The following is a 57671-nucleotide window of genomic DNA, read 5'->3' as shown; positions in this document are numbered from 1 at the left end:
ATGAATTGCAAGGTGGGGTAACCTTTGAAGATGTGACCTTTGGTTACAACGATGATAAAATGGTTCTCCATGACATCAATCTCTTTGCCGAGCCTGGTCAGAAGATTGCCTTTGTTGGATCAACGGGGGCTGGTAAGACAACCATTACCAACTTGATTAACCGTTTCTATGATATTCAAAAAGGTAAGATTCATTACGATGGTATTAATATCAGCAAGATTAAGAAAGCTGATCTCCGCCGTAGTCTGGGGATTGTTTTACAGGATACCCACCTCTTCACAGGGACTGTTATGGATAATATCCGCTATGGTCGCTTGGATGCTACTGACGAAGAATGTATTGAAGCAGCTAAACTTGCTAATGCCCATGCCTTTATCAAACACTTGCCAGAAGGTTATAACACAGTCTTGACTGGTGATGGCGGTAGCCTATCACAAGGTCAGCGTCAGCTTTTAGCCATTGCGCGTGCAGCAGTAGCCAACCCACCAGCCCTTATCTTGGATGAGGCAACCTCATCTATTGATACACGTACTGAGGTTCATGTTCAGGAAGGTATGGATGCCCTTATGAAGGGACGTACAACCTTCGTCATCGCTCACCGCCTGTCTACGGTCCGCAATGCTGACTGTATCATGGTCCTTGAACAAGGACGCATCATTGAACGCGGCAGCCACGATGACCTCATCGCTCAAAAGGGACGCTACTACCAACTCTACACAGGTAATGCCATTTCTGAGTAGCAAGTCTGAAAATCAAAAATCTGAACTTCAGCTTGATTTCATAAGTCATTGAACAGTGAGGTCAGTTGCCTAAACGGATTTGATTTTCGAAGAGTATGACAGAAAACACTATTAGAAAACGAGCCTAAGTAGGCTCGTTTTTCTATATAGCGTCTCTCTGTCAATAGACTTGAAGACTGTTTTGACTGTTTTATTTTTTTACCTGAGCTGTGGCAGGACGGCCAAGGACTTTTTTGAGATAGAAAAAGAGGTAACCAATTAGAACATAAGCCAGAAAGATAAAGAGGGTATTGTTAAAAACTCCTTTAAATCCGTATTTATTGAGATTGAGGAAGTAGTAAGCATAGGGACTGTCTGGTGAGCCAGGAATAACAAATTGAGTGACCAATCCGTTAAAGATGGTAAAGGCAAAGTAAGCTAAGGGGAGAATGGTCCAACCAAGAGGATCAAGGGACTTGTAGCTATCCTTTCTATCCAGAAAGACAGTGTCTATAATAAAGCAAAGCGGAGCGATATAATGGACCAGAAAATTTCGGATATTCCAGTAATCATTGTGACTGACATAAGGTGACAATAGAAAATGGTATACCAAGAAGGTTATGGTAATAGACATCATGACACCGCCCTTTAGTCTAATCAATCTGCCATGGTAATTGATGGTTCCTTTCTTAGCTTCAAAAGCAACCAAATAAAACTGGAAGAGAAATACAATAATATTTGATAAGACAGTATAATAAAGGAGCATTCCCCAACCATCCTGAATAATTTGTAAGCTGACTCCCAATAATCCTGATAAACCAGCAAAAAGTCGAAAGATTTGTGTTTTTGACATAATAGTTTAGTCAAATGAAGGGCTTTGATACTCCATCACTTTCATTTTGCCATACGCCAGTACAGCCTGCAACTCAGTTCCTTGTCTCAAAGCTCTTCAAATGACGATACCTTTCATTTTTTTCTTGTTTTTTATCATAGCACATTTTACCTTGACGCATAAGAAAAATGCTTGTAAAATGAGTTTATTAGTTAGATAGATAAAAGTATAGTGAGGTCAGAAGTAGCAATAAATGGCAAGTATCATAGATTATATGAAAAAAAACAAGGACACTTCATTTGATGATTTAGCCCTGAATGACGCAGATATTTTGTCTTTGAACGAGATTGGTTACATTCCTTTTGGAGAGGTTTTAGAGCCTGTTTTTGATTTAAGTCAGGAGCTCACTCTGCGAGATGTTCTAGAACATTATGAGGGCAAAAGGGATAAGCTGGACTACAATTTCATCATGACTAAGGAGCGCGTGGATCTGCTTGAGGAAATGATTTCTTCTCAACGTTTTGCGGATTTGCGACTCTCCCATTATGTTAATGATGTGGATAATGAACTTGAAAAGCAGTTTGCTGCCATGATTTTCTGCATTCCTAAGATCAATCACACCCAGATTGTTTTCCGTGGGACCGATGATACCATGGTGGGCTGGAAGGAAGACTTTAAACTGACTTACATGCGTGAAATTCCGGCTCACCGCTCTGCCATTGCCTACCTGAAAAATTACCTTAGCCTTCACGAGGACAAAGTTCTAGTTTCTGGCCATTCAAAAGGAGGCAACTTGGCTGTGTATGCGGTCAGCCATCTGTCCTCTGACCTCCAGGACAAGATTGCTCAAGTCTATATGTTCGATGCACCCGGTTTGCACGAAGCTGAGGTAACATTGCAGAGCTATCAAAACATTCGTGACCGTCTAAAGGTGATTCGACCAGAAGAATCGATCGTCGGTGTCATGCTCAACATAGACGTTGAACAGGAGATTGTGGAAAGCCAATCATTTGGCGTTTTTCAACACGCAGCTACCCGCTGGCAGGTTTCTGAAGAAACTGGGGATTTTGTCCCAGCTGAGAAACCAACGGATTTAAGCCTCAACTTGCAACAAACCTTCAAGCAGTGGACTGATGAATTATCTAGCCAGGAACTCAAAGCTCTCTTCGACACTGTTTTTGACAATCTTATCGACAACGGATTTCTTAGTTTAAATGAGCTCAGCCATTTTAACAGAGAGTCGGCAACAACCCTCTTCAATGTTTTCAATAGTCTGAATGCAATCAACGAGGACAAGAAAAACCTCATGTCCAAGTCAGCCAAGCTTTTCTTTGCTGCCTTTGCAGGGAACTTTAAAGTTGCCAAGATAGAAGCACCAAAACTTAATCTCCCAGCCTTGCCAGATTTCCCTGACTGGGAAGAGATTAAGTCTAAATTTGATAAAAAATAAGCCATATAAAAACCTCTCAAATTTCTTGCCAGGACAAGGGATCTGAGAGATTTTTTCTGTCTATCTTATACTTAATGAAAATAAAAATTAGAGGAGGCAAGCCGACGCAGACATATCTGATGGTAGGCAAGAAGGCTTAACGATCTATCATTTTGATTTTCGAAGGGTATTAATCGTCTTTTTCAGTCTCTCTTTCATGATATTTAACCCAGAGCCCTAGATAAATCCAAAGAAAAATGAAAAGAAAAGTCAGACTTAGAATCAGAACTAAGAGAGCGACTGCTAGAGTTTCGTTAATATGAAGTGCAATATAAGAACCTGCAATTAAGGAAGCAATGAAAACAAACAGAATGTAGGGTTCAATTTTTGAGACAAAAAGTTGCCATTTAGCAGCACGCCTTTCAGAGAGACTAAAAATAAATTTTAAAACGTTCATTTCTGGTATTCCTTTCAAGAATAGCAAAGCTTCAATCAAAATTTACAGTTTTAGAGGATTTTTCTCTTTCTTATATTCTTTGAAATGTCTTTTCCCTATTAGCCATTTCAAAGTGGCAAAGTAAATACCAAACCAGAATCCGCTGTAGAGACTACTAGGTTTGATTGAATAGTTACCAATGCCGAAGAGAAGTGCTAGTTTATTTTGCAACAGAACTGCAGCAAAGAGAATAAGGCTAAAACTGATAAGGTAGTATAGGGAAAAGCGCTTGATTTTACGCATATCCTGTCTTTCAAACTCTTCCTTGGTCAGCTGGCTTGAAAGCCCTGCTTTATCAAAAATAAAAGAAATAGATAGGACAAAGACAATATAGCCAAGATAGAGGAAGATAGTCACTTGCTTATAGATTAAGGCCAGGGAGAGTTCCTTGCTAATCCAGGCAACAAGATTTCCGATGACAAGTGCACTAATGCAGACAAGCAGAAGAGCAGCCATTTTTTTATAATAAGATTTAAGACAAGTTTTTTCTTGAGGAGTAAACTCATCTTTTACATAGAGCCATTTTAGTAATTTAGTCATTTAGTGGAGAATACCTTTCTAAAATTATTCATCATAAGTATTACCTTTTTTGTTCAATTTAAGGAATGTAGTCTTTTAGTTTCTTGGGACGAATTAAGAACAAGGAAAGTAGTGCTACAAACAACCAAAGGAAAAAAGATCCGATGGTTGGAATAGCTGAGGCAACCGTAGAGTCAGAAGCTAAGATAGAGGCAAAATCAATGATGAAATGAATGATGATGGCCCACCACAAGGTTCTAGTTCGTATAGTAACAGCTGCAAAATAAAGTCCCAAGGCACTTGCGTAGTAGACTTGATAAAGAGTGACATCAAGTGGCTGCTGAGTTAAATTCCCTAAATGAGCTAATCCAAAAATAAGACTGGTAAGCAAGGCAAGTTGTAGTATTTTTGGATATGACTTTTTTTCTTCTCCCAAGCCAATTTGTATTAAAATCCCTCGACATAAGTACTCTTCAAAAAATGCTGCGCAGGCAGATATGATAATGGCTTGAGGGAGTTGATTGGTGTGATTGCTTAGACCATAAAATGTTAAGGGGAGAGCTATTAAGAACATATAGACAAAGCTCAGCCAATTGATCCTAACTTGTTCCCAAATTGATACATTAGTCTTTAATGGAATTGTCAACCTATAGCGACGATGGGCCAATAAATAAAAACTGAGAGCCAGGGCAATTGTTTTGAGAGGATAACCTATCAATTCTGGCAAATGATCGGTTAGGAGATGCAGAAGCCAATTTTCAATAATTAAAAGGGCCCCTAAGGATAGAATCCTTTGTAAATTTAATTTAGACATGAGTTCCCTTTCTAAGAGGTCATATTTGTATAGAAAAAATCATGTAAACGCTAAACAATGCTTACTATTTAGTTTATAGTTGCTTGTGACAGATGTCAAATGAAAACAGTGAAGAAGATTAACCTGTATTTATTCTACATGAAACGCAACTTGTCGCATGGTTTTCCCCATCCATTTGGCGTATTTTCGGAAGATGCGACGGATGCTTGCTTGATGTTTGAGGGATATTTTCTTGGCGCTTAGGACTTTGAAATCAATAGCAGAGCCCTTTACAGAAAAAGTCCAGATTCCTTTAAGATTTCCTTTTATCAAGATAAGTGCTGAAATCTGCCCTGCTTTTTTCCAAACAAGCCCTTGATCAGCCTTGGCAATCAAAACATCCGTGTGTTTGTAGGAAACAAGAAGCGGATCAAACTTTCCAAGTACCAAAACTTCTGGAATCTGAACCTCTTCTTGCCAATGCTTAGTGTAATAGGTTTTACCTTGATAATCGTATCTTTTTAGGCCAGCTAAATCATTTTCGGAAATCTGAGACTGCTTAATGCCAAAAAAGTGGGCAGCATCTGCCAAACTAGCTGGGCCATAGAAGTTGAAGTAGGACTCTAAAATTTTCTTAGGAAGCTCAGGATTTTTAGGGATGACTTTCTCGGACCAAACAACTAGTCGGTCATTTGGCTGCCATTTTTGATAGAGTTTGCCTTTGCGGGAATTATAGATAAAAAGGGCACTCCAATTAAAGAGTTTGGCCCAACGCTGACCATAACGCTGAGATAATTCAGTTCTAGTTAGAGGCTGGGTCAGATGCTCCCTCAATTCTTGACATTCTTTGACGAGGTCAAGATTTTCACTAGCAAAGTAGTTCTCGGTCCAAGTGCCATCTGCTTTTAAAAATTGTCCCATTTCTTGCCAAGTCTGCCAGTTATAGAAGTGGTAAGTCTGACGCTGACCCCAGCCTAAAATAGCTGGCTCAAGTGTCTCTTCAACTCTTTCTGTATTTAGAAGATTCAACCGTGTTGACATATTAAAAAGACCATGATTAAGGTATTGAGATTGAATTCCCAGAGAGTCTTTTAAGAGTTGGTCTAGGTCAGGGTAGGGTTTAATCAGACCTTGATTATAAAAACGTTGTGCTAGAATCTCTTCCTTACTGATACTTTGCATTTCTTTTCCTATTACCTTGATATTGTCCTCGCAAGACTTATAGGCTTATTATACAAAAATTTTGCTTGCTAGGTAAGGGGATTCCTTCCTTGTCTATCACTTTGAGGTCTCTGAATGGGAGGTCTTTAAGGTCAATTGAATAATCATCGGATAATCAGAGTAATCAGGCCACTCTTTTTCGGCGTTATCGTCTAAGGCTAGGCAAGTTTTGTGGTATAATAGTGATAATTGATTTTTTCTAGAAAGGCTTTCTTATGAATATCCAACAATTACGTTACGTTGTAGCTATTGCAAATAGTGGAACTTTCCGAGAGGCTGCTTCAAAATTATTTGTCAGCCAGCCCAGCCTTTCCGTGGCTGTTCGCGATTTAGAGGGCGAACTTGGTTTTCAAATTTTTACAAGAACAACTACAGGAGCAGTTTTAACCAGCCAAGGTCTTAGCTTTTATGAAAAGGCGCTAGAAGTGGTTAAGAGCTTTGATTCCTTTGAACGTCAGTTTTCACAGAGTAATGCGGAGAATGAGGAATTCTCTATTGCTAGTCAGCACTATGATTTTTTGCCACCTTTGATTACGGCATTTTCCAAAGTCTATTCTAAGGATCGTAATTTCCGAATTTTTGAATCAACGACTATCCGTATTTTGGACGAGGTTGCACAGGGTGACAGCGAGATTGGAATCATCTACCTTAATAACCAGAATCGCAAAGGTCTCCTGCAAAGAATGGAAAAATTAGGTTTGGAGTATGTGGAACTGATTCCTTTCCAAACTCATATTTATCTTGGAAAACAACACAATTTGGCAAGTAAAGCCCAGTTGAAAATGACAGATTTACTTGGTTTGCCAACAGTTCGTTTTACTCAAGAGAAGGAAGATTATCTTTATTATTCTGAGAATTTTGTTGACACTACAGAAAGTTCACGCATTTTCAATGTCACTGACCGTGCCACACTTAATGGTATCTTAGAGCGGACAGATGCCTACGCGACAGGTTCAGGATTCCTTGATAGCCGCAGTGTTAATGGTATCACTGTCATCCCGCTTGAGGATGATTTAGATAACAAGATGGTTTATATCAAGAGGCGTGATAAAAATCTCAGTTCCTGTGCCTTGCAATTTATCGGAGTTATGACGGATTATTTTGCTAAATTCAGCCCTAAAAGAGCTGACAAATTAATTGATGAGGACTAGTATGCGAAAACTTTATTTTCCACTGGCTGGGGTAATTTTGATTGTTTTAGACCAGTTGAGCAAGTTCTGGATTGTTAGCAATCTGGAGCTAGGACAAGTGCGTTCTTTTTTACCAGGAATTTTTAGCTTGACCTATCTTCAGAACCGAGGCGCAGCTTTTTCCATGCTTCAAGACCAGCAGTGGCTATTTGCCCTTATTACTTTTTTAGTAATCGGCTTTGGGGTTTATTATTTTATCAAAAATATCCAAGGGGATCTTTGGCTCTTGGTGAGCCTGACCTTGATTATCGCTGGCGGTATTGGTAATTTCATTGACCGTGTTCGACTTGGGTATGTGGTCGACATGGTGCATCTAGATTTTATGGATTTTGCTATTTTTAATGTAGCGGATTCTTACTTAACTATGGGGGTGATTTTGCTCTTTATCGCCCTTTGGAGAGAGGAGAAATATGGAGCTAATCATTAAAGAAGGCGGTGCTCGCCTAGATAAGGCCTTGGCGGACTTGACAGAACTGTCTCGCACGCAGGCCAATGAGGAGATTAAAAAAGGCACGGTTTTGGTCAATGGCAAAGCTGCTAAGGCTAAGTATGCTGTCAAAGTCGGTGATGTCATTAGTTACCAAGTGCCGGAAGAAGAAATTTTAGAATACAAGGCTGAAGATATTCCACTGGACATCATTTATGAAGATGAGGACGTAGCAGTGGTTAATAAACCGCAAGGCATGGTTGTTCATCCGTCAGCAGGTCATCCATCAGGAACCCTGGTTAATGCCCTTATGTATCATGTCAAAGACTTGTCTTCAATCAACGGTGTTGTTCGCCCTGGTATTGTCCACCGTATTGACAAGGATACATCAGGATTGCTTATGATTGCTAAGAATGATACAGCTCATAACGCTTTGGCCACAGAACTAAAAGATAAAAAATCTCTACGTAAATACATTGCTATCGTTCATGGTAACTTACCAAATGACCGTGGTATGATTGAAGCACCAATTGGCCGCAGTGAGAAAGACCGCAAAAAACAAGCGGTGACTGCTAAAGGTAAAGAAGCTGTGACGCGCTTTCAAGTTTTGGAGCGCTTCGGTGATTACACACTTGTTGAATTGACCTTGGAAACGGGACGTACTCACCAAATTCGTGTTCACATGGGCTATATTGGTCATCCAGTAGCTGGAGATCCTGCCTATGGGCCACGTAAAACCTTGAAGGGAGAGGGACAATTTCTCCATGCCCAAACACTAGGCTTTACCCATCCAAGTACTGGTGAGGAGATGGCATTCACAGCACCAGCGCCAGCTATTTTCCAGGAAACTTTGGAAAAATTGAGACAAAAAAACTAATATTTACGTGATAGAAAAACTCTCAAAGTCGGTTAGATTCTGAGGTTTTTCTTATATGTGTTAACTGATGACGCAGAGATTTTAACTCAAATTTTTGAAAGATTATATAGCCATCTTGCCATCCAGTCTACTTAGGATCAGTCTAGAAAGGCGATTGTAATTTCCAAGGAGATAAGTTTAACAAAAAGAAAAAGCCTGAAAACTCAGACTTAACGTTTTAATGACGAAATAATTGAAGATACCACTGTTGTGATAATAAGACTTAATAAAATGGCCAAGCTAAATGCTCCAATAGAAGAAAAGTTTGCAACTAGAAGCATGAAGGCAATAAAAACTGTTAGTGTACCAAAACAAGCAATGCGAGCAAAGAAAACAAGCTCACGCAGTTTAGCACTGTTAGTATCAATTTCGTGGAATTCTTGGTATTTAGGACTAGCATTTTCAAAAAGCTGATCCTCTTTAAGCTGTTGCTCTTGCTTTAATAGTTCTGGCATAGCCCACTCCTTACATAATTCTAACCCATAATACCACAAATATAGCGATTTGTCACCCTTTTTTAAAGAAATAGTATTACAATACTAACATTTTAGACTATTTTTCTACAAAATTTGCCCTAAAAATTTAATATTTCTCTCCTTAAAATACTTAACTTGTTTTAAAAATTTGATATAATAATAAAGTTATGGAAAAAATTATTATTACGGCGACAGCCGAATCTATCGAGCAGGTTAAAGAGCTCCTAGATGCAGGTGTAGATCGCATTTATGTTGGTGAAGAAAACTTTGGTTTGCGTCTTCCTCATAATTTCACATTTGATGAACTCAGGGAAATAGCAGAGCTAGTTCACGGAGCAGGTAAAGAATTGACAGTTGCCTGCAATGCACTCATGCACCAAGACATGATGGATAATATCAAACCATTCCTTGATTTGATGAAGGAAATCAAGGTTGATTATCTTGTTGTTGGTGATGCTGGTGTATTCTACGTGAATAAGCGTGATGGTTACAACTTCAAGTTGATTTATGACACGTCAGTCTTTGTGACATCAAGTCGTCAAGTGAATTTCTGGGGACAGCATGGCGCTGTTGAGACAGTCTTAGCACGTGAAATCCCTTCAGAAGAGTTGTTTAAACTTTCTGAAAATCTTGATTATCCAGCTGAGATTTTGGTTTACGGTGCTTCAGTTATCCACCATTCGAAACGACCTCTTTTACAAAACTACTACAATTTCACTCATATCGATGATGAAAAAACACGTGAACGCGGTCTTTTCTTGGCTGAACCAAGTGATCCAGAAAGTCACTATTCAATCTATGAAGATAAGCATGGCACACACATTTTCATTAACAATGACATTGACATGATGACAAAATTGATTGAGTTAACAGACCACAATTTCACTCACTGGAAATTGGATGGTATCTACTGTCCTGGTCAAAATTTTGTGGAAATTGCAAAGCTTTTTGTCAAAGCTCGTGATTTAATGCAAGCAGGTCAATTCTCACAAGATCAGGCCTACGTTCTTGACGAAGAAGTCCGAAAACTTCACCCAGCAGGTCGCGGTTTGGATACCGGCTTCTACGAATTTGACCCTAAAACTGTTAAATAAGGTGGTCAAAACACTAGCAATGAGAGAGTTTCTAATTTCAGGGCATTGCTAGTAGAAAAAATAAACTCTACAAATATGAAAATTGACAATCCCAACAGTAACTACTTATTTTCTAATACTTGCTGGACGGAAACTCCCGCAGGATGTTTCCTAGGGGTTGTACTCGTCTGACTCGTTGACAATTAATGTTTCGCTGAGCCAGACTTTGGAGATTTTCTTACAATCTTGAAAATTGGAGAATAAATAATATGACTAAAACATTGAAACGTCCAGAGGTCTTATCACCTGCTGGAACTTTGGAAAAATTAAAAGTTGCCATTGATTACGGCGCAGATGCTGTCTTTGTCGGTGGACAAGCCTATGGTCTACGTAGCCGTGCAGGAAATTTCTCAATGGAAGAAATGAAAGAAGGGATTGACTACGCTCACGCTGCAGGAGCAAAGGTTTATGTTGCTGCTAACATGGTTACCCACGAAGGAAATGAAATCGGTGCGGGTGCTTGGTTCCGTGAACTTCGCGATATGGGACTTGATGCCGTTATCGTATCAGACCCAGCTCTTATCGTTATCTGTGCCACAGAAGCACCAGGACTTGAAATTCACTTGTCTACTCAAGCCTCATCAACCAACTACGAAACTTTTGAGTTTTGGAAAGAAATGGGATTGACACGTGTTGTTTTGGCGCGTGAAGTTAACATGGCAGAGCTTGCTGAAATTCGTAAACGTACAGGTGTTGAAATTGAAGCCTTTGTTCATGGTGCCATGTGTATCTCATATTCAGGCCGTTGCGTTCTTTCAAATCATATGAGTCACCGTGATGCCAACCGTGGTGGCTGTTCGCAATCTTGCCGTTGGAAATACAGCCTTTATGATATGCCATTCGGTTCAGAACGTCGTAGCCTTAATGGTGAAATTCCAGAAGAATACTCAATGTCAGCTGTTGATATGTGTATGATTGAAAATATTCCTGACTTGATTGAAAATGGCGTTGATAGTCTTAAAATCGAAGGTCGTATGAAATCAATCCACTACGTTTCAACTGTAACTAACTGCTACAAAGCAGCTGTTGATGCTTACATGGAGAGTCCAGAGAAGTTCTATGCTATCAAAGATGATTTGATTGATGAACTCTGGAAAGTTGCTCAACGTGAGCTTGCAACAGGATTCTATTATTCAACACCAACAGAAAACGAGCAACTTTTCGGTGCTCGTCGTAAAATTCCACAATATAAATTTGTCGGTGAAGTTGTATCTTTCAATAAAGATAACATGACAGCTACCATCCGTCAGCGTAACGTTATCATGGAAGGTGATGCTGTTGAGTTCTATGGACCAGGATTCCGTCATTTTGAATGTCAAATTCAAGATCTTCATGACTCTGATGGCAACAAGATTGATCGTGCCCCAAATCCAATGGAACTTTTGACTATTACAGTACCACAGGAAGTTAAACCTGGTGACATGATGCGTGCATGTAAAGAAGGACTTGTTAACCTTTACCAAAAGGATGGTTCTAGCAAAACAGTCCGTGCATAAGAAATAAGGTAGGTGACCTTCACACTCATCTTAGATTACAAAAAATGAGCATAAGGAAGAATTAGTTTCCCCATGCTCATTTTTATTATCATGTTTTTTTATAGATGTAGGTGCAAGGGAGCGATGCTAATCCGCTCAATTGTTTCAAGTGGTATAATAGTTGTTACGTCTTTTTGGAAACTTTTCAAAATAATTCTTCCGTTATTCTTGTCATATTTTACTAAATTTCCTGTTACTCGGCAGTCTCCATAGATGACATGCAGAGGGAGTTTTTTATCCATAGCTTCTTGGAGAGTTGCCTTGATTTTGTTTGATTTAAGATTAATAGGGACAGACTTTTTAGGAGATTCCATATAATCTTGCCAGTAGTTTTTAATATTTTGAAAAAAATTTGTCATGGTCTTTTTCCTGAAAAATTGGTACAATAATGATATCTTTTAGAAGATAATAAAATATTTTATTAAAAAAATCAATTTTTTGGAATTTTTTACGAATAGATAAGATAGGAGGAAGAATACTATGTCAGAATTTAAATTTCACATTGAAGAACACTTGCTCACCTTGTCTGAAAATGACAAAGGGTGGACTAAAGAATTGAACCGCGTCAGCTTTAACGGAGCTGAACCAAAGTGGGATATTCGTTCTTGGAGCCCCGATCATACCAAGATGGGCAAAGGAATTGCATTGACAAACGAAGAATTCAAAATTATTTTGGATGCTTTTCGTAAATAAGAAAAAGGAGTTGGCAAAGAAAGCCAGCTCCTTTTTTACTTGAAGTATGAGTAACGTTTTAGTGATTGGAAAATTGGTTTAGTTAGTAGCGTAGCGACAACAACTTTAGCTAGTCCTGATAGGATAAATGGCAGAGCTCCAGCCAAGAATGCAGCTTGCCAGTCCATATTAGCTAGGAAGTGGAGACCAATAACTCCACAGACTAAGGTAATAGCAACTCCTAAAGTATTAGCTAAAAAGATAGTAAGAAGTGATGATTTTGGTGAAGTTAAGGATGATGTTATGAAAGCAAAGAGCACAAAGCCCCAGAAGTATCCACCTGTTGGTCCAACAAATGCAGAGAAACCAGCAGAACCACCAGCAAAAACTGGTAGTCCAATACCACCAAGCAGAAGATAGAGTAAGACGCTTAAAGTTGCCTCACGACTTTTAAAAAGAGTAGCGATAATAGAGATAGCTAAAGTTTGCAGGGTAAAGGGAACTGTTCCAACAGGAATAGTGATTTGTGACAGGATTGCAATAAGAGCAGCTCCAAACGCAGGAAGGATAAGCGATAATGTTGCTTGTTTAGACATAGAGAACCTCATTTCTTAAAAAAGTTAACTATATTTTAAAATAAGTTAACAAAACTGTCAACCTAAAAAATATTTAAGTTAACTTAAAAGAGATTGATACTTTTAAAAATTTTCTTGTAATAAATCTTGAAAATTTTAAAGCTAAGTATTATAATTAAGTCAGTTAATAAACTGACCGAAAGGAGTAAGTATGTTTTCTGCTAAAAAATTAAAGAACAAACGTCAAGAAGCAGGTTATTCTCAGGTTGAAATAGCAAGTATTTTGGGTATTTCTAAGCAGTCTTATTCAAATTGGGAGAATGGTAAGACTAAGCCTAATCAAAAAAATTTGACAAGATTGAGTCAAATTTTAGCTGTAGACGAATCTTATTTTCTTTCTGAATATGATGTCGTTGAGATTTTTACACAGTTGAATGAAAGTAATCAAGGAAAGGTTATCAGCTATTCCCAAAAACTATTGAATCAACAAAAACTCGCAAGTCTCTATACTTATCGAGTTTATGAAGGACTTTCTGCTGGTACAGGTTACTCCTATTTTGGAGATGGTGCCTATGATGAAGTTTACTATGACCAGCAACTAGACCATGATTTTGCATCTTGGGTAAAAGGGCATTCAATGGAGCCAACATTCCAAAATGGAGAAGTTGTCTTAATTAAGCAGACTGTCTTTGATTATGATGGCGCTATTTATGCTATTGACTGGAATGGTCAAACTTATATCAAAAAAGTTTATCGTGAACCAGATGGTTTGAGATTAGTTTCTATTAATAGTGACTATTCAGATAAATTTGCTCCTTATGACGAAAGTCCACGAATTATTGGGAAGATTGTGGGGAATTTTGCACCTTTGGAGGTGTGATGTGGGCATATTTGATTAATCAAGAGAACCCCAAGCTGATATTGCTTTTGTAGATATGAAATCCTTTTATGCTAGTGTTGAGTGTGTAGAGAGAGGGCTTCATCCTCTTAAAACATCACTTTGTGTTATGAGTAGAGCTGATAATGCTAATGGTCTTATTCTAGCTTCATCTCCCATGTTCAAGAAGGTTTTTGGAAAGTCCAATGTTGGCAGAAGTTATGATTTGCCCTTTGACATCCATACCCGAAAGTTCTCTTACTACAATGCCAAGAGACAAGGACTTTCAATAACACCAGAATATGTTTCCTTTATTGAACAGTGGGCTCAAGCTACTCTTGTTGTGCCACCTAGAATGGACCTCTATATTCAGAAAAACATTGCCATCCAAAATATTTTAAAAAACTATGCTAGTGTTGACGACATCTTACCTTACTCTATAGATGAAGGTTTTATTGACCTGACCTCATCATTAAACTACTTTATACCAGACAAGACCCTTACTCGAAAAGAAAAGTTAGATTTAATTTCAGCACAAATACAACGTCACATCTGGCAAGAAACTGGTATTTACTCCACCATTGGTATGTCTAATAGCAATCCTTTACTAGCTAAATTGGCCCTTGATAATGAGGCTAAACATACAGAAAAGATGCGTTCCAACTGGTCCTATGAGGATGTAGAAAGTAAAGTCTGGGCAATTCCCAAATTAACTGACTTCTGGGGTATTGGCAGTCGTATGGCAAAACGCCTAGAGGGACTTGGAATCTATTCAATCAAGGAACTTGCCAACAGTAATCCAGATTTTCTTAAAAAGGAACTGGGAGTTGTAGGACTGGAACTCTATTTTCATGCTAATGGTATTGATGAAAGCAATGTCCACAAGACTTACAGACCCAAATCGCATGGATTAGGTAATTCTCAAGTTCTGCCACGTGATTATACTAATCAGAGTGATATTGAAATTGTTCTTGGGGAAATGGCAGAGCAGGTCAGTGTGAGACTTAGGAGAGCACATAAGAAAGCTTGTCAGGTTTCTATCATGATTGGCTACTCAAAGACAGAGAATAAGCGACCAATTCAGGCTCAGGTGACCATTGAGCCGACCAATAATACTAAGATTCTTACAAGCTATGTCTTAGGTTTGTTCCGCAAAAAATATAGTTCAGGGGCAGTTAGGAATATTGCAGTATCCTACTCTAGGTTTGTTGACGACTCCTTTAGTTTGATTTCCCTTTTTGACGATCCTGAAAAAATTGAAAAGGAGGAGAGGCTCCAGTTTGCGATTGACACTATAAGAGATGAATTTGGCTTTACTTCAGTTTTAAAAGCTAATGCTTTACTTGAAGCCTCTCGAAGCATTGAACGCAGTAAGCTTATCGGCGGTCATTCAGCTGGAGGTCTAGACGTTTTAAAATGACAAATAGAACTTATTTACCTTACCAATCAGCTCGAGATTATAGAGATAGGGGAATGATGAAATGGATGGGCTTTTACCTATCTGAACATACCACTTCTCTTACAGAAGATCGAAATAAGATTGATTTATCATCAGAGTTGACAAGAACCGAGAAATTTACCCTGATAGGTCAGCTTTATGCTAGTCAAATTAAGGGAAAATTCATTGTCAAATCCGGTAAGAACAAGGAGATTTTTATTGGGGATGTAAGAGAAATCAGTTCCCGAGAAATCACAATTAAAACAGCTAATCATTACAAACTCATTAAAGTGGAAGATATTTTAGTAATTAAGATGGCGGAGGAGAATTATCTTGAGTCGGAAAGAAATCTATGAGGATAAGCTCCAGTTCGACTATTTCTCAAAATCCTATTTGAAATTCGAAGAAGATTTTTACAAATATTCTACTTTGGACATTCCATTAACCTTCTTGACCAATGATATTCTTAGAGAAATGGCAATGTCACAAAAGAACTACTTCAAACTCAACAAGGAAAATGCAAAGGATGGTCGAGATCATTATTTTCATTTTAAAATAGAGACTCTCACTGAGAGTCATGTGGTAAGAAAGTATCACTATCAGGGCACTACTTATCTAATCACTAAAAACTAGCAAGTGTCCTATCGAGCTTGCTAGTTTTAGCTTAGACTTTTTACAATTTTTGTGCAGAATATGATAATATAGTCGAATGAATTAGCTATCAGACAAGGAACTGAATCGCAGGTAGCTCCAAGATCTTGGGGATAGACTCTTGGAGGTGGGAAATTAAAGAAACGTCTTTCATTCAGCCGAGAGTACGACAAGACGAAAGTGACGATGTATCAAAGCTAATTCAAATGACTGTACCTTTGAATTGGAGCTCAATGTTCCCTACACCATGTCATTAATCTTGTATAACCAAGTTTTGTTTTGAAACAAAAATAAGGAGACTGGACAAAAAGCACAGCTCCTTAAATGTTATTCTAGAGAAAAGCTTGACAAAGTTCCTAGTGGAAATTACTTTGCCTTTAAAAGCTCGAACTACCTTACTAGACATCGTTGGGGTAGTAGTGAAGTAGTCCAGAGGAGAGTCTGTTTCAGACCGTATTAAATGTTTGGGCATGAGGGGACCGAGTCATGAAGGAATCCTATCTTGCTCCCTTTTAGAGAGTATTAAATAAACAATAGGATAACGATATTTATACAATCGGTTTATGGTCGTCTTTGAGCGTTAAGCCAATCAAATAGATTGCTATATTCAATGCCGTTAACAGTTGCTTTACTTGCACCACCTTGGGTCGGGTCAGTTGCAACCATCCCCCAGAGAGCTTGATATGAAGCAGTGTTTTCAGTACTTTGAACGCCTGTCACTTGGTTGTTGAAGAAATAAATCCAAGACCAGTGTCCATTATAAACTAGGCCAGGTAGTTCAGTACCTGTCGCTGTCTCATAATAAGAGAGCCACTTGTTGCTTGTTCCTCTATCAATCATGGCTTTATAAAAAGGTAATACACTATTATCGACTGGTACTGTCTGATCAGCTCTGCTATGAATCAGCCACATCGGTTGATCTTTAAGAGCTTGATAAATACTGTCAGTAACCGTGTAAGTGAAGAGATCTGCAGCACTGTCGTAAGAAGCTTGGTAAGGGTAAGAGGCAGCTATTGGAATAAGAGCTGCAAAATAATTTGGATAGGTAATTCCCATTGTAACCACCATGCCACCACCATTAGAAGCACCGGCCAAATATATTCGTTCAGAATCAATATCTGGGTGAGATGCGACATAGTCGTCAATGGTACTTTTTAAGGCAGCAGCCTGACCGCTGCCCCAAGCTACAGGAGATTGTACAACTAAGACATAGGCGCCATTCTGGTTGCCAGATCCTGTTGAAGTGAAATGATTTTGAATACCACTCTCTGTTAAACTGCTGACTTCTGATGATAAAAGTGGGAAATTCAAATCTGTACCTACCTCACCAATGCCATGTAACCAGATAATGAGTGGATTCTTTTCACCATCTACAGCTGATTCTGGCTGATAAGCAGCATATTGTAAACCATAAGTTTGACCTCGTTCTGAAAACTTGTCAGCTTTTGGTGTGAGTCGATTTGAGATGGCCTCTTGTTCAGAATTGATTGTTTGTGATTTATATGAATAAGCTGGCTTTACAGATAATCCATTGATAGCGACAACATAACTAGATACCCAAGTATTTCGATAAGTTGATAAGTCAAATGAAAATGGAGATGCTGATTGTGAAGGGTTGTCTGTATTGTATGTGACATCAAGCTCTAGTGTTAAGTATTTACTAGCAGCTCCAGTAGCAGTTGCTTGTCCATTGGCGTCAGAAAGGTAAGCATTCTGTATTTGGCGATTGATATCAGAGGTGGTTACAGTAGTCGAGCTCAGGTCGTATGAAGTGATATTAGTGTTTAGTTCTAGTATTACTTTGGAGACGGCTGGACCAAATTCATAATTATCTATGTAGAGACTTGTTTTAGTAACACTTGCTGTTCTACTAGGATATCCAGGCCATTGTCTTGCCTCAACTTGAAGTAGATGTGATAAACTGATCGCAGCCAGTAATAGACATAAAACTATCTTTGATGCATTTTTCATTTTAAATCCTCCTGATTTTTATAAAAGTCTAACATATGTTTAAAAATCTAATTTTTTTGTTGCAAATCTGCTCTTAGATAATATGTCAATTGTTACAATAAAATAAAAACGAGAAGCACTTGAGAACTTCTCGTTTTAGCGGTTAAATGTCGCATGTTTAGTCTGTCTCAGTCTCTCTTAAAAAGATGAAAAATAATAGAGAACTGGAACAAAAAAATTAAGTAATCTTAATTTTGAAAAAGAGTCTGTAACATTAAATTGTTACAATTATATAAAATGCGAAGGAAAGAACCGCTGAAAGGATCTTCTTGTTCATAGGCAACCTCCTTTCTTTCCTATTTATTATAACATTAGAAAAAATTAGAATATGAATTATTTCATATATGTAATAGGAGTGACGGTGTGACAAAAGAATTAGGAAAAATTTTTAAACTAATTAGAGAATCTAAGGGATTATCTCAAAAAGAAGTTGCAGGTGATGTCATTTCTTTGGCTCAATTATCACGATTTGAACGTGGAGTTAGTGGTCTTAATGTGGACTCTTTTTATCTTTGTTTACGAAACATGTCTGTTCCGTTAGATGAGTTTCAGTATGTTTACCACAACTATACCCAAGATCGCGATGTTCGTTTTTCGACAGAACTTTCAGAAGCCTATCTGGAAAAAAATATCATAAAATTACGGAAAATACTGCAAGACTGTAAAGAATTGATTGAAAAAAATCCCATCAACCATTTTTATAAATTAAACAAAATAGTAGTTGAGGCAGTTATTTTTTATTTGGATCAAGAAGCGACTGTACCTCAAAAAGACATCAAATACTTAATGGATTATCTCTTTTCAGTGGAGGAATGGGGGCGCTACGAACTCTGGCTATATACAAATAGTATTGGATTGATGACTTTGTCAAGTTTAGAGACATTTACATCAGAAATGGTTAAACGAACACAGTTCTACAAAGGGTTGCCGGAAAATCGTAAGCGTATTTTGCAGATGCTACTAAATGTGGTAGGCACCTGTTTAGATAAGGGACATACTCAAGCAGCCTTTAAGTTCCTACATCAGGTAGAACAATTCCGTAATACCGAAACTGACATCTATGAAACAGTCCTGTTTAAGTATTATAAAGGCTTTTATGCTTATCGAATAGGTAATGAAAATGGCATAGCTGAGATGAAGAAGTGTGTAGAAACAATGACTTATTTAGAATGCTATGGTATAGCTCGACAAATGGAAGAAAGTATTAAAAAAATAAAAGAATAAGTATAGACTGATCACATATGTAAATTAAAAATCATTATTCAAAAATTAGATTACACTTAAAGTGTAGTCTTTTTTTAAGCCCTTTTATGCTTGAAAAGAGCTGCGGAAGATAATTCTCAACTTTCTATAAAACTAAAACATCTTTAGTTATCGTGAGTTGGAATAGCACTATTGAAAAATATTTAGGAGGAAATATATGGAAAAGATAGTACGCTATAAGTTGCACAAGGTTAAAAAACAGTGGGTGACAATTGCTGTAGCAGGGATAGCAGCAATTGGATTAGGTGTTGCGACACCACATCAAACTGTTTCAGCTGATACAACGGATGCGGCAACTGCTCTCGTAGAGACACCTGTAGAAAATCTGGATGAAGAGATACCGGAGATTACTGCAACTGAACAAAACGATACAGTCGATACTGAGACAGCTGATTCTTCAACAGGGGAAAAACCAGTAGAAGTTACAGCAGAAGCTAGTCAAAACGCTGGCGCTGATGAAAATACACCTGTAGTTGAAGAAGCTGAGCAAGTAGTGACTGAGGATTCAGATATTTCTACTGAGACAACAGATGAAGAAATTCCTGTTGCTGATGAAGCAGTTGCAACAGCAGCAGAACCTGCAGTTACTAACAAGGTTGCTTTAACGAATGAAGTTGAAAAAGCTGCTGTAGCAGAGGATGGCACAGACGCTACAAACTTAAACTTAGATAATATTAAAAATATTGACGGAACTTTCTATTATGTTAATGAAGATGGTTCTGTTAAAAAGAACTTTGCTATTACAGTAGAAGGTCAATTGCTTTATTTTGACGCTGAAACTGGAGCACTAACAAGCACATCAACATATTCCTTTACAGAAGGTTTGACAAATATGGTTGATAATTTCAGCAAGAATAATCAAGCATATGACTCAACAGAAGATAGCTTTGAAACTGTTGATGGGTATTTGACTGCTGATAGTTGGTATCGTCCAAAAGCCATTCTTGAGAATGGTGAAACTTGGGTTGAGTCAACTGAAGAAGATTTACGACCTCTATTGATGGCATGGTGGCCAGATGTTGATACACAAGTTGGTTATCTTAACTATATGTCAGATTACTTTAACTTAGATGTTAACTATTCTGCTGAAAATAGCCAAGCTGAATTGAATTTAGCTGCAGAAGCCATTCAAGTGAAAATTGAACAAGCTATTACTACACAAGAAACAGCCGCATGGTTGCGTGAAGTGATGAATTCATTTGTTATCACTGAATCTAAATGGAATATTGATTCAGAGAGCAAAGGTGATGACCACTTGCAAGGCGGAGCTCTTCTTTATGTTAATAGTGATTTAACACCTTGGGCTGATTCAGATTACCGTTTGTTAAACCGCACGCCAACATTCCAAAACGGAGAAACAAACTACTTCAAGGCTGACCGAACAGGTGGTTATGAATTCTTACTTGCTGACGACGTAGATAACTCTAATCCGATTGTACAAGCAGAGCAGCTTAACCAGCTTTACTACCTAATGAACTGGGGATCAATTGTTTTTGGAGATGATGACGCCAACTTTGATGGTGTGCGTGTAGATGCCGTTGATAATGTCAATGCAGACCTTCTTCAAATCTACACAAACTTATTTGAAGCAGCATATGGCGTTCACGAAACAGAAGCGAAAGCTTTGGCCCACATCTCAATTCTAGAAGCATGGTCTCACAATGATCCAGATTATAATAAAGATACTAATGGTGCTGCCTTAGCTATGGATAATGGTTTGCGTTTGTCATTGCTTTATACATTGACTCGTCCAGTCACTAACGAAGCAAATCCTAACGAAACACGTACAGCTCGTCTTGGCGACCTCATTGATTCCTACTACGGTATGACAAATCGTGCAGTAGATGATGCTTATGGCGATACAATGGCCTCTTATGCATTTGTTCGTGCTCATGACTCAGAAGTGCAAACTATTATTGCTCAAATTATCCAAGAAAATATTAATCCTGAGTCAAATGGCTTCGCTGTAACTTTTGATGAGTTGGAACAAGCTTTCGCTATCTATAATGCTGACATGAACAGTGCTGAGAAAAAATACACACACTACAATATTCCAGCAGCATATGCTCTTTTGACATCTTACATGGAAATGGTTCCACGTGTTTATTATGGTGACCTATATACAGATAATGGTCAATACATGGAAACAAAATCTCCTTACTATGATGCTATTGATGCGCTTCTTCGTTCTCGTATTAAGTATTCTGCAGGTGGTCAAAAAATGGACATTACCTATTTACCAGGTGATGAAAGCATGGCAGCCTATGACGAGTCATCATTGTACTATTCAACAGGGGTATTGACTTCTGTTCGTTATGGTCAAGAAATTATGAAAGCAGACGATACTGAAGGAACTGAACTTAGTCGTACATCAGGTTGGGCAACAATTGTGTCTAATAATCCAATGCTATCACTGGATTCTTCAGCTAAATTGACTATTAATATGGGTCAAATTCATGCTAACCAAGCTTACCGACCATTATTGTATGGAACAGCTGATGGTGTACAAGTTTACCTTAACGACTCAGATACCAATATTATTCGTTACACAGATGCACAAGGGAATCTAACCTTTACAGCAGATGAAATTAAAGGTTACTCTACTGTTGATATGAGTGGTTACCTAGCTGTTTGGGTGCCTGTTGGAGCATCTGACTCTCAAGATATTCGTGTTGAAGCTTCTACTGAAACACGTCAAGAAGGCGAGCAAACTTATCAAGCAACAGCAGCAATGGAATCTCAAGTTATCTATGAAGGGTTCTCAAACTTCCAAGATTTTGCCCAAACAGAAGATCAATACACAAATAAAGTTATTGCTGAGAATATTGAATTGTTTAAAGCATGGGGAGTGACATCCTTCGAAATGGCTCCACAATATGTTTCAACTGACGATGGAACTTTCCTTGACTCAGTTATTCAAAATGGTTATGCCTTTGATGACCGTTATGACTTGGCTATGAGTCAGAATAATAAATACGGTTCAGCCGAAGATTTACGTGATGTTTTGAAAGCTTTGCATGCTGCAGGTATCCAAGCTATTGCTGACTGGGTACCAGACCAAATCTATACCCTTCCAGGTCAAGAAGTAGTGACTGCAAGACGTGTTAATGCTTATGGTGAAGACATTCCAGGTGCTGAAATTAAAAACACCCTCTATGTTGCTAATACTAAGAGCAGTGGTGAAGATTATCAGGCAGTTTACGGCGGTGAATTCTTGGAATACTTGCAAGAAATGTACCCAGAAATGTTTGAAGCAGTTATGATTTCAACTGGTGAGAAGATTGACCCATCAACTAAGATTAAAGTCTGGAAAGCTGAGTACTTTAACGGAACTAATATTCTTGGAAGAGGAGCAGGTTACGTTCTCAGCGACCAAGCTACTGGAACTTACTTCAACATTGCTAAAGATGGCAGTTTCCTTCCAAAACAATTGACTTCTAATTCTGTAGTAACTGGTTTCTATTTCGATGGTTCAGGTATCAGCTACTTCTCTACAAGTGGTTACCGCACAAAATCAAATCTTATCAGTTATAATGGCAATTATTATTACTTCGATGATAAGGGTTATATGGTAAATGGTACGCTTGAACTTGATGGTGAGACTTATTACTTCTTACCAAATGGTATTCAACTTCGTGATGCGATTTATGAAGATGCCCAAGGTAATCAATATTACTTCGGTAAGCTTGGTAATATGTACAAAGATGATTTCTATTCATTTGATGTTGAAGTAGTCAAAGAAGATGGTACAACTGAGACTGAAGTTAAATGGCGTCATTTTGATGAAAATGGTGTTATGGCGCGTGGACTAGTTGACATTAACGGCTCAAAACAATTCTATGACCAAGATGGTTATCAAGTTAAAGGACAATTTGTTACAGATAATCAAGGTCATGTTCGTTATTTCTTGGAAAATTCAGGTGAAATGCTTGTCAGTGATTTTGCTAAATCAGGTGACAACGACTGGTACTATTTTGATAGTAATGGTGTAGCAGTGACTGGGGCAGTCATTGTTAATGGCCAACATCTGTACTTTAACGCTGACGGTCGTCAAGCTAAAGGAATAATTGTAACAAATGCTGATAATACAATTAGCTATTATGATGCTGATTCAGGTGAAAAAATTGTAGCTAAATTCTTCACAACAGGAGATAATGCTTGGTATTACAGTGATGCTCAAGGGAACCTTGTAACAGGAAGTGCTTTGATTAATGGTCAAAATCTTTACTTCCATGCTGACGGTCGTCAAGCTAAAGGTGAATTTGTAACCTTGTCTGATGGCAGCATTCATTATTATGATGCTGATTCAGGTGAAATGCTAGTTAATGATTTTGCTAAATCAGGTAACAATGACTGGTACTACTTTGATAGCAATGGTAAGGCTGTAATAGGTTTTCAAACTGTAAGAGGTCAGTCCCTTTACTTCCGCAACAACGGTAAGCAAGTCAAAGGACAAAGTATTGTTCTTAACAATCGTCGCTATTATTTTGATGCTAATTCAGGTGAACAGGCTCGTAACACCTGGGTTACTTTAGAAAATGGCTCACGTGTATTCTTCGGAGCGCGTGGCTATATAGCTGCATAATTCTAGGATAGTCATCGGTCTCTTGGTTTTTTACCAAGGGGCTGGTGGTCGTTTTAGGAAGGAGAAAAATATTTATGAAATATGGTGAAAAGTTTAGCATTAGAAAATTAACAGTTGGCACAGCATCTGTTGCTATTGCAGGCCTTGTCTTTTTGGGAAATCCTGTAGGTGCTGATGAAGTAACAAGCTCACAAGCGTCAGCAGATACTAACTTAGTGATTGAAAATCAAGATACCAGTCAAACAGATTTGACAACTGCTCAAGAAGAACAAGCGCAAGCTATTGTCCAAGCAAAAGAAATTGGTGTTAATGTAAGTGCAAATGCTGAGGTAGTGACATCTGACCTCAACCAAGCGGTTGTCAACACAGAGCAAGATACAGAAGCAATTAAAAATGCAACTGAGCAACAGGAGCAAAATAATTTAGATTATGCTCAGGCTGTTAAAGAATATGAGCAAGAAGTGGCTGAAAAGGAAGCAAAGTACAATGAAGCTTTGGCTGATTATGAAAGTAAAACAAATACTGATGGCTATCTAAGTCAAGCAGCTGGTCAGAAATTAGTCTTTGAGACTGGATCAGAGCAGAATACTGTTGCCGAAGTAGACGCAGCAGCAACTTCAGTCAGTCAAGAAGAAGCAAGTGCTTGGGTTGAAAATAAGGCTATTTTGGATAAGGACTTTGTTTTAGAAACCATAAGTGATCTCAATTACATTGACGAGGGCTTGTACTATTTCCTTTATCCAAATGTCACAACAGAAGTTTCTTATCATAATCTAGAAAATGCCTACTTTGACAATCAAAGAATTGCTTCAGTCCTTTATACCTATACTGTTGAAGAAGCAGGTGGCGAAGATAAGGTGCTTGTGAAGATTTTCAATGACCCAACTGTTACAATTGATCTTGTTGGCTTAAATAGAAACACTCAATTAGGAATGACAGTCCGCTTCCTAGATGAAGAGGGTCAACAGATTGATGTTTCTGACGGTTTGGTCTCTTTGGCCTCTCTAAATTCTCATGTGTCCTTTGACGAAAATACTAATCAGAATATACTTGAATCCAATGAATATGTTGATAATTTCAATGGCAATCTGATTCAAATCAACGGTTCATCAGTTGTTTTTGATCAAAATACAGGAAGAGCCTACGCGCCTTATGGAAATGAATCAGTAGACTTTGGTAGTAAATTCGATAGAGATGATTGGGATGGTACTGACTTGGCTTGGTACGGTGCAATTGTAGGAAAAGTTGCAAGTGATGGAACAATTTCATTTTCATTTGGTTCTGAAAATCGTTCCACACAGTGGTTTGCATTCAATTCAAGTATTCAGGCTTATCAGGTTCCAACCTTGGAAGTGGTAGAAGAACCAGTTTTAAAAGTAGAAGAGGTTTCGTACACACCATATAAAGTTGAAGAAAAAACTATAATTCAAATTCCTCAAACTCCAAAAACACCAAACAAGGCTGAGAAACCTAATAGTCAAAACCAGGTAAAAACATCAGTAACAGTCAAAAATAATAACGAAAAAGCTAATAGTTTACCAGTAACAGGAGAATCTTCAAGTGTATTAGCCATCATATTAGGAGCCCTATTCTTCCTAATGGGAACAATTGGTATCCGCCTGTCTTCAAAACAAAAGTAAACATTTTAAAAGAGAGCTGATTAGCTCTCTTTTTGATTTGGGATGGTGATGAAAATTGTACTTGATTAAAATAAAAATCTGAAAAACTATTATTGATTTACTTTACGAAACTATAATTCAGCAAACTCGAAAAAGTAATTCAATTAGACGATGGATTAAATTAATCATCCTTGGAAATTGGGTATATTCAGATTTTTAAATTTCATAAGTATTAGTGTGAAAAATTAATGATAAATTTATTGCAACAAACATCTGAATACAGATATAAAAGTATCTAGATGTTTTTGAGTGTCAAATTTTGCTTACCCGTTCCTCAGATTTGAGAAAATTTACAACATTATCTTTCAATTCTTCAAAATCACCTTGAAAAGTTGAAATTTCTACTGTTTTATCCAAACCATCTTTAAAGCTAATATTTGATTGGAAACCGTTCATTGAAAGAAACATGTGCAATGCAAGTAATGCAGTGCGCTTATTTGCGTTGTAAAAAGGATGTTTTTTAATAAGGTTTACCCATATAATAGCAGCTTTGTTGTATATATCTGGATAAAGTACTTTTCCGAGTATTTCCTGCTCAGGTGGTTCTACAATCATCTGAAGGCTATTTAAATCAGATATACCTGCAGACTCCTTAGGAGAGTATCTGCCAATTACCATAACATTAATTCTGATAATATCTTCAGCAGTTAAATAGTTCATTTATCCACCAAGGCTTTCAATAAATCATCATATTGATTCATAGCTTTGCTGAGTTCTTTGTCGAAATCAAACTTTGGTTCAGCCTTTTTGATAACAACGGTATTTCCATGAGTTATAAATTCAATTTCTTCGCCAATCTCAGCACCCTAAGGCTTCCTTAATTCTATTTGGAATAGTAATAACAGCACTGTTGCCTGTTTTTCTAAGAATTACGTTCATAATATAGATATCCTTTGTGTATATACATAAAATGAAAATATTAACCCCTAGAATGACTACACTTAAAAAACTCCCACTGGAAAATCCAATAGGAGCATAGATATGGTTAATTTTATTTCATCGTAGGGAACAAGAGTACATCGCGGATTGTTGTTGTGTCAGTCAAGAGCATAACAAGGCGATCGATACCGATTCCAAGTCCACCTGTTGGTGGCATACCGTATTCAAGGGCTTCAACGTAGTCGTAGTCGATGCCAGTTGCTTCATCGTCTCCCAATTCTTTAGCTTGTGCTTGTGCTTGGAAACGTGACAATTGATCGATTGGGTCGTTCAATTCGGTAAAGGCGTTACCGTATTCTTTGGTCATGATGAAGAGTTCGAAACGGTCAGTGAAGCGTGGATCTTCAGCATTCTTCTTAGCAAGTGGTGACACTTCAACAGGATGTCCGTAAACAAATGTTGGTTGGATAAGTGTTTCTTCCACAAATTCTTCAAAGAAAGCATTGATGATGTGACCAACAGTATTGAAATGTTTCTCAACTGGGACGTTTTTCTCTTGGGCAATGGCTTGCGCTTCTTCAAGTGACATTGGTGTCCAGAAATCAACACCAGTAACTTCTTTAATAGCCTCAACCATGTGAACACGTTTGAAAGGTTCGTTAATCTTGATTTCAGTACCTTGATAGATAACAGGCTCATCACCTTTAACAGCGCGTGCAGTGTGTTGGATAATACCTTCAGTCAAGTCCATGATGTCTTGGAAATCTGCGTAGGCTTGGTAAACTTCGATAGAAGTAAACTCTGGGTTGTGAGTAGCATCCATACCTTCGTTACGGAAGATACGTCCAATTTCATAAACACGTTCCATACCGCCAACGATAAGACGTTTGAGGTGCAATTCAGTCGCAATACGAAGAACCATGTCGATGTCTTGTGCATTGTGGTGTGTCATAAATGGACGGGCAGCCGCACCCCCAGCTTCGTTGTGAAGAACAGGTGTCTCAACTTCTAAGAAACCAAGTCCATCAAGGTAACGACGGATTTCTGAGATGATTTTTGAACGTGTCACAAAGCGATCGAAGCTCTCACGATTTGAAATCAAATCCAAGTAGCGTTTACGGTAGATAGTCTCAACGTCTGTCAATCCATGGAATTTTTCTGGGAGTGGACGAAGAGCTTTAGACAAGTGTGTGATGTGAGTGGCTTTGATAGAAAGTTCACCCATGTCAGTACGCATGATTTCACCTTCAACACCAAGGAAGTCACCAAGGTCAGCTTTTTTGAAGATTTCGTAGTTTTCCTCACCAACAGCATCCTTGCGGACATAGATTTGGATTTGACCTTCACGGTCTTGGATGTGGGCAAAACCAACTTTACCTTTACCACGTTTTGTCATCAAGCGTCCAGCAATTGTAGCAGTTTCGTTGATGTCATGTAAGTCTTCTTTTGATTTGTCAGCGTATTTTTCTTTTAATTGACCAGAAGTAGCAGTACGTTCGAAACGTTTTCCGAATGGGTCAATCCCTTGCTCAGCCAAAGCCGTCATTTTTTCACGACGGACAATCTGTTGGTCATTTAATTCTTCGATATGTTCGTTTGACATGATTTCCTCCAATTAGTTTTCCTTCCTATTTTACCATAAAATAGGCATAGCGGGGAGGAAAATAGGTTATGAATTGCATGTTTTTTTCTTTGTTTTTGTTTTATTAGAGAAAGATGACAAGTGCAAGCGTTTCCTCGTGTTGAATGGTATAATAAAAGTAAAGAAATCGAGGAGGAAAAGGTTATGAAATCACTTAAGAGAACAATTAAATTTTCATTATCAATGCTTGTAGTCCTTGTGACTGTATTAGCAGGCGCAGGCTGTCAAAGAAAGAATGATAGCGCAAATTCAAATCAGTCAAGTACTTCTCAGTCAAGTTCCAGCTCTGCTATTGACCAAGAAAACCAGAAAAGCCAATCTGAGGAATCAGAGCAGTCTAGTGTCAGTGAGGTGGCCTATTGGAATGCTGAAAAAGCAGGTAAGTTAGCTGATTTTATGGTGGAATGGGGTGCCCAGATGAATCAAACTGACTATGTCCAGTTAGGAAGTGGCGATAGTCAGCAAAAGGGAGACATTGGTCAAATCGATTATATCAATAATAATCGAGTGGCGGTAAATGAAGTGCCAGTGACAGTTGAGTGGTCGACCGATGGAAATGGACAGGCAGACTATCAAATCGTTGACAGCTACATCTACTGGGCAGAAAATGCTGTCAATCCTATATTTTATCTCTTTACTTTGCAAAATGGCAAAGCAGTGGTACTGGTTTCTAAGCAGAACCAAGGCAATGAAGCTAATCTCTTGTATACTCATCCAACAGAGAATGTTGATTTGCAAAATGGCTTCGCTTCGATTGTTGAGTCTGAGTAAAATAATAGTAGGGGATAGGAGGACAGTATGGATAATATAGTCAATGCAAAGTCTCAAATCATACTTGTACAGGGTGGTGTCTTGGATATTAAAGCTGAGGCAATTGTAAATGCTGCCAATGATAGTCTTTTGGGAGGTGGAGGAGTGGATGGTGCCATTCATCGTGCAGCTGGTCCAGACTTACTAGAAGAATGTCGTAAGCTTGGTGGTTGCCAGACAGGTCAGGCGAAAATCACAAAAGCCTATAATATTCAGAATTCAGACTATATCATCCATACAGTTGGACCAGTTTATCAAGGAAATAAAGAAGATGGTGATTTATTGGCATCTGCCTACCAAAAATCTCTTGATTTGGCACTTGAACATTGCTGTAGCAGTATTGCATTTCCCTGTATTTCGACTGGTGCCTATCGGTTTCCTTTGGAAAAAGCTTCGCAGATAGCCATTAAGACGGTTGTCGACTGGCTGAATAGGCATTCGGAAGATACGATGACTGTGTTTTTCTGTTGTTACACAGAGAGGGAGTACAGTGTCTATCAAGAAATGTTGAATCAATAGAAAAAAACAAAAATAATTTTTCTGAGACATTGCTAATTCTTGAACCTCACTCTTGAAAGTGTTAAAATATGACTTGCGAAGCGCTTTCAAAAACACAAAACTAGTATTCTATGAAAATCAAAATGATACTTTATTAAACCTCATTACCTATCTTCGGGTATGTCTGCCTTGGTCTGTCTAGTCTGATTTTGATTTTCTTTGAGTATAATATATGAAAGAGGTAGTTCTATGTCACATTTTATCAATAATAATTTTGAAGATGTGCTAATCAATCGACATTCTGTTCGTCATTTTGATCCCAAGGTTAAAATCAGTCGAGATGAATTACAAACAATGATTTCTGAAGCTATTACAGCACCTTCAGCTTGTAATTTACAGCCTTGGCGATTTGTCATTGTTGATACAGTGGAAGGAAAAGAAAAGCTTGCTTCCTTCTTTATGAAGTTTAACAAGCCTCAACTAGAAACATCATCAGCAATTATATTCGTCTTTGGTGATACACAAGCATACAAATCATATCGTGATTTATGGAATAAAGCATATGAGGATGGTCGAATAACAGCTGAAAAACGCGATGAGGTTCTGAAAACATTTTTACCACTTTATGAAGCAGCCTCCTACGAAGGTTTAATTCATGATGCTAAGACAAATAGTTCACTTGCAACAATGCAGTTCATGCTAGTAGCGCGTGGACATGGTTATGAGACAAATGCCATTCAAGGTTATAATGCAAAAGTGGCAGCAGAGACACTGGGACTAGATCCTGAACGCTATGTGCCAAATATGGCTATTGCTATTGGTAAACCAGATCCTAATAACCTACCAAGTGAAATCAAATCCACACGATACACAACAGAGGACGTGTGTCAGTTTTTATAGAAATAGTAAGTGATGCTGGGCAGAAGTCCAGCATTTTTTATCTTTAGAGAGATAGGATAAGAAATATTAAATATCATCTCTTTCGGAATAATTTGGGACCAAGACAAATTGTGGAATTAAATTGAAAAATACCTATAAACAAGGTATAATAGCAAACGGAATTGAAAAATTTGGAGAATAAAGAAAATCATGATTACTTCGATTGTTTTTGATGTTGATGACACGATTTATGACCAGCAAGCACCCTATCGTATTGCGGTTGAGAAATGTTTCCCTGACTTTGATATGAGTCACATCAACCAGGCTTACATTCGTTTCCGTCATTATTCTGACGTTGGTTTCCCACGTGTTATGGCAGGAGAATGGACAACAGAGTACTTCCGTTTCTGGCGTTGTAAGGAGACCTTGTTAGAGTTCGGATACCGTGAGGTTGATGAAGCTACAGGTGTGCATTTTCAAGAAGTTTATGAAAATGAACTTGAAAATATTACCATGTTGGATGAAATGCGCATGACATTGGACTTTCTTAAATCAAAAGGTGTGCCAATGGGGATTATCACAAATGGTCCAACAGAGCATCAGTTGAAAAAAGTTAAAAAGCTAGGTCTTTATGACTATGTCGACCCTAAGCGAGTCATTGTCAGTCAGGCAACAGGCTTCCAAAAACCAGAGAAGGAAATCTTCAACTTGGCAGCGGAGCAATTTGACATGAACCCATCAACAACTCTTTATGTTGGGGATTCTTATGATAATGATATTATGGGAGCTTTTAACGGGGGATGGCATTCTATGTGGTTTAATCACCGTGGTCGAAGTCTAAAGCCTGGTATTAAGCCAGTTTACGACGTGGCTATTGATAACTTTGAACAGCTTTTTGGAGCTGTTAAGGTTCTATTTGACCTTCCAGATAACAAATTTATCTTTGATGTCAACGATAAGAAGAACCCTATTCTTGAGATGGGAATCAACAATGGTCTCATGATGGCAGCAGAACGCCTGCTTGAAAGCAATATGAGCATTGATAAAGTCGTTATCTTACTTCGCTTGAGTAAACAACAAGAAAAAGTATTACGACTAAAATACAGTCATTAAAAAATGAAAGGACAAGTCCAATGCGGAATCTTGTCCTTTATTTTATCTAAAATGATAGAAAAAACTGCTGGACTTGTCCAACAGTTAAATACTTTTAGAGTGAGCTGGCGCTAAAGGTGTCACCGTGTTCAATATCGCCGTATTCAAAGCCACGATTAAACCAACGTTTACGTTGCTCCGATGTGCCATGAGTGAAACTATCAGGATATGTTTTCCCATAAGCTTCTTTTTGCAAGTGATCATCACCAACAGCATGGGCAGCAGTCATGGCTTCTTCAAAATCCCCTTCTTCAAGAAGTCCCTCCCCTTGAACATAATTTGCCCAGGCTCCTGCATAGTAGTCTGCTTGAAGTTCGAGGCGGACATTAAGGGCATTAGCATCCTTTTCAGACAGGCTTTGGTATTTTTTATGATAAGCGGACATGGTACCAAGTTCATTCTGCACATGGTGTCCCACTTCATGTGCAATAACATAGGCCATGGCAAAGTCTCCAGCAGCACCATACTTTGTAGACAACTCTTCATAGAATGATAAATCTAGATAAACTTTTTTGTCAGCTGAACAATAGAAAGGACCAGATGATGCTTGTCCTGTTCCACAACCAGTCTGAGTAGAGCCAGTATAAAGAACTAAAGTCGGTGCTTGATAAGTTAGGCCTTCATCTTTAAAGGTTTGATCCCAATAGTCTTCGGTTGAAGCAAAAACCTTGCTAACAAAATCAGCATCCTCATCTGAAACTTCAAGACCGCTAGTAGTCGTGATATTGGCGGATTGATAAGGATTAGATGTATTACCACCTGTTAAAATCCCAGAAAAACCACTACCACCGATAACAAAAAGTAAGATAAGAATAATCAGTTTAGTCTTCCATCCTGTGCGGGATAAAAGAAGTTGTAGCAACATCCCAGAGCCAGCAGAGCCCCCACTATAGCCCCCAGAACTTTGCCCACGACGGTCTTCAATATTTTTGCTTTTACGCAAATCATCAATTTTCATGACGCATCCTCACAGTTTTTTCTTTTATTATAAAAGATTTTGATCAAAATTGCATGTCCTTTTACTTGTTTTTTGGGACATAGCAGAGCTATAATTTTTATATTCTCTTTTAGTGTTCTCATCAATTACCATCACTAGAGGTTGTCCAAAGCACTGACTTGAAAATGAGAGTAATAGGTCATTTTTTGATATAATGTGAGTAAGAGAAATACATTTTACTAAGTAAATCAATGATTGGAGGGGACAATGACATTAAATTTCTGGACAATTTTCACAAGGATCCTCATGGCAATTCTTGTCGGAGGAATTATCGGTTACGAACGTGACCAAAATACCCAGTCAGCTTCAATTCGAACATATATGTTGGTCTGTCTGGGTGCTAGTCTTGTTATGATGACCAATCAGTATATTTATCACTACTATGGAGCCGGTGATCCAACTCGTATGGCAGCTCAAGTAGTTAGTGGTATTGGTTTTCTGGGTGCGGGTACTATTTTGGTTACCAAGCAAAATCAGGTACGTGGATTAACCAGTGCTGCAGGTATCTGGGTGTCAGCTGCATTAGGCTTAGCTATAGGTGTCGGTTTTTACATAGCTGCGCTTGTCGGTTTTTTCTCTATAATTGCTATTATGTCAATTCTCTACCCTGTCCTTGATTATTTTCGTCGAAGATCACAAAATCTAAATGCCTATGTCGTTTTCTGCAATCTGGAATCCTTGGATAAGCTCCTGCAGTACTTGATTATCAACAATATTAAACTAAAAGGCATGCATAATGATTTGATGGAATATACGCCACTCTATCAGGCTAATAGTGACAAGGACGAAATTGGTTGCGTTATTAAGGTAAAACTAAATTCCCGTATCAATCATGAAGAATTCATTAACAATATCCGCAAGGAAGCTGGGATTCGTTACGCCGAAGAATTGAAATAAAGAATATATATTGAACTGGACTGGGGGAATCTCAGTTCTTTTTGTGTCATAGCAAAGCTAAAAAGGTAATTCCAGACTCAATTAACAAACTATGTCAGCTATCTTAAAATGTCAGGATAGCCCTTGTTTTTCATGCTGATTTATCACCGTTTAGCCTATTCAATGATATAATAGTTTCTAAGAAACTCTTTCAAGGAGAAATAATGAAATTACTTTATAGCGATATTCAGTATAATATGACACAGATTCTGGCTAAGGAGGCGACAGAAGCAGCTGAGGATGGTAAACGGGTCTTCTATATTGCCCCAAACTCTCTGTCTTTTGAAAAAGAACGTGCGGTCCTAGAGGCATTACCTCAGCAGGCCTCTTTTGCCATTACTATTACACGTTTTGCTCAGATGGCTAGATACTTTGTGCTTAATGCTCCCAACCAAAAGGAGAGTCTTGACGACAAAGGGCTTGCCATGATTATTTATCGTGTTCTGGCTAATTTATCAGATACAGACCTCAAAGTATTTGGGCGGCTCAAGCAGGACAGCAATTTCATCAATCAATTGGTGGACTTGTACAAGGAATTGAAGGCTTCCAATATGACTGTTTTGGAATTGACAGAATTGAGTTCACCTGAGAAGCAGGAAGACTTAATCACGATTTTTACAGCACTTGAAGACATTTTAAGGGCAGGTAATTACGACAATCAGACCAAAACAGCCTTTTTTGCGGAACAGGTGGCATCCGGTCAGCTAGATAGTGAACTCTCTAATCTAGTCCTTATTGTTGATGGCTTTACCCGCTTTTCTGCAGAGGAAGAAAATCTGATTAGTCTTCTTCATGAGCATGGGACAGAGGTTGTCATTGGGACTTATGTTAGTCAGAAAGCCTATAAATCAACTTTTTCAGCTGGTAATGTTTATCAGGCAGGTCTTGATTTTTTACGTAACTTATCAGGAAAATTTCAGGTAAAACCTAACTTCGTGACTTCTGAGGAGCAAGGTCTAGAAGCCTTTGCTAAATTATCAAAACTCTTTGAGGCCAAGCATGACTTTAGCCAGACAGACCTTGTCCTAACTGAAGACGATAAGAAGCATTTTCAAATCTGGGATGCTATTAATCAAAAAGAAGAAGTGGAACACCTCGCCAAGGCCATTCGTCAGAAACTCTATGAAGGCCATCGCTACAAAGACATCTTAGTCCTTCTGGGTGATGTGGAGTCATACAAGTTACAGGTTGGGAAGATTTTCGACAAATATGAGATTCCTTATTATTTTGGTAAGGCTGAGTCTATGAGTGCCCATCCCCTTGTCCATTTTATGGATTCTCTGGAGCGGGTTAAGCGCTATAATTTCAGGGCAGAGGATGTCATTAACCTGCTCAAGTCAGGTCTCTATGGAAAGATTAGCCAAGACCAACTGGATAAGTTTGAGCAGTACCTGACCTATGCTGATATTAAGGGCCAGTCAAAGTTTTTCAAAGATTTCACCATCACAAATGGTAAGTATAACTTAAAAGCTCTCAATAGTCTTCGTACAGAACTTATGGCTCCCCTACAAGACTTGGTCAAGGCCAGAAAGCAGTTAGGATCAAGTTTGCTCAAAAAAGTGACCACATTTTTAGAAGCTATTTCCTTTTCTGAGAACATGGCAGAGCTATCAGCTGGTTTATCCGAGATTGAACAAGAAAAGCAAGAGCAGGTTTGGCGGTCTTTTACATCCATCCTGCAACAATTCCATACCATTTTTGGAGACCAAAAAATTTCTCTGGATGACTGTTTGTCTCTTTTAAGGTCAGGAATGCTGTCAGCTGACTACCGCATGGTTCCAGCAACAGTAGATGTGGTGACTGTTAAATCCTATGATTTGGTAGAACCCCATACCAACAAATTTGTTTTCGCACTTGGTTTGACTCAATCTAACTTTCCAAAAGTTGCACAAAACCGCAGTCTGATTTCAGATGAAGAGCGTGCAAAAATCAATGAAGCGACAGCAGATGGTCATCATTTTGACATTCCAACGCGAGACAATCTCAAGAAAAATCATTTTGCGGCTCTCTCCCTCTTTAACTCTGCTACTCAAGAGCTGGTTTTGAGCATGCCTCAAATTCTCAACGAGGCTGAGGACAATATCTCCAGCTACTTATCTGATCTCCATCAGTTTGGCGTACCAGTGGTAGATAAGGGACGTAACCGTCTTTCAAGACAGGCTGAGGACATCGGCAATTATAAGGCTCTTTTGTCTCGGGTAATTGATCTTAACCGCTCTGCTATTTCCCAAGAAAAGGATATGAGTCAGGAAGAGCAGACCTTTTGGTCGGTAGCGGTTCGTTATTTGCGCAAGAAGCTGGTGCAGGAAGGAATTGAGATTCCGCAAATTACCGATACCATGGCAACCAAGCAGGTGGCTTCCGAGGTTATGGCTGCGCGTTTCCCAGAAGATGAGCCTATCAACCTGTCTTCATCTGGTTTGACAACCTTTTACAATAATCAATACCTCTACTTCTTGAACTATGTTCTGGGCTTGCAGGAGCAAGAGTCTATCCATCCTGATGCTAGAAATCACGGGACATATTTGCACCGTGTCTTTGAGTTGGTTATGAAGGACCAGTCTGAGCAAGATTTTGATGACAAGATGAGTCAGGCCATTCAGAGGACCAATCAAGAAGAAACCTTCAAAGCCCTTTATGAGGAAGATGAAGAGAGTCGTTATGCACTTGAGGTTTTGGAAGACATAGCCAAGACCACAGCAACCATTTTACAACGTGAAAACCAGATTGAGGTTGAGAGCCAAGAAGAGCGCTTTGAGCTTATGCTGGACAATGCTGTACGCATCAATGGGATTATTGACCGTATTGATCGCATGGCTGACGGCAGTCTGGGAATTGTGGATTATAAATCAAGTAAGAACACTTTTGATATTCAGAAATTCTATAATGGATTGAGTCCTCAGCTTGTGACCTATATGCAGGCTGTTCGTGACAAACGGGAATTGTCTGACAGCGATAAAATTTTTGGGGCCATGTACTTGCAAATGCAGGAGCCCAAAGCTGATTTGTCACGTGTTAAAACCTTGGAAAAAATTCCTGAAACCTTACACAAGGAGTTAACCTATCGTGGTCTCTTTTTAGAAGATGAGAAAGAACATTTGGCAGGCGGTGCCTATCATTTGAATGACTCTGTCTACAGTCAAGAAGAGATGGCAATCCTGCTCGCTTATAATAAGCAACTTTACCAAGAAGCAGCGCAAGCCATTCGCCAAGGAAAATTTTTAATTAACCCCTATAGCCAGGATGGCAAGTCAGTCCAAGGGGAACAGCTTAAGGCTATTACCCGTTTTGAGGCTGACCGCCATATGCCCTATGCAAGACAACTCTATCACTTGCCACGCAAAGAAAAACGCCAAGGCTTTTTGAACCTCATGCAGGGCAAGAAAATAGATACAGAGGAGGAAGACAATGACCTTTAAGAATTGGACATGGACAAGAGCAGCAAAATCTTACACAATTGAAGAGGATAAGATTGAAGTGATTACCAATCCCTTTACCGATTTATGGCAAAGAACTTATTACCACTTCCGCAATGACAATGCCCCTGTTTTTCAGATGGAAACTAAGGAAAAATTCTTCTCTTTCGTGGTTAAAACGGACTTTACAGAGAGTCACCATCGCTTTGACCAGTGCGGGATTGTTATGTATTTGGACAGTGACAATTGGCTCAAGGCTTCTGTTGAGTATGAGAATGACAGCTTCCAACATTTAGGTAGCGTGGTTACCAATGGCGGCTACTCTGACTGGGCAACAACTGAGATTCCTAGAAGCCAAAAGACCATGTGGTACCGTCTCAGCCGCCGCGAGGATGATTTCTGCATTGAAAATTCCTATGATGGCATAAACTTTCAGCAGATGCGTATCTGCCACATGACTAAGGCAACAGATGCTGTTCGATTTGGTATCTACGCTTGTTCTCCAGAAGACTCATCCTTTAAAGCTATTTTTAGCAATTTTGCCCTCTTGGATTGCCAATGGAAAGCTCACGATGGACAAAAACCCGATGGAGAAGACAATGACCTTTAAACCCTTTTTATCACAAGAAGAGATTGCTTCCTTACAGGTGGCAGAAGCCCAATCTGATAAGAAGCAGAAGCGGACCCCCGAGCAAATTGAGGCTATCTATAGCTCAGGAACCAACATCTTAGTCTCAGCTTCAGCTGGTTCTGGTAAGACTTTTGTCATGGTTGAGCGCATTATCGACAAAATCTTGCGTGGAGTTACCATTGATCAGCTCTTCATCTCAACCTTTACGGTTAAGGCTGCGGGTGAACTCAAGGAACGTTTGGAGAAGAAAATTGCAGAACAGCTGCAGCTTGCCTCAGATCCAGTGCTCAAACAATTCTTATCTGAGCAATTAAGCGGGGTTCAAACTGCTGATATTGGAACCATGGATGCTTTTACCCAAAAGTTGGTTAACCAGTACGGCTACACCCTTGGCATTTCTCCCTCTTTCCGTATTATGACTGATAAGAGTGAACAGGATATCCTCAAAAATGAAGTTTTTGCGGATCTTTTCACTTCCTATATGCAGGGCAATAGCAGAGCTGATTTTACTAGATTAGTCAAGAATTTCGCGGGAAGTCGCAAGGACTCCCTTCCCTTTAGAGGACTGATTTACAAAATCTATGACTTCGCTCAGGCAACCGACAGCCCTCAAAAATGGCTTCAGGACAAGTTCCTCAAGGGAGCTCGAACTTTCACAGATTTCTCAGCCATTCCAGATCAAGAAATCAATGATTTTCTAGCCTGTCTTCATGACACTGCAGACAGTCTGCGAGATGTCACAGACTTGGAAGATTATAAACAAGTAACAGCCAAGGGAGCTCCAACAGCAGCATATAAGAAACACTTGGCTATCATAGAAAATCTTCATGACTGGGCGCTTCATTTTGAAAGCCATTATGGACGCCAAGGACTTGGCAAGTGTGCCAATGATGTGGCCAATTTACTTCCCTCAGGTGATTCGGTAACGGTTGCCGGCACAAAATACCCTGTGTTCAAGACCTTACAAGGCCGGCTGACAGGACTCCAACACCTAGAGACCATTTTCAAATACCAGTCTGAAAGTCTGCCTTTGCTTGAAACCCTGCAGGCCTTTGTCCTAGATTTCTCTAACCAATACTTGCAGGCCAAGATGCAGGAGAATGCTTTTGAATTCTCTGATATCGCTCACTTTGCTATTGAAATCTTAGAGAAAAATCCTGACATTGCGCAGCTTTTCCAAGAAAAGTACCACGAGGTTATGGTGGATGAGTATCAGGACAACAACCATACGCAAGAGCGGATGCTGGAATTGCTGTCAAACGGTCATAACCGCTTCATGGTGGGGGATATCAAGCAATCTATCTATCGTTTTCGTCAGGCAGATCCTCAAATTTTTAACCAAAAATTCAATGATTTTCAGCAAGATCCAGATCAAGGAAAGCTGATTTTACTCAAGGAAAATTTCCGTAGCCAGTCTGAGGTTTTGGATAGCACCAACAGTGTCTTTAAACATTTGATGGATCAGGAAGTGGGGGAAATCCTTTATGATGAAACCCATATGTTGGTAGCAGGCAGTCCGGCTCAAAAGGAAGCCCATCCTGAAAATGAGACCCAGCTCCTTCTTTATGATAATGATGCTTCAGAGGATTTCGAGGCTGAAGAGGATCAAAGTCAAATCAGTCCAGCTGAGGTTAAACTCGTGGCCAAGGAAATCATTCGCCTCCACAATGAGGAGAAGGTCAAGTTCGAGGACATCACCCTCTTGGTTTCTTCAAGAACCCGCAATGATGGCATCTTACAGACCTTTGATCAATATGGTATTCCGCTGGTTACTGATGGGGGTGAGCAGAATTACCTCAAGTCCGTTGAAGTGATGGTCATGCTGGATACCCTGCGCGCCATCGACAACCCTCTTAACGATTATGCCTTAGTTGCTCTCCTGCGTTCTCCAATGTTTAACTTTGATGAGGATGACCTGGCTCGCCTAGCCTTGCAAAATAAACCTAAGGCTCACAAGCAAAATCTCTATGAGAAGCTCCAAAATGCGCGTGCTAAGACTGGCGAAAATGCTGAGCTACTGACTGCAGACTTAGCCGTCAAGCTAGAGTCTTTCTTTGAAATTTTCCTTTCTTGGCGCTCTTTTGCAAAAATGCATGCGCTCTATGATCTGATTTGGAAAATTTACAATGATAGGTTTTACTATGATTATGTCGGAGCCCTTCCAAGAGCAGAGCAGAGACAGGCTAATCTTTATGCCCTAGCCCTACGTGCCAACAGCTATGAAAAATCAGGCTTCAAAGGCCTGTCACGTTTTATCGGAATGATTGACAAGATTTTGGAAAGTCAAAATGATTTAGCAGATGTCGAGGTTGCCCTTCCCAAAAATGCGGTCAGCCTCATGACCATCCACAAATCCAAAGGCTTGGAGTTTAAGTATGTCTTCATTCTTAATATTGACAAGAAATTCAGTATTCAGGACATGACCTCACCCTTAATCTTGTCACGGGAGAATGGTGTTGGTATTAAATATCTTGCAGATATGAAGTCTGATTTGGATGAAAAGCTCCTGCCTTCGGTCAAGGTATCCATGGACACCTTACCTTATCAACTCAACAAACGTGAGCTCCGCCTTGCAACGCTCTCAGAACAAATGCGTCTCCTCTACGTTGCCATGACAAGGGCTGAGAAAAAGCTTTATCTAGTCGGAAAGGCCAACGCATCAAAATTGAGTGATAAATACAGCGGGAAATCCGTCAATAATCACCTTCCTGTGGCTGAGCGAGAAAGCTTCTTAACTTTCCAAGATTGGCTTTTGGCTATTCAGGAGGCCTATGGCAAAGAGAATCTTCATTTCAAAACTACATTTGTTTCTGATGAGGATTTGACAGAAGATAAGATTGGCCAGATTATTCAGCAACCAGGTTATGATGCTGATAATCTCAAAGATAATCGTCAGTCAGAGGACATTGCGCAAGCCTTGGACATGTTAGAAGCAGTAGATGCTATTAACACACGTTTCAAAGCAGCTAGCCAATTGCCAACAGTACGCACACCAAGTCAGATTAAGAAATTCTATGAACCAATCATGGATGCTGACGGTGTCGAGGTTATGGATAAGACCTACCAAACCAAGCCTCAGTTCAAACTGCCTGATTTCTCTAAAAAACCAGCAGTAGAAGCTACGGCCATAGGCTCTGCCGTTCACGAACTCATGCAACGCCTCAAGCTATCTGAAAAAGTAAGCCTAGTGGATATCACAAGTGCAATGGATCAATTAGCAGTAGCAGATGAAGTTAAATCAGCAATCCAGACCGAGAAAATTCTGGACTTCTTTGAAAACAGCCCACTGGGACAACTTATCCAGAGCAACGTTGACAAGGTTCACCGCGAAGCCCCATTTGCCATGCTTATGGAAGATCCTGAAAGTAAGGAAGATTTCGTAGTCCGCGGAATTATTGATGGTTACCTCCTATTTGAGGATCGCATCGTCCTCTTTGACTACAAAACCGACAAGTACACTAACCCAGAAGACATCAAACAACGCTACACAGGACAAATGGCCCTCTATGCCCAAGCCCTCAGCAAGTCTTATGGAATCCCAAGTGACAAAGTCGAAAAGCACCTAATCCTACTAGGCGGAGAAAACTTACAAGTACTTTCACTGTAAAACCTGAAAATGAAAACAAGCGCCCTGAAAGCGCTTGTTTTCTTGTGCATAAAGGAGTAGAATAGAGAAGCAAATGTTTGAATATTGAAATTATTTGGACGAGAAAAAAATTAATTAAAGGAGTTTTAGAATGACGAATGGCTTGGTTTTAGGACTTGATATAGGTATTGCATCCGTCGGAGTCGGAATTATTGAGGCAGAAACAGGTAAAGTGATTCATGCAAGTTCACGAATATTTCCAGCTGCAAATGCCGATAATAATGCTGAACGTCGTGGTTTTCGGGGCGGAAGACGACTGACACGTAGGAAAAAGCATCGTGTCAAACGGGTTCGAGATTTATTTGATGATTATAATATCGCAACAGATTTTAGCAATCTTAATTTGAATCCTTATGAGTTAAGAGTAAAAGGGTTAACAGAAGAATTAACAAATGAAGAACTTTTTGCTGCTTTAAGAAATATTTCAAAACGACGTGGAATTTCTTATCTTGATGATGCAGAAGATGATGCCAATAGTGGTAAAACAGATTACGCAAAGTCAGTTTTAGCAAATAAGGAACTCTTAAAAACCCAAACTCCAGGGCAAATTCAGTTAGATCGTTTAAATAAATATGGTCAACTACGTGGGGATTTTGATGTTGTAGATGAAAATGGAGAGATTCATCGCGTAATTAATGTTTTCTCAACATCAGATTACAGAAAAGAAGCAGAGAAAATTCTTCAAACACAATCACAGTTCAACAATGCCATCAATCAAGAATTTATAAACGATTATATAGATATTCTGGTTTCAAAGAGAAAGTATTATCATGGACCAGGTAATGAAAAATCGCGAACAGATTATGGTCGTTATCGTACAGATGGCAGGACATTAGAAAATATTTTTGATATCTTGGTAGGAAAATGTACTTTTTATCCAGAAGAATATCGGGCTGCAAAAGCATCGTATACTGCCCAAGAGTTCAATTTCTTAAATGATTTAAATAACTTAACATTGCCAACTGAAACCAAAAAGTTAAGTATCGAAGAAAAATTATACTTAGTAGACTATGCTAAAAACACTCCGGTTCTTGGACCTGATAAGTTGTTGAAAGAGATTGCCAAGTTAGTGGACTGTAAAAAAGAAGACATAAAAGGTTTTCGTATTGATAATAAAGAAAAACCTGATATGCATACTTTTGAAGTTTATAGAACGATGTCTAAGTTAGATAAAGTTGATATTCAAACACTTTCTCGCGAGACTTTTGATGAGCTAGCTCGTATTTTGACCTTAAACACTGAACGAGAAGGAATTGAAGAAGCGATTTTAAAAGACTTACCTAACCAATTTACAAATGAACAAATTGAAGAACTCATTAAGTTCAGAAAGGATAAAAGTCAAATCTTTGGTAAAGGGTGGCATAATTTTTCAGTCAAGTTAATGTTGGAATTAATTCCTGAATTGTATGATACCAGTGAAGAACAGATGACTATTCTAACACGGCTTGGAAAAACATCTGCTAATAAGAAGGAAGTTAAAAGAACAAAATATATCAACGAAAATGATGTTACGGAAGAAATATATAACCCAGTTGTTGTCAAATCAGTTCGTCAAGCCATTAAAATCATAAATGCCTCTGTAAAAGAGTGGGGTGAGTTTGATAATATTGTTATTGAAATGCCTCGTGAAACTAATGCAGATGATGAACGCAAATTTATCAAAAAAATGCAGGATGCTAATGCCAAAGAGAAAAAAGATTCTGAGGAAAGAGCAGCTACCTTGTATAATGGTAAGACAGAATTACCGAGCAATATTTTCCATGGTCACAATCAACTTGCAACTAAAATTAGACTTTGGTATCAGCAAGGTGAGCGTTGCATTTATACAGGGCAAAAGATTGATATTAATGACTTAATTCATAACCATAACATGTATGAAATTGATCATGTTTTACCACTCTCATTGTCATTTGATGATAGCTTAGCAAATAAAGTCTTAGTTCTTGCGACAGCCAATCAAGAAAAGGGTCAGAAAACACCGTTTCAATCTATTCCTCAAATGAAATCCGCATGGTCTTATCGCGAATTCAAATCCTATGTATTAGGATGCAAAGGTTTAAGCAAGAAGAAGCGAGAATATCTTCTAACTGAGGAAGATATCAATAAAATTGAAGTAAAACAAAAATTTATTGAACGTAATCTGGTTGATACCAGATATGCATCACGTGTTGTTCTAAACACACTTCAAGATTCATTGAAAGCTATGAACAAGAAAACAAGGGTTTCAGTTGTTCGCGGTCAATTCACCTCTCAACTTCGTAGACAATGGAAAATTGATAAGTCTCGTGAAACATACCATCATCATGCCATTGATGCGCTTATTATTGCTGCTTCAAGTCAACTAAGATTGTGGAAAAAACAAGGCGATACCATGTTTGAAGACTACAAGAATGGTCAGAAGGTTGATTTAGAGACTGGAGAGCTTCTTTCAGATAATGAGTATAAAGAACTTGTCTTCCAATCACCTTATCAGGGATTTGTCAACACAATTTCTTCAAAGGCATTTGAGGATGAAATCCTATTCTCATATCAAGTAGATTCTAAAGTAAATCGTAAGATATCAGATGCTACTATCTATGCAACGAGACAAGCCAAGCTTACTAAAGATAAGAAGGAAGAAACTTATGTATTAGGAAAGATAAAGGATATTTATAGTCAAGCAGGTTATGATGCTTTTCGTAAAAGATATGAGAAAGATAAGTCAGCATTTCTTATGTACCAAAAAGACCCTATGACTTGGGAAAAAGTTATTGAAGTTATTCTAAATGACTATTGTGAGTTTGACGATAAGGGTAAAGAAACTGGTAATCCTTTTGAGAAATATCGTAATGAAAATGGTTATATCCGAAAATATAGCCGAAAAGGTAAAGGGACAGAAATTAAGTCACTGAAATACTATGATAGTAAATTGGGGAATCATATTGACATTACACCGGAAAACAGTAAAAATTCGGTGGTACTTCAATCAATAAACCCTTGGAGGGCTGATTTGTACTTTAATCCTAAAACTCTCAAATATGAATTAATGGGTCTGAAATACTCTGATTTATCTTTCGAAAAAGGTACAGGGAATTATTCTATTTCTCAGGATAAATACGATGAAATTAAATCACGCGAAGGTATCTCACCTAAATCTGAATTTAAGTTCACGCTATATAAAAATGATTTGATACTGATTAAGGATACTATAAATAATAAAACTCTAACAGCAAGATTCAACTCAAAAAATGATACTAGTAAACATTACGTTGAATTGAAACCTGATTCTAAAGCCAAATATGATTCAGAGGAAGTATTGATTCCAGTTTTTGGTAAAGTTGCCAAAAGTGGTCGATTCATTAAAGGAATAAATAAAACAGGTATCTCAATTTATAAAATCAAAACTGATATACTTGGACGCAAGCATTTTATAAAAGAAGAAGGAGACCAACCCAAATTAGAATTTATGAAATCTAGCAAAAATAACAAATAGAGGGGTTGCAATTTTTTTGTAAACGCTATATAATAGTTAGTGCAAGGGACGCCTTGCACAGTTACTTAAATCTTGCTGAGCCTACAAAGATAAGGCTTCATGCCGAAATCAAGCACCCCCGTTTTTAACGAGGGGTGCTTTTCGTTATGTAAAAGGAGTACTGTTAATATGACTTGGAGAATTGTACATGTAAAACAAAGTGAAAAAATGCGCCTAAAACTCGACAACCTTGTCATTAAAAAACTAGGAGAGGAATATACAATACCACTTAGTGATATTTCTATGATTGTTGCTGAAGGTGGAGATACAGTTGTAACGTTAAGATTGCTAAGTGCGCTCAGTAAGTATAATATTGCCCTTATTGTCTGCGACAACTCCCACTTGCCAACAGGCGTATATCATTCTCAAAATGGGCATTTTAGAGCCTATAAGAAATTGCAAAATCAATTAACATGGTCTCAAGAACAAAAGGACAAGCTTTGGCAAATTGTAACATACTTCAAAATTAATAATCAACAAGATGTGCTTGCTATGTTTGAAAAAGACTTAGAGGCAATTCAATTACTTTCAGACTACAAAGATAATATTGAACTGGGTGATAAAACCAACCGAGAGGGTCATGCAGCTAAAGTATACTTCAATGAATTATTTGGTAAAAAATTTACCCGTGTCACCCAACAAGAAGCAGATGTCATAAACGCTGGTCTTAATTATGGTTATGCTATAATGCGGGCTCAATTAGCTAGAATTGTATCTGGTTATGGTCTGAATCCTTTGTTAGGTATTTTCCATAAAAATGAATACAACCAGTTCAACTTGGTTGATGATTTGATGGAACCTTTTAGACAAATTGTAGATATTTGGGTTTATGAGCATTTAAGAGATCAAGAATATCTTAAATATGAATATCGCTTACATTTGACAAATTTGCTTAATGCTAAGATTAAGTATGGTAAAGAAACTTGTACAGTATCTGGGGCAATGGATAAATACGTTAAAGGATTTATAAAATGCATAGACGATCAAGATACCAGTAAATTCTTTTGTCCAATTGTTTCTAGTCTAGAAATGGAGTTATAAAATGAGGTATGAAGCTATGAGATTGTTGTGCTTTTTTGATTTACCAATGGAGACAGCCCAGGAAAAAAGAACTTATAGAAATTTTAGAAAAGAACTCATCGCAAATGGCTTTGAAATGCTACAATTCTCAGTCTATTATAGAACTTGTCCAAATAGAAGTTTTGCAAATAAATTTTATAAAAGACTTCAACAAAGTGATTTACCAGCAGGGAATGTACGATTACTTGCTGTAACTGAAAAGCAGTTTTCCGAAATGGTTTTAATTGTTGGTGGTAAAACGAAACAAGAAGAGACTATAAGTGATAATAAGTTGGTGGTAATATGAAACTACATTTTTCACATCCCTATAAAGATAATCTAGATATTAATTTTGGACAATTTACTCAGATTGTAGGTCAAAATCAGCAAATCAAGTATTATTTATGGCAATTACTAATGTGGTATTTTGACGGAAAGAAGTACACGGAAGAAGATTTATCTCTTTTTAATCAGGCAGAGCCACAAATTGAATCAGACGGTGCTCCCCTAAAGAGAAATAGTTACAAAATAATTTCTATTTCTACTGTTCAAGACATAATTGAACAAATGACTTACAAAAAAGGAACTATTAGTTTTGATTTTATGAAACAGAGACTTAATACAGTTGATGTAATGTTTGACATTGATGAAATCAACGATCAACTTATGAATATTGCTAATAAAATTAATAGAACACTTAATCTTTCTATTGATGAAGTAACATACCAAACTGAAAATATTGACTTTAATGCTGAACAGCTATTATTAAAAAGCTTTAAACCTTATTTTCAATTTAAAAATCAGAATATTTCATTTGAGTTCGTTGAAAATGAAAGTAAACTATTGTTTTTTCTTGAAATGCTTGAAGAAAAATTGAAATCAAATTCTGAAAAATATCTTTTAGTATTGAAAAATTTAGATGATTTTTTGAACTATTCATCATTTGTGACAGTTTGCCAAAAATTAGAACAGCTATGTCTTAGTTATCCAAGTTTCTATGTCATTATTTTTCCATCAAGTGAAGGTTATCTATACGCTCGAAGAGAAAATATAGAATTCATAAATATTGTCTCTGATTACATCAATCATTACTATGATTTTGATTTTTTATTTGGTCGTTTTGTAGAACAATATCCAACAAACCAGATTCCCTCAGAAGATGATTTTATACTTTCAATTCAAAAAATTAGTGGCTATTTGTTTAGTAAAGAAATAGAATATATGAGTCTTTCAACAAAAGATTTAGTAACTATAAAAATTTTGAACAATCTTTATCAGTATGATAAAAAACTAAATTATCCATTATCACAGCCAAATCCTTTAGAAATTAAGTTTTTACAAGAAAAGTCATAATTTTGTGATATAATCGAAGTAGAGTATAAAAACCAAAAATGACGATTTGAGGTTTTTGTACTCTCAAGATTTAAGTAACTGTAAAACTAGGATTCACTTCTATCAATCCCATGGATAGTTTTTGTACTCTCAAGATTTAAGTAACTGTAAAACTTAGATACTTAGCCTCAAGCTCAAACTCAGTTTTTGTACTCTCAAGATTTAAGTAACTGTAAAACTATTATCGCAGGACGATTGACCGAGGCACGGTTTTTGTACTCTCAAGATTTAAGTAACTGTAAAACTTGAGTTTGCTATCGCTCTTCATAGCAAGTGTTTTTGTACTCTCAAGATTTAAGTAACTGTAAAACATCACCTCCTTTATGGTGTAAAATAGGGTAGTTTTTGTACTCTCAAGATTTAAGTAACTGTAAAACTACCCATGATTAAACATTAAAGTTACCGTTGTTTTTGTACTCTCAAGATTTAAGTAACTGTAAAACTGATGTTACTGACTACAATCTCGCAGAAATGTTTTTGTACTCTCAAGATTTAAGTAACTGTAAAACAAGACACCGCTTTGGACAAGGTCAGAGCCAGTTTTTGTACTCTCAAGATTTAAGTAACTGTAAAACTGTTCAGGTGTTAACGTTTCCAGAACTTCTGTTTTTGTACTCTCAAGATTTAAGTAACTGTAAAACAGGGATACCGCGAAGACCCTAAAAAACACTGTTTTTGTACTCTCAAGATTTAAGTAACTGTAAAACAAATACTCAGTTGTAATACCTAATACTTTTGTTTTTGTACTCTCAAGATTTAAGTAACTGTAAAACATACAATTGATAATAATTTAGCAAATAGTTGTTTTTGTACTCTCAAGATTTAAGTAATTTTAAATCATTATAAATAAGAACATCAATCATATAAGGTAGATTTCAAATTGTCTTAACTAGACTAGGGAGAAAAAATAATGAAAATTGAGTTTTTTAAGAAAACAAAAGTAAAAACTAAGAAGAAATTCATTGTATTTGGTAGTAAATTTATCGGCGAGTTTACAGAAAAACACAGTAAATACGACATGGATGAAGAAGAAGATGTGTATGAATTTCATTCTGATGAATATGGAGGATTACTTTTTAAATTATCTGAGATAAAATCAATTGAGCTACTACGATAACAAAAGATAGTAATTATTTGACGTGTTTTCGAGTAGCAGGGACGATGTCTGTAGTTTTCCCCTGTAAAATCCATATGCTGTTCTAGTATGATAAATGTATCAGATATTTAATGGTAGACTCTGAGACAGAACAGTGTAATATAACTCTGAAAGAGACTGAAAAGATGTAAATAGCAGATAGTAGCTGAAAAAATGTTTGATTTTCGTACCTAAAATGACATTAATGAAACTTAAGTATATTCCGCTTTTTGTTAGTCTTTAACTTTTTGTTAATCATATTAGACGTAATTTGGTAATGGATTCATCGTCGTTTAGTATTAACGACATACAGGTGTAATAAACAGTATGGCATTTATTTTCTGTTAATATAGCCCCACCTTTTTGAAAAATATATGTTAAAATTACTTTATATTTAAAAACTTCCAAATTGATTTTCCAAGGAGGCTCCTATGTTAATTTCATATCCAGCGATTTTTCATGAAGACAGTCAATTAGGTTATTGGGTGGAATTTCCTGATTTTGGTGGTGGCACGGAAGGTGACAGCCTGGCAGAAGCGATGGGAAATGCTAGAGAAATGCTTGAAGGGATTGTAGAAGTTTATGGTGAAAATAATATTCCCCTTCCGAAAGCAAGTAATCTATCGGAAGTAGTTGTTGATGGCTTTATGAAACGTATTGAAGTTGATTTTTAAAATCTTTGCAAAGTAAATATTGCTCATTAGTCTACTATATTAAGTGTTAGAAACACTTTCCCCCTCGGAGGTTCTATGTCTCAAACTAAGGATCGCATTCTGTTGCTTAGGGATGCTTTGACTGATGAAACGCGGGCTATTTATTTGTCTATGTTGCCTGAGTATCAGCAGTCTTATGCGGATTATGTCTATAGTGCGGATAAGGAGATTACAATTAACAAGCGTATCAAAAATCTGGAGAAGTCTTTTGGTAAGCTTCTGACAGAGGTCTATTATTATCTGACTCCAATGACTCAGACGACTGCGGAAGAAATTGCAAATACTTGGAAGTACCAGCCTCCCTATGATTTTTACGATATGACGGCTGATCCTGAGGATTATGCAGAGCTCATATCCAGCCAGGCGCGTGGACATCACTATTTCCAAGTCATTCGCAATGGTGCTCTGGTTGGTTTTGCTTCTTTTTTTGAAAATGGGGCAGAGCTGACAGTCGGTTTGGGGATGAAGCCAGACTATGTCGGACAGGGATGGGGACGTCCATTCTTTCAGGCCATTGAAGATTTCGCAAGGGAAAAGTACAGCTTTCAAAAGCTGGTGCTGGAGGTTGCTGCCTTTAACCAACGCGCTCAAAAACTCTATCATAATATGGGATTTGAAGCGCAAGCCCATTTCCAGCAAAAAACAAATGGCGGCATTTATGACTTTGTCAGAATGGAAAAATCATTTCAGAAATAGCACGTTATTTTCCGTGAATTTTCAGGGTCAAAATGTTAAAATAGTAGCATGTTAAAAAAACCAACATCTGCTTATGTGCATATTCCATTTTGCACACAAATCTGCTATTATTGTGACTTTTCAAAAGTTTTTATCAAGAATCAGCCTGTAGATGCGTATTTACAGGCTCTTATTGCTGAGTTTGAAGCTTGTCAAATTGATCAATTGCGTACCCTCTATATTGGAGGAGGAACGCCGACTTCTATTACGGCTGAACAACTGGATTATCTGCTCAGCCATTTAACCAAGAACCTTGATTTGTCAAAACTTGAGGAATTTACTATTGAAGCTAATCCTGGAGATTTAACCCCTGATAAAATTGCTGTGCTGGAAAAATCAGCGGTCAATCGCCTATCTTTGGGGGTACAGACTTTCAATGATAAGCACCTTAAACGCATTGGTCGCAGCCACAATGAAGAACAGATTTATTCAACCATTGATAGTCTGAAAAAAGCTGGTTTCGATAATATTTCAATTGACTTGATTTATGCTCTTCCAGGTCAGACCATGGAAGATGTTAAGGAAAACGTGGTCAAGGCCCTAGCCTTAGATATTCCTCACCTTAGTCTTTATAGTTTGATTCTTGAGCACCACACGGTCTTTATGAATAAGATGCGTCGAGGCAAGCTCAATTTGCCAACTGAGGATTTGGAAGCAGAGATGTTTGACTACATTATTGCTGAACTGGAAAAGAATGGTTTTGAGCATTATGAAATTTCCAATTTCACCAAACCAGGTTTTGAAAGTCGCCATAACCTCATGTATTGGAATAATGACGAGTATTATGGTCTGGGAGCTGGAGCTTCCGGTTATGTCAATGGCGTACGCTATCGTAATCGAGGACCAATTCAGCATTATCTTAAAGCCATCGCAGAGGACGGACATGCTAGATTGTCTGAGGAAGTGCTGACTATGGAAGAAATGATGGAAGAAGAGTTATTCCTAGGTTTGAGGAAGAAATCTGGCGTATCCATCAAGCGTTTTGAAGACAGGTTCAATTTATCTTTTAATGAACGTTATGGTCAGATTGTTGAAGATTTATGTCAGCAGGGCTTGTTACAGGTAGATGGAGATAGGATTCGTATGACCAAGAAGGGCCTCTTCTTGGGTGACACCGTTGCAGAGAAATTTATATTGGAGTAAATATGGGTAAAAAATTCGCAGTAAAGTATCAAGTTCCTTTTTATGAAACAGACGTCAATCAAAACATAAAGCTTCCGCATTTGTTATCCTATGCCCTGCATGTCTCAGGTCTTCAATCTTTAAGTTTAGGTGTCAGTGATGAAGAGATTTTCAAAACTTACAACCTGGTTTGGATTATTACGGATTATGATATCGAGATTGACCGTCTTCCCAAGTATGGAGAGACTATCACGGTTGAAACGGAAGCAACAGCCTATAACAAACTCTTTTGTTATCGTGATTTTAATATCTACGCGGAAAATGGCGATAAAATTATGGCAATTCATTCGACTTTTGTCCTTATGGACTATGAAACCCGCAAGGTTCACCCAGTCGTTGATGATTTGGTTGCTGCATATGGCGTTGAGAAAATCAAGAAAATTTTACGAGGTCCAAAATATGATGACTTAGAAAATCCAGAAGAAACAAACTACCATGTTCGCTATTTTGATTTGGATATGAATGGTCATGTCAATAATAGCAAGTACTTGGAGTGGATGTATGACGTTCTGGATGTCGACTTCCTGCGCCAGCACATTCCCCAAAGAATCAATCTCAAATATGTTAAAGAGATTCACTATGGTCACGACATTCAATCGCGCATAGAACAAGATGGACTTGTTAGCAAGCATGAGATTTCTGGCGACGGTGTCCATGCCCAAGCTCGAATCGAATGGAAAGAAAAAGAATAGTTACCCATAAAATAATTAAAACTAGGCAAAATTTGCTTAGTTTTTTAATGTTTTTCATTGTAAACGCTACCATATTATAGTATACTTATCTTGAGGAGGAAACCGATTACAATGAAATAGTTTCCTAGAATTATGGAGGATATTGGTATGGACTCAAGAGAACTATGTTTAGAACAAACTTTGCTAATACTTTCAGAACGTGGACTTAAGTTTACTATGAGTGAACTTGCTAGTCAATTAGGCATGAGTAAGAAAACAATTTACCAACTTTTTGTTAGTAAGGAGGCCTTACTATTAGAAGTGGTTAAAAATACTTTTGCAAAAATTAAAGAAGAGGAGCAGATTATACTATCTGACGAGTCACTTGATATTATTCAAAAAATCAAAGCTCTTACGATTGTCTTGCCAGATTCCTATAAAAGTTTAAATTGGCAACGAGTTGGAGAATTGGCAGACAAGTATCCTAAGATTTATGCCCAAATTCAAGAATGTCTCGAATCAGATTGGGAAAGTACGCTGTCTCTATATGAAGAAGCGATTGAACGAGGATTGATAAAACCAACTAACCTTGCCGTCGTGAAAACGATGATAGAAGCAAGTATAGAGCATTTTTTGTCAACTCACGAGTTAGAAGAGGGCCAAATTTCATACATCGAAGCCCTGGAAACAATGATGGATATTATATTATATGGCATTACAACTAATGGTAATGCTACAAATGGAGGTAAATAGTGATTAGTGCTTTTAATGAAGAGTGGTATTTTTCAGAGCGTTTTTCTGAAGAATGGCTGAGCTGGCAAGTTGATGGCTTGTCTAATGAGGATATCTCACAAGTCTTTACTAGTCAAAAGTTTAATAGAGTAAGATTGCCGCACACAGTCAAAGAATTAGAAAGTAACTATTGCAATGAGGAAGATTATCAACTCTTAAGTACTTATTGCCATGTTATTGATGCTCCTGAGAACTGGCAAAATAAGCATGTATTTGTAACTTTTGGAGCGGCAGCGCATTTTGCTCAAGTTTATCTAAATGGTCAATTACTTGGTCAACATAAAAATGGTTACACAGCATTCACAGTGGAACTGACAGAAGCTCTGCGATTTGGCCAGAAAAATCTCTTACTTGTGCAACTAGATAGTCGTGAGTCAAGCAATATTCCACCTTTTGGTAAAGCTGTTGATTATTTAACCTATGGCGGACTTTACCGCGGGGTTAGTCTAGAGGTCAAGGAGACCTCTTATTTTGAGAATGTTTTTGTAAACGCTGACAAATTCGGTATCTTGAATTTGAAGCTACAAGCCCATCAGGCTGATATCTGCACAATCGAGGGTGGTGTTTACGATTCTAGTGGGCAGAAAATTATGTCTATTAGTCCTCAGCTATATCAGGAAAAACTTTCCTATGCCCTTTCAAATATAGACTTATGGTCAGTTGACTCACCAACTTTATATGAAATCAAACTAGAACTATGGCGTGAAGGTCACAAAGTAGATGATTATAACACGCGCTTTGGTTTTAGGTCTGTTGAGTTTAAAGCGGATGGCTTTTACCTTAATGATGAGAAAATCAAGTTGCGCGGTCTAAACCGCCATCAATCCTGGCCCTATATGGGCTATGCGGTTCCAAAGTCTGGACAACGTTTAGATGCTGAAATTATCAAATATGAGTTGGGCTGTAATGCAGTGCGTACAAGTCACTATCCCCAAAGTCACGATTTCTTAGACCGGTGTGATGAGATTGGTTTACTAGTTTTCACTGAAATACCTGGTTGGCAGCATATCGGCGATAAGGAGTGGCAGGAAGTTGCCATCCAAAACACTCGGGAAATGGTAGAACAGTACCGCAATCATCCAAGTATTTTTATCTGGGGTGTACGAATCAATGAAAGCCAAGACAATGATGACTTCTATTCAGCCACTAACGCTCTTGCTCATGAGCTTGATCCGACCCGACCAACCGGTGGAGTCCGTAATTTCAAAAATAGCAATCTTCTAGAGGACGTCTACACCTACAATGATTTCTTCCACAACGGAAGCAACTCAGGCTGTGAGCCTAAGAGAAAGGTAACAAAAAACGCTAAGAATGCTTATCTAGTATCAGAATACAATGGGCATATGTTCCCAACCAAATCTTATGATTGGGAAGGAAAACGTCTTGAGCATGCGCTAAGACATGCCCGTGTTCTCAATGATGTGGCTGCTGAAAATGATATTGCTGGTAGTTTTGGCTGGTGTCTTTTTGATTACCATACCCATAAGGATTTTGGAAGCGGAGACCGCCTCTGTCATCATGGCGTACTCGATATGTTCCGTAATCCTAAGATGGCTGCCAGTGTTTATGCGGCTCAAGGTAGAGATAAGCCAGTTTTAGAGGTTTCATCAGCTATGGACATTGGTGAGCATCCAGCTGGATTCTTGGGTGATATTTATGCCTTCACGAATGCAGATGAAGTGCGTTTGTACAAGAACAAGGAATTCGTTAAAACATTTAAAGCTTCCCAAGACTTTTCGTCAATGAAGCATGCCCCTATCGCTATAACAGATACTATCGGAGACTTGCTTGTTAAGAATGAAGGCCTGTCCCCTAAGGCAGCTGAGCAGGTTAAAAAATGCTTGCAAGCCATTGCCAAACATGGACCGACAGCTCTGCCATTTTCCATCTATCCGACAATGGCAAAACTCATGATTTTTGATGGTGTGACTTATGAAAAAGCTGAGCGCTGGTTTGGTAAGTATGTGGCCAGTTGGGGTGAAAAGGCGACCCAGTGGCGCTTTGAAGCTTGGAAGGATGGTGTCAAAGTGAGCCAAGTGATTAAAGAACCCGTTCAAAAAGTTAAACTTGACGTCACCGTTGATCATGCCCAGCTGTGCGAAGAAGATACCTGGGATATGGCAACTGTACGTATTCGATCAGTGGACCAAAATGGGAATACGCTGCCTTATATCAATCGTAGTCTGACTTTCGAGCTGACAGGGGAGGCCCAATTAGTTGGCCCTAAACACGTCCCTCTCCAAGGTGGAATGACAGCTACTTATATCAAAACTATAGGTAAAAACGGAACAGCACAACTAAAAATTAAAGCAGAAGGCCTTGAAGACTATTTGATAAACTTCACATGTCAAGGTGGTAAAGAAAATGAATAAGAAGATTAGTTATGGAATCGGTGCCCTAGGTAAAGATATGGTTTATGCCCTAGTATCGGGCTTCATTCTCTATTATTACAACACCATTTTGGGAATATCTGGTACTTTTACAGGTATCATGATGATGTTAGCGAGGGTATTTGATGCCTTTAATGACCCAATCATGGGAGTAGTGGTTGAGAAAACAAACACAAAATTTGGTAAATTCAGACCTTGGATTTTTTCAGGAACAATAATCAATGCTCTTATTCTTTACGGCATGTTTGCTATGCCAGAATCTTTATCAGGTACAGCTATGCTCATTTATGCTAGCCTTGCCTATGTTCTCTGGGGAGTTTCATATACCATGATGGATATTCCATTTTGGAGCATGATTCCTGCCCTTACCAAACCAGGTAAAGAGCGTGAAGATTTAACTGTTGTTGGTCGTACCAGCGCTAGTATTGGATTTGCTATTCCAACGGCAATCACAATGCTTTTAGTTACTCATCTTGGATCCAGTGAACGTCAAGGATTCGCTTATCTGGCAGCTGGTATTGCCTTGGTTTTTATTCTTTTTGAAACTATTTGTATTCTTGGGATTAAGGAAAAACCAACGAAGGCTGATAAGACACCTAGCTTGAAAGAGATGCTTCAGTCATTAGTTTCAAATGACCAAGCCATGCTGGTTGTTCTTGCTATCATTCTCTTTAATTCATCTATTTATTTAACCAGCCAATTAGCCCTTTATTTCTTTAAATATGACATCGGTAATAGCGAAATTTTTGGTCTCTTCGGCATTATCGGCGGTGCTGGTCAAATGTTGAGCATGATGACCTATCCAATCTTGCGTAAACGTTGGTCTACCCGTCAAGTTTTGATTGGCGGTATCGGCGTCACCATCCTCGGTTATCTTTTACTCTTCTTATTAGCAAGCCTACATCAAACATCAATCATTTTCTTAGGTCTCTCTGCCTTTATTATCTACATTGGATTTGGCTTAGTGACTGTTTTGACAACTATTTTTCTTGCCGATACTGTCGATTATGGTGAGTGGAAGACCGGTCAGCGCAACGAATCTGTTGTCTTTTCTATGCAGACTTTTGTGGTCAAATTGGCTAGCGCTATTAGCGTTTTGATTTCTGGTATCGGAATTGACTTGATTGGTTTAGACGTTAAAGCTGCGCAGCAAAGTCCAGAGACTCTCTTCGGTCTGCGAGCCCTCATGACCATTGTTCCAATCATTGGTTTTGTCGTATCGCTCTGCTATTTTACAAAAAAATACAAACTGACCGAAGCGGAAACCAAGCGTATCGCGCAAGAATTAGCATCACGCAGAGGAGCGGAGGCAACGCATGATTAAGATTGATGATGATTTAATTTCTTTGGAGACAGAGAATACAGGCTATTATCTTGGCAAACGAGGAAATCTTTGGGAGACTTTGCATTATGGCGCCAAGATACATCCTGATAGACTGGCTCTGACTGAAAAAATTGATTCAGGTTATGGAACAGATGTGGTCTATAGGGAGGACATGGGCAAGGATGCTCTCCTTCATTTAAGTTTAGATTTGTCTCCTACGCATAAGGGGGATTACCGTCAAACCGCCTTGGACGTCACCTTGGCAAATGGCTCTTCCGTTTGTGATTGGACCTTCGTCTCTGCTCAAATTAATGAAGGTACTTGGCAATCAGAGGAGCTACCTTTTGCTCATGAAGCTGAGCAACACTTGGTCATGACCTATACAGGAACTGGTGGGCTTCAAGTGGACTTAGTCTACTCAGTTTTTCCTGAAGCAGATGTCATCACACGCCGAATGATTTTGACAAATACAGGGCAGGAGAGTGTAATACTTAATCGTGCCTTATCCTATCAGTTAGACTTGCCAAGTTATGGCTATCAGTTAAGTACCTTCACAGGAGCTTGGGCGCGTGAACGTCATGAATCAGTTAGAGATTTAACGAATGGTCGCCATGCTTTTGGAAGCAGTACAGGAACATCATCCCATTTTTGCAATCCCTTCTTTATGATTTACCAAGAAGATGCGACAGAGGAAACAGGAGCTGTTTACGGTTTCAATCTTATCTATTCAGGCAATCATTTTGGTCAGGTAGAAGTTGGTCCCTATCAAAAAATGAGAATTATGGCTGGTATCCAAGATGACGGTTTTTCTTGGACACTGGAGCCTGGGCAATCTTTTGAAAGTCCTGAAGCCATGCTGACCTTTTCAAAAGCTGGTAAGAATGGCATGAGCCAAAATTGTCATAACTTTGTTAAGCATCATATTGTATCGAAAAATTGGGCAAGTAAAGAACGTCCGATTCTACTCAACAATTGGGAAGCGACCTACTTTGACTTTAATCAAAGAAAACTGCTTAAATTAGCCAAGGAAGCTAAAGAGGTGGGAATAGAGCTCTTTGTTTTGGATGATGGTTGGTTTGGTCAACGAAATTCTGATACAGAAGGCCTTGGAGATTACGACGTTAATCTCAAAAAGTTACCGTTAGGTTTAGCTGGATTGGCTAAGCAGATAAATAAAATTGGACTTGATTTTGGTATATGGATTGAACCTGAGATGGTAAGTGTTAAGAGTAAACTTTACCAAGAGCATCCCGATTGGGCAGTAAGTGCCCCTGGTATAGAACCATCACTAGGACGTCATCAGTTAGTTCTTGATCTATGTCGACCAGAAGTTCAAGATTATATCATCGAACAGATTAATAAGCTCTTATCCTCAGCAAATATTTCTTATGTCAAGTGGGATATGAACCGTCATCTCTCAGACATCTTTAGTCCAATCCTTTCTAATCAAGGTCAATTTTATCATAGCTGGGTTAAGGGACTTTATCGTATTTTAAGAGAGATTATGGCAAAGCACCCTGATATTCTCTTTGAAGGATGCTCGAATGGTGGTAATCGTTTTGACCTAGGCATGCTCTGCTATTTCCCACAAATCTGGACAAGCGATAACACGGATGTGTACGAGCGTATGAAGATTCAGACGGGAACTTCTTATGGTTATCCGCAATCAACCATGTCTTGCCACGTGTCGGATGTCCCTAATCATCAGACACTGCGAAATAGTCCGATAGAATCGCGCTTTGATATTGCTAGTTTTGGAATTCTGGGTTATGAACTTGATGTGACCAAGCTTCCTAGTGCCGATAAAAAAATCCTCCAGGCACAGATTGCCTATTACAAGGAGCA

Annotated in this window: 48 protein-coding genes and 1 CRISPR repeat array (2 of these 49 cut by a window edge); of the genes, 36 read left to right on the top strand and 12 right to left on the bottom strand. The window is 38.3% G+C overall.

Annotated features, from left to right (window positions below):
* Window positions 1-740: the 3' portion of an ABC transporter ATP-binding protein gene (locus F601_RS0107605; RefSeq protein WP_018165076.1), read on the top strand. Its footprint begins 1126 nt before the window's first position; 740 of the gene's 1866 nt are visible here — the last part of the coding sequence; its start codon lies beyond the left edge, outside the window; it ends in the stop codon at window positions 738-740.
* A gap of 190 nt (window positions 741-930) precedes the next feature.
* Here F601_RS0107605 and F601_RS0107600 read toward each other — a convergent pair whose 3' ends face one another.
* Window positions 931-1572, bottom strand: coding sequence for a Pr6Pr family membrane protein (locus F601_RS0107600; protein WP_018165075.1), 642 nt, complete (start codon window positions 1570-1572; stop codon window positions 931-933).
* Between the two features lie 232 nt (window positions 1573-1804).
* Here F601_RS0107600 and F601_RS0107595 point away from each other — a divergent pair, with 232 nt between their 5' ends.
* A complete protein-coding gene (locus F601_RS0107595; RefSeq protein WP_018165074.1) occupies window positions 1805-3001 on the top strand; it encodes an Mbeg1-like protein in 1197 nt (398 codons plus the stop codon).
* 169 nt (window positions 3002-3170) lie between these two features.
* On the opposite strand, the gene F601_RS0107590 is transcribed toward F601_RS0107595, so the two are convergent.
* The 4 genes from F601_RS0107590 to F601_RS0107575 form a co-directional block, all read right to left on the bottom strand.
* The gene (locus tag F601_RS0107590; RefSeq protein ID WP_074486104.1) at window positions 3171-3437 is read right to left on the bottom strand and encodes a hypothetical protein; all 267 of its coding nucleotides are present in this window, start codon (window positions 3435-3437) and stop codon (window positions 3171-3173) included.
* A 42-nt stretch (window positions 3438-3479) separates the two neighbouring features.
* Window positions 3480-4016: a hypothetical protein gene (locus tag F601_RS0107585; protein ID WP_018165072.1), complete on the bottom strand. Its 537-nt coding sequence runs from the start codon at window positions 4014-4016 to the stop codon at window positions 3480-3482.
* Window positions 4017-4074: 58 nt separating this feature from the next.
* Entirely contained in the window at window positions 4075-4809 is a 735-nt protein-coding gene (locus F601_RS0107580) for a CPBP family intramembrane glutamic endopeptidase (protein WP_018165071.1), read from the bottom strand.
* Window positions 4810-4938: 129 nt separating this feature from the next.
* Entirely contained in the window at window positions 4939-5970 is a 1032-nt protein-coding gene (locus tag F601_RS0107575) for a DNA glycosylase AlkZ-like family protein (protein ID WP_018165070.1), read from the bottom strand.
* Between the two features lie 254 nt (window positions 5971-6224).
* On the opposite strand from F601_RS0107575, the gene F601_RS0107570 reads away from it, so the two are divergent.
* Genes F601_RS0107570 through F601_RS0107560 form a run of 3 tightly spaced genes read left to right on the top strand, consistent with a single transcriptional unit; the run spans window position 6225 to window position 8503 of the window.
* A complete protein-coding gene (locus F601_RS0107570; protein ID WP_018165069.1) occupies window positions 6225-7160 on the top strand; it encodes a LysR family transcriptional regulator in 936 nt (311 codons plus the stop codon).
* A 1-nt stretch (window position 7161) separates the two neighbouring features.
* The gene (gene lspA, locus F601_RS0107565; RefSeq protein ID WP_018165068.1) at window positions 7162-7626 is read left to right on the top strand and encodes a signal peptidase II; all 465 of its coding nucleotides are present in this window, start codon (window positions 7162-7164) and stop codon (window positions 7624-7626) included.
* The gene (locus tag F601_RS0107560; RefSeq protein ID WP_018165067.1) at window positions 7610-8503 is read left to right on the top strand and encodes an RluA family pseudouridine synthase; all 894 of its coding nucleotides are present in this window, start codon (window positions 7610-7612) and stop codon (window positions 8501-8503) included. The genes lspA and F601_RS0107560 overlap by 17 nt, the downstream gene beginning before the upstream one ends.
* 209 nt (window positions 8504-8712) lie before the next feature.
* Here F601_RS0107560 and F601_RS0107555 read toward each other — a convergent pair whose 3' ends face one another.
* On the bottom strand, window positions 8713-8997 hold the full coding sequence (locus F601_RS0107555; protein WP_018165066.1) for a DUF3270 family protein: 285 nt from the start codon (window positions 8995-8997) through the stop codon (window positions 8713-8715).
* 188 nt (window positions 8998-9185) lie between these two features.
* Between F601_RS0107555 and F601_RS0107550 the strand changes: the two genes are divergently transcribed.
* On the top strand, window positions 9186-10112 hold the full coding sequence (locus F601_RS0107550; RefSeq protein WP_018165065.1) for a peptidase U32 family protein: 927 nt from the start codon (window positions 9186-9188) through the stop codon (window positions 10110-10112).
* Between the two features lie 248 nt (window positions 10113-10360).
* The gene (locus F601_RS0107545; protein ID WP_018165064.1) at window positions 10361-11647 is read left to right on the top strand and encodes a peptidase U32 family protein; all 1287 of its coding nucleotides are present in this window, start codon (window positions 10361-10363) and stop codon (window positions 11645-11647) included.
* 98 nt (window positions 11648-11745) lie between these two features.
* On the opposite strand, the gene F601_RS0107540 is transcribed toward F601_RS0107545, so the two are convergent.
* Window positions 11746-12045, bottom strand: coding sequence for a hypothetical protein (locus F601_RS0107540; RefSeq protein ID WP_018165063.1), 300 nt, complete (start codon window positions 12043-12045; stop codon window positions 11746-11748).
* Between the two features lie 121 nt (window positions 12046-12166).
* Here F601_RS0107540 and F601_RS0107535 point away from each other — a divergent pair, with 121 nt between their 5' ends.
* Entirely contained in the window at window positions 12167-12379 is a 213-nt protein-coding gene (locus F601_RS0107535; protein ID WP_018165062.1) for a YdbC family protein, read from the top strand.
* 35 nt (window positions 12380-12414) lie between these two features.
* On the opposite strand, the gene F601_RS0107530 is transcribed toward F601_RS0107535, so the two are convergent.
* Complete coding sequence (locus F601_RS0107530; RefSeq protein ID WP_018165061.1) at window positions 12415-12954, bottom strand: biotin transporter BioY; 540 nt, start codon at window positions 12952-12954, stop codon at window positions 12415-12417.
* Between the two features lie 190 nt (window positions 12955-13144).
* On the opposite strand from F601_RS0107530, the gene F601_RS0107525 reads away from it, so the two are divergent.
* From F601_RS0107525 to F601_RS0107510, 4 genes are read left to right on the top strand one after another with little or no spacing between them, the layout of a single operon-like run.
* Entirely contained in the window at window positions 13145-13813 is a 669-nt protein-coding gene (locus tag F601_RS0107525; RefSeq protein WP_018165060.1) for a LexA family transcriptional regulator, read from the top strand.
* A 55-nt stretch (window positions 13814-13868) separates the two neighbouring features.
* Entirely contained in the window at window positions 13869-15230 is a 1362-nt protein-coding gene (locus tag F601_RS12460; protein ID WP_018165059.1) for a Y-family DNA polymerase, read from the top strand.
* Entirely contained in the window at window positions 15227-15604 is a 378-nt protein-coding gene (locus F601_RS0107515) for a hypothetical protein (protein ID WP_018165058.1), read from the top strand. The genes F601_RS12460 and F601_RS0107515 overlap by 4 nt, the downstream gene beginning before the upstream one ends.
* On the top strand, window positions 15582-15881 hold the full coding sequence (locus tag F601_RS0107510; RefSeq protein ID WP_018165057.1) for a DUF5960 family protein: 300 nt from the start codon (window positions 15582-15584) through the stop codon (window positions 15879-15881). The genes F601_RS0107515 and F601_RS0107510 overlap by 23 nt, the downstream gene beginning before the upstream one ends.
* 579 nt (window positions 15882-16460) lie before the next feature.
* Here F601_RS0107510 and F601_RS0107505 read toward each other — a convergent pair.
* Entirely contained in the window at window positions 16461-17870 is a 1410-nt protein-coding gene (locus F601_RS0107505; RefSeq protein ID WP_018165056.1) for a PHB depolymerase family esterase, read from the bottom strand.
* Window positions 17871-18272: 402 nt separating this feature from the next.
* On the opposite strand from F601_RS0107505, the gene F601_RS0107500 reads away from it, so the two are divergent.
* The 3 genes from F601_RS0107500 to F601_RS13380 all read left to right on the top strand — a co-directional run bounded on the left by F601_RS0107500 (window position 18273) and on the right by F601_RS13380 (window position 25397).
* A complete protein-coding gene (locus F601_RS0107500) occupies window positions 18273-19133 on the top strand; it encodes a helix-turn-helix domain-containing protein (RefSeq protein WP_018165055.1) in 861 nt (286 codons plus the stop codon).
* Window positions 19134-19329: 196 nt separating this feature from the next.
* Complete coding sequence (locus tag F601_RS0107495) at window positions 19330-23757, top strand: glycoside hydrolase family 70 protein (protein WP_018165054.1); 4428 nt, start codon at window positions 19330-19332, stop codon at window positions 23755-23757.
* A gap of 74 nt (window positions 23758-23831) precedes the next feature.
* Window positions 23832-25397 carry a GbpC/Spa domain-containing protein gene (locus F601_RS13380; RefSeq protein WP_018165053.1) on the top strand — a complete coding sequence of 522 codons (1566 nt, stop codon included), beginning with the start codon at window positions 23832-23834 and terminating at the stop codon, window positions 25395-25397.
* 291 nt (window positions 25398-25688) lie between these two features.
* Here the strand turns inward: F601_RS13380 and F601_RS0107485 are convergent, their stop codons facing one another.
* Together F601_RS0107485 and lysS are read right to left on the bottom strand one after the other, a co-directional pair.
* On the bottom strand, window positions 25689-26096 hold the full coding sequence (locus F601_RS0107485; protein ID WP_018165052.1) for a type II toxin-antitoxin system death-on-curing family toxin: 408 nt from the start codon (window positions 26094-26096) through the stop codon (window positions 25689-25691).
* Between the two features lie 331 nt (window positions 26097-26427).
* Complete coding sequence (gene lysS / locus F601_RS0107480; protein ID WP_018165051.1) at window positions 26428-27918, bottom strand: lysine--tRNA ligase; 1491 nt, start codon at window positions 27916-27918, stop codon at window positions 26428-26430.
* Between the two features lie 183 nt (window positions 27919-28101).
* Here lysS and F601_RS12455 point away from each other — a divergent pair, with 183 nt between their 5' ends.
* The 4 genes from F601_RS12455 (at window position 28102) to F601_RS0107460 (ending at window position 31257) form a co-directional block, all read left to right on the top strand.
* The gene (locus F601_RS12455; protein WP_018165050.1) at window positions 28102-28728 is read left to right on the top strand and encodes a DUF4767 domain-containing protein; all 627 of its coding nucleotides are present in this window, start codon (window positions 28102-28104) and stop codon (window positions 28726-28728) included.
* Between the two features lie 27 nt (window positions 28729-28755).
* Entirely contained in the window at window positions 28756-29286 is a 531-nt protein-coding gene (locus F601_RS0107470) for an O-acetyl-ADP-ribose deacetylase (RefSeq protein ID WP_018165049.1), read from the top strand.
* 228 nt (window positions 29287-29514) lie between these two features.
* Window positions 29515-30165 carry a nitroreductase family protein gene (locus F601_RS0107465; protein WP_018165048.1) on the top strand — a complete coding sequence of 217 codons (651 nt, stop codon included), beginning with the start codon at window positions 29515-29517 and terminating at the stop codon, window positions 30163-30165.
* A 189-nt stretch (window positions 30166-30354) separates the two neighbouring features.
* Window positions 30355-31257 carry an HAD family hydrolase gene (locus F601_RS0107460; RefSeq protein WP_018165047.1) on the top strand — a complete coding sequence of 301 codons (903 nt, stop codon included), beginning with the start codon at window positions 30355-30357 and terminating at the stop codon, window positions 31255-31257.
* A 94-nt stretch (window positions 31258-31351) separates the two neighbouring features.
* On the opposite strand, the gene ypfJ is transcribed toward F601_RS0107460, so the two are convergent.
* A complete protein-coding gene (gene ypfJ, locus F601_RS0107455; protein WP_018165046.1) occupies window positions 31352-32254 on the bottom strand; it encodes a KPN_02809 family neutral zinc metallopeptidase in 903 nt (300 codons plus the stop codon).
* A 246-nt stretch (window positions 32255-32500) separates the two neighbouring features.
* Here ypfJ and F601_RS0107450 point away from each other — a divergent pair, with 246 nt between their 5' ends.
* The 17 genes from F601_RS0107450 to F601_RS0107370 form a co-directional block, all read left to right on the top strand.
* Window positions 32501-33190 carry an MgtC/SapB family protein gene (locus F601_RS0107450; RefSeq protein WP_018165044.1) on the top strand — a complete coding sequence of 230 codons (690 nt, stop codon included), beginning with the start codon at window positions 32501-32503 and terminating at the stop codon, window positions 33188-33190.
* 203 nt (window positions 33191-33393) lie between these two features.
* Window positions 33394-36648: an ATP-dependent nuclease subunit B gene (rexB, locus tag F601_RS0107445; protein ID WP_018165043.1), complete on the top strand. Its 3255-nt coding sequence runs from the start codon at window positions 33394-33396 to the stop codon at window positions 36646-36648.
* On the top strand, window positions 36638-37255 hold the full coding sequence (locus F601_RS0107440; protein WP_018165042.1) for a DUF1349 domain-containing protein: 618 nt from the start codon (window positions 36638-36640) through the stop codon (window positions 37253-37255). Before rexB ends, F601_RS0107440 begins: the two co-directional genes overlap by 11 nt.
* Entirely contained in the window at window positions 37245-40883 is a 3639-nt protein-coding gene (gene addA, locus F601_RS0107435; RefSeq protein ID WP_018165041.1) for a helicase-exonuclease AddAB subunit AddA, read from the top strand. Before F601_RS0107440 ends, addA begins: the two co-directional genes overlap by 11 nt.
* Window positions 40884-41013: 130 nt before the next feature.
* Window positions 41014-44394, top strand: a complete 3381-nt coding sequence (cas9, locus tag F601_RS0107430; protein ID WP_018165040.1) for a type II CRISPR RNA-guided endonuclease Cas9 — start codon at window positions 41014-41016, stop codon at window positions 44392-44394.
* Between the two features lie 168 nt (window positions 44395-44562).
* Window positions 44563-45474: a type II CRISPR-associated endonuclease Cas1 gene (gene cas1, locus F601_RS0107425; RefSeq protein ID WP_018165039.1), complete on the top strand. Its 912-nt coding sequence runs from the start codon at window positions 44563-44565 to the stop codon at window positions 45472-45474.
* A gap of 1 nt (window position 45475) precedes the next feature.
* Window positions 45476-45799 (top strand): CRISPR-associated endonuclease Cas2, encoded by a 324-nt coding sequence (gene cas2, locus F601_RS0107420; protein ID WP_018165038.1) that lies wholly within the window; start codon window positions 45476-45478, stop codon window positions 45797-45799.
* Window positions 45796-46845 (top strand): CRISPR-associated protein Csn2-St, encoded by a 1050-nt coding sequence (gene csn2-St, locus F601_RS0107415; RefSeq protein ID WP_018165037.1) that lies wholly within the window; start codon window positions 45796-45798, stop codon window positions 46843-46845. Before cas2 ends, csn2-St begins: the two co-directional genes overlap by 4 nt.
* A gap of 51 nt (window positions 46846-46896) precedes the next feature.
* Window positions 46897-47723: a CRISPR direct-repeat array (repeat unit 36 nt; unit sequence GTTTTTGTACTCTCAAGATTTAAGTAACTGTAAAAC).
* A gap of 71 nt (window positions 47724-47794) precedes the next feature.
* Complete coding sequence (locus F601_RS0107410; RefSeq protein WP_018165036.1) at window positions 47795-48001, top strand: hypothetical protein; 207 nt, start codon at window positions 47795-47797, stop codon at window positions 47999-48001.
* Window positions 48002-48450: 449 nt separating this feature from the next.
* Window positions 48451-48693 (top strand): type II toxin-antitoxin system HicB family antitoxin, encoded by a 243-nt coding sequence (locus tag F601_RS0107405; protein ID WP_018165035.1) that lies wholly within the window; start codon window positions 48451-48453, stop codon window positions 48691-48693.
* A 75-nt stretch (window positions 48694-48768) separates the two neighbouring features.
* Window positions 48769-49428, top strand: coding sequence for a GNAT family N-acetyltransferase (locus F601_RS0107400; protein WP_018165034.1), 660 nt, complete (start codon window positions 48769-48771; stop codon window positions 49426-49428).
* A 48-nt stretch (window positions 49429-49476) separates the two neighbouring features.
* Window positions 49477-50610: a radical SAM family heme chaperone HemW gene (gene hemW, locus F601_RS0107395; RefSeq protein ID WP_018165033.1), complete on the top strand. Its 1134-nt coding sequence runs from the start codon at window positions 49477-49479 to the stop codon at window positions 50608-50610.
* A gap of 2 nt (window positions 50611-50612) precedes the next feature.
* Window positions 50613-51341, top strand: a complete 729-nt coding sequence (locus F601_RS0107390) for an acyl-ACP thioesterase domain-containing protein (protein ID WP_018165032.1) — start codon at window positions 50613-50615, stop codon at window positions 51339-51341.
* Between the two features lie 147 nt (window positions 51342-51488).
* Window positions 51489-52073, top strand: coding sequence for a TetR/AcrR family transcriptional regulator (locus F601_RS0107385; protein WP_026183150.1), 585 nt, complete (start codon window positions 51489-51491; stop codon window positions 52071-52073).
* Entirely contained in the window at window positions 52073-54484 is a 2412-nt protein-coding gene (locus F601_RS0107380; protein ID WP_018165030.1) for a glycoside hydrolase family 2 protein, read from the top strand. The genes F601_RS0107385 and F601_RS0107380 overlap by 1 nt, the downstream gene beginning before the upstream one ends.
* Window positions 54477-55826 carry a glycoside-pentoside-hexuronide (GPH):cation symporter gene (locus F601_RS0107375; protein WP_018165029.1) on the top strand — a complete coding sequence of 450 codons (1350 nt, stop codon included), beginning with the start codon at window positions 54477-54479 and terminating at the stop codon, window positions 55824-55826. Before F601_RS0107380 ends, F601_RS0107375 begins: the two co-directional genes overlap by 8 nt.
* A protein-coding gene (locus tag F601_RS0107370; RefSeq protein ID WP_018165028.1) for an alpha-galactosidase crosses the window boundary here: on the top strand, window positions 55819-57671 show its 5' portion. Its footprint extends 469 nt past the window's final position; only the first 1853 of its 2322 coding nucleotides appear in the window; the start codon lies at window positions 55819-55821; its stop codon lies off the right edge, out of view. Before F601_RS0107375 ends, F601_RS0107370 begins: the two co-directional genes overlap by 8 nt.

The sequence above is a fragment of the Streptococcus henryi DSM 19005 genome, assembly GCF_000376985.1.
GTDB lineage: Bacteria > Bacillota > Bacilli > Lactobacillales > Streptococcaceae > Streptococcus > Streptococcus henryi.
This window is presented reverse-complemented; position numbering and strand designations above follow the sequence as displayed.

Excerpts from the sequence above, each read along its gene's own strand:
- F601_RS0107600 (WP_018165075.1), bottom strand. The coding sequence starts at position 1,572 with ATGTCAAAAACACAAATCTTTCGACTTTTTGCTGGTTTATCAGGATTA.
- F601_RS0107595 (WP_018165074.1), top strand. The coding sequence starts at position 1,805 with ATGGCAAGTATCATAGATTATATGAAAAAAAACAAGGACACTTCATTT.
- F601_RS0107590 (WP_074486104.1), bottom strand. The coding sequence starts at position 3,437 with ATGAACGTTTTAAAATTTATTTTTAGTCTCTCTGAAAGGCGTGCTGCT.
- F601_RS0107585 (WP_018165072.1), bottom strand. The coding sequence starts at position 4,016 with ATGACTAAATTACTAAAATGGCTCTATGTAAAAGATGAGTTTACTCCT.
- F601_RS0107580 (WP_018165071.1), bottom strand. The coding sequence starts at position 4,809 with ATGTCTAAATTAAATTTACAAAGGATTCTATCCTTAGGGGCCCTTTTA.
- F601_RS0107575 (WP_018165070.1), bottom strand. The coding sequence starts at position 5,970 with ATGCAAAGTATCAGTAAGGAAGAGATTCTAGCACAACGTTTTTATAAT.
- F601_RS0107570 (WP_018165069.1), top strand. The coding sequence starts at position 6,225 with ATGAATATCCAACAATTACGTTACGTTGTAGCTATTGCAAATAGTGGA.
- lspA (WP_018165068.1), top strand. The coding sequence starts at position 7,162 with ATGCGAAAACTTTATTTTCCACTGGCTGGGGTAATTTTGATTGTTTTA.
- F601_RS0107560 (WP_018165067.1), top strand. The coding sequence starts at position 7,610 with ATGGAGCTAATCATTAAAGAAGGCGGTGCTCGCCTAGATAAGGCCTTG.
- F601_RS0107555 (WP_018165066.1), bottom strand. The coding sequence starts at position 8,997 with ATGCCAGAACTATTAAAGCAAGAGCAACAGCTTAAAGAGGATCAGCTT.
- F601_RS0107550 (WP_018165065.1), top strand. The coding sequence starts at position 9,186 with ATGGAAAAAATTATTATTACGGCGACAGCCGAATCTATCGAGCAGGTT.
- F601_RS0107545 (WP_018165064.1), top strand. The coding sequence starts at position 10,361 with ATGACTAAAACATTGAAACGTCCAGAGGTCTTATCACCTGCTGGAACT.
- F601_RS0107540 (WP_018165063.1), bottom strand. The coding sequence starts at position 12,045 with ATGACAAATTTTTTTCAAAATATTAAAAACTACTGGCAAGATTATATG.
- F601_RS0107535 (WP_018165062.1), top strand. The coding sequence starts at position 12,167 with ATGTCAGAATTTAAATTTCACATTGAAGAACACTTGCTCACCTTGTCT.
- F601_RS0107530 (WP_018165061.1), bottom strand. The coding sequence starts at position 12,954 with ATGTCTAAACAAGCAACATTATCGCTTATCCTTCCTGCGTTTGGAGCT.
- F601_RS0107525 (WP_018165060.1), top strand. The coding sequence starts at position 13,145 with ATGTTTTCTGCTAAAAAATTAAAGAACAAACGTCAAGAAGCAGGTTAT.
- F601_RS12460 (WP_018165059.1), top strand. The coding sequence starts at position 13,869 with ATGAAATCCTTTTATGCTAGTGTTGAGTGTGTAGAGAGAGGGCTTCAT.
- F601_RS0107515 (WP_018165058.1), top strand. The coding sequence starts at position 15,227 with ATGACAAATAGAACTTATTTACCTTACCAATCAGCTCGAGATTATAGA.
- F601_RS0107505 (WP_018165056.1), bottom strand. The coding sequence starts at position 17,870 with ATGAAAAATGCATCAAAGATAGTTTTATGTCTATTACTGGCTGCGATC.
- F601_RS0107495 (WP_018165054.1), top strand. The coding sequence starts at position 19,330 with ATGGAAAAGATAGTACGCTATAAGTTGCACAAGGTTAAAAAACAGTGG.
- F601_RS13380 (WP_018165053.1), top strand. The coding sequence starts at position 23,832 with ATGAAATATGGTGAAAAGTTTAGCATTAGAAAATTAACAGTTGGCACA.
- F601_RS0107485 (WP_018165052.1), bottom strand. The coding sequence starts at position 26,096 with ATGAACTATTTAACTGCTGAAGATATTATCAGAATTAATGTTATGGTA.
- lysS (WP_018165051.1), bottom strand. The coding sequence starts at position 27,918 with ATGTCAAACGAACATATCGAAGAATTAAATGACCAACAGATTGTCCGT.
- F601_RS12455 (WP_018165050.1), top strand. The coding sequence starts at position 28,102 with ATGAAATCACTTAAGAGAACAATTAAATTTTCATTATCAATGCTTGTA.
- F601_RS0107470 (WP_018165049.1), top strand. The coding sequence starts at position 28,756 with ATGGATAATATAGTCAATGCAAAGTCTCAAATCATACTTGTACAGGGT.
- F601_RS0107465 (WP_018165048.1), top strand. The coding sequence starts at position 29,515 with ATGTCACATTTTATCAATAATAATTTTGAAGATGTGCTAATCAATCGA.
- F601_RS0107460 (WP_018165047.1), top strand. The coding sequence starts at position 30,355 with ATGATTACTTCGATTGTTTTTGATGTTGATGACACGATTTATGACCAG.
- ypfJ (WP_018165046.1), bottom strand. The coding sequence starts at position 32,254 with ATGAAAATTGATGATTTGCGTAAAAGCAAAAATATTGAAGACCGTCGT.
- F601_RS0107450 (WP_018165044.1), top strand. The coding sequence starts at position 32,501 with ATGACATTAAATTTCTGGACAATTTTCACAAGGATCCTCATGGCAATT.
- rexB (WP_018165043.1), top strand. The coding sequence starts at position 33,394 with ATGAAATTACTTTATAGCGATATTCAGTATAATATGACACAGATTCTG.
- F601_RS0107440 (WP_018165042.1), top strand. The coding sequence starts at position 36,638 with ATGACCTTTAAGAATTGGACATGGACAAGAGCAGCAAAATCTTACACA.
- addA (WP_018165041.1), top strand. The coding sequence starts at position 37,245 with ATGACCTTTAAACCCTTTTTATCACAAGAAGAGATTGCTTCCTTACAG.
- cas9 (WP_018165040.1), top strand. The coding sequence starts at position 41,014 with ATGACGAATGGCTTGGTTTTAGGACTTGATATAGGTATTGCATCCGTC.
- cas1 (WP_018165039.1), top strand. The coding sequence starts at position 44,563 with ATGACTTGGAGAATTGTACATGTAAAACAAAGTGAAAAAATGCGCCTA.
- cas2 (WP_018165038.1), top strand. The coding sequence starts at position 45,476 with ATGAGGTATGAAGCTATGAGATTGTTGTGCTTTTTTGATTTACCAATG.
- csn2-St (WP_018165037.1), top strand. The coding sequence starts at position 45,796 with ATGAAACTACATTTTTCACATCCCTATAAAGATAATCTAGATATTAAT.
- F601_RS0107410 (WP_018165036.1), top strand. The coding sequence starts at position 47,795 with ATGAAAATTGAGTTTTTTAAGAAAACAAAAGTAAAAACTAAGAAGAAA.
- F601_RS0107405 (WP_018165035.1), top strand. The coding sequence starts at position 48,451 with ATGTTAATTTCATATCCAGCGATTTTTCATGAAGACAGTCAATTAGGT.
- F601_RS0107400 (WP_018165034.1), top strand. The coding sequence starts at position 48,769 with ATGTCTCAAACTAAGGATCGCATTCTGTTGCTTAGGGATGCTTTGACT.
- hemW (WP_018165033.1), top strand. The coding sequence starts at position 49,477 with ATGTTAAAAAAACCAACATCTGCTTATGTGCATATTCCATTTTGCACA.
- F601_RS0107390 (WP_018165032.1), top strand. The coding sequence starts at position 50,613 with ATGGGTAAAAAATTCGCAGTAAAGTATCAAGTTCCTTTTTATGAAACA.
- F601_RS0107385 (WP_026183150.1), top strand. The coding sequence starts at position 51,489 with ATGGACTCAAGAGAACTATGTTTAGAACAAACTTTGCTAATACTTTCA.
- F601_RS0107375 (WP_018165029.1), top strand. The coding sequence starts at position 54,477 with ATGAATAAGAAGATTAGTTATGGAATCGGTGCCCTAGGTAAAGATATG.